This window comes from Nonomuraea sp. NPDC050691, from assembly GCF_040654455.1.
In the GTDB taxonomy this organism is placed as follows: Bacteria; Actinomycetota; Actinomycetes; order Streptosporangiales; family Streptosporangiaceae; genus Nonomuraea.
Genome location: NZ_JBFAIA010000004.1, coordinates 57,160 through 113,078 on the forward strand (window position 1 = coordinate 57,160; position 55,919 = coordinate 113,078).

Below are 55,919 nucleotides of genomic sequence, written 5' to 3' on the forward strand. Positions count from 1 at the left end.
GGCCGACCCCGCCGACGCGGCCGACCAGGACCGCGTCGTGGACCTCGATGACGACGACTACCGGTGAGGCCGACTGACCCGCACGTAGGATGTGCCAACACGGCACACTGACAGACCCATGGGAGACCCGCGTGACAGCAACCCCGGACGCCAAGCCCCGGGGCACCCGGCTGCCCCGACTCGCCCGCCGCCGGCAGCTGCTCAGCGCCGCCCAGGAAGTGTTCGTCGAGAACGGCTACCACGCGGCCGCCATGGACGAGATCGCCGACCGTGCCGGGGTCAGCAAGCCGGTGCTCTACCAGCACTTCCCCGGCAAGCTCGAGCTGTACCTCGCGCTGCTCGACATGCACGTGGACGACATGGTCAACCGGTGCCGCGAGGCCCTCGCCTCCACCCACGAGAACAAGCTGCGGGTACAGGCGACGTTCGCGGCGTTCTTCGACTTCGTCTCCACCCAGGGTGAGGCGTTCCGGCTGGTGTTCGAGTCCGACCTGCGCAACGTCGCGCCGGTGCGCCAGCGCGTGGAGCGCTCCCTGCGCGAGTGCGCGGAGATGGTCAGCGCGGTGATCCAGGAGGACACCGGTTGCACCAGCGACGAGGCCCACCTCCTGGGCGTCGGCCTGGTCGGCATGGCCGAGGTGAGCGCGCGCTACTGGGTCACCACCCATGGCTCCATCCCCAAGGAGGCGGCCGAGCAGCTCGTCGCCCGGCTCGCCTGGCGCGGCATCAGCGGTTTTCCGCGTACGGCTTAACCCGTTCGCTGCGCGCGATCACCCCGCCCGCCCGGCGTGCGGAGGGGTGACCATGGGAGAGCCAGCCCCCGTCGAGCGCGAGCTCGGAGCGGCCGCGTCCACAGGCACGAAAGGGAGCATGATGGAAGTCAAGATCGGTGTACGTTCCGTGCACCGCGAGCTCGTCATCGAGACCGAGCTGTCGCCCGAGCAGGTCGAAGAGGAGATCAGGAACGCCCTCGCGGTCGAGCGCGGCGTCGTCGCGCTCACCGACGTCAAGGGCAGGCGCGTGCTCGTGCCGACCTCCGCTCTGGGATTCGTCGAGATCGGCGAGGACGAGTCCCGCCCGGTCGGCTTCGGCGGCACCCTCTGACATGAGCCACGGGTGAGGGGCACCTCCCCTCACCCGCCGGGCTTCCCTCCGCGTCTCCTTCCCCTGTCCGGGGACCACGGCGTCGTCCATCGGGCGGGCGCGCGAGCCGAAACGGCTGTACCGTGCCCTTATGAGGGCCTGGCGCCGCCACGGCGGTTCCTTGACGAGATGCGGACCGAATCGCTGGACCTCGCGCCCCGTGCTCCGCAGGGAGAGCGCACGCTGCCCAGCCGTCGAACCACCACGGGCGGGGCTGCCCGGCCGCCGGGCGCCCCGGGGCTGCCGCCTCCCACGCCCGGGCGCCCGCGCCCATCCCTGAACCCGCCCCGGGTGCCCGCGCGTCCCCTGACCCGCCACACCGGCCAGGCCGCCCCCCTCACCGGGTCGTCACAGGCCGCAGGACCGCCGCAGGCTGGTCACAGGCCCAGGGCCGTCATGCGCTTGCCGTGCTCCTCCGTCAGCCGGGCGAACATCCGCGAGATCTCGGCCTGGTCGTCCGCGTCGGCGGGGACCAGCATGCGCGCCAGGTCCGGCCGGGCCGCCGCGACGAGCTGCCCCTGGCTGAGCGCCTCACCGACGAGCCGCCGCGCCCACAGCGCGAGCCGTCCCGCCGCGACCGGGTCGGCCTCCAGCGCGGCCCTGACCCGCTCCACCGCGAACTGCGAGCGCCCCTCGTCCGCGAGCACCACGTCCACAAGCTTGGCCAGCGGCGGGTCCAGCCGCCTGGCCGCCTCCCGGTAGAAGTCGAGCGCGATGCCCTCCCCCACGTACACCTTGACCAGCGCCTCCAGCCAGTCGCCCGGCGCGGTCTGGGCGTGCCAGCCGTCGAGCGCCTCCACGAACGGCGACATGGCCTCCTCGGGATCGGCGCCCAGCTCGGCGAGCTGGTCGCGCAGCAGCCGGAAGTGTGTGTACTCCGCCACTGCCAGCTCGCTCAGGGCGGCCCGGTCCGCCAGGGAGGGCGCCAGCGACGCGGCGTCCTCCGTCATCCGCGCGAACGCGCTGAGCTCGGCATACGCCAGGACACCGAGCAGATCGACCACGCCAGGAGACTCCTTCATGGAACGCAGCGTACTTCGCGTAATCTTCGGGAACATCCAGAAGCTCGGTCAGCGTTGTGGTATCGAGTACACTGCTCTGTGAAAGTGCGACCGCACTGTGTAAATTCGGGGGATCCCCCGAAAACCCCCGCTCCCCGGGCCCGCGGTCGCTAATGACGCGAGAGGGCTGGCTCTACCGCGAGGACCCACGCAACGGCGAACGTTTCCGCCGTCGGTCCCGGCAGGCCCGCCTTCATTTGAGACTGAGGCAGGCCACGCTGACGACTTTCCGAGACCTCGGAGTCACTCCAGAAATCGCCGATGCCCTCGAGACCGAGGGCATCACCACGCCGTTCCCGATCCAGGAGATGGCACTCCCGCTCGCCCTGAGCGGCCAGGACCTGATCGGACAGGCCCGTACGGGCACCGGCAAGACCTACGCGTTCGGCATCGCGATGCTCCAGAGCATCGGCAAGCCGCGCAAGAACCGCAAGAAGCCACGCGGGCTCGTCGTCGTGCCCACCCGAGAGCTGGCCACGCAGGTCAGCGAAGACCTCGTCACCGCCGCGGGCAAGCTCGGCTCCCGAGTCCTGACCGTGTACGGCGGGCGCGCGTACGAGCCGCAGGTCGAGGCGCTCAAGGCCGGTGTCGACGTGATCGTCGGCACCCCCGGCCGCCTGCTCGACCTGGTCAAGCAGAAGCACCTCGACCTGAGCCAGATCACCTCGCTCGTGCTCGACGAGGCCGACCGCATGCTCGACCTGGGCTTCCTGCCCGACATCGAGCGGATCTTCAAGCTCATCCCCGAGCAGCGGCAGACCATGCTGTTCTCGGCGACCATGCCGGGCGAGATCGTCGGGCTGTCGCGCAAGTACCTCAACCGGCCCACCCACGTCCGCGCCGAGCACGAAAGCGGCGAGGGCGAGACCACGCCGCAGGTCCGTCAGCTCGTGTGGCGGGTCCACCGGATGGACAAGATCGAGATCCTGTCGCGGCTGCTCCAGGCCGAGGGCCGCGGGCTCACCATGGTCTTCTGCGAGACCAAGCGGGCCTGCGACATGGTGTCCGAGCAGCTCGACACCCGCGGATTCGCGGTCGCGGCCGTCCACGGCGACCTCGGCCAGGGCCAGCGCGAGCAGGCGCTGCGGGCGTTCCGCAACGGCAAGATCGACGTGCTCGTCGCCACCGACGTGGCGGCGCGCGGCATCGACATCGACGACGTCACCCACGTGGTCAACTACGACGCCCCCACCGAGGACAAGACCTACGTACACCGCGTCGGCCGCACCGGCCGGGCCGGGCGCACGGGCATCGCGGTCACGTTCGTCGAGTGGGAGGAGCTGACCCGCTGGAAGATGATCAACCAGATGCTCGGCCTCGATTTCGCCGAGCCCGAGGAGACGTACTCGACGTCCCCGCACGTCTACTCCGAGCTGAGCATCCCCGAGGGCACCAAGGGCGTGCTGCCGCACGCCAACCGCTCGCGGGTGGGACTGTCGGCCGAGCGCCTGGAGGACCTCGGTGAGACGGGCCGCTCCCGCGCCCGTGGCCGCCGCCGGGACGAGCGCGAGGAGCGCGAGGAGCGCCCCGCGCGCACGCCACGCCAGCGCCGCCGCACCCGTGGCGGACGGACGGCCGAAGACACTCCCGTAGAGACGCCGGAGGTCGAGCTCGTGGACAACCGCTCACGCAAGACCGACGAGACGCCCGCGATCATCTCCGCGGACGAGGTGGAGGCCGTGGCCGCCGAGCCGCGCCGCCGTACGAGGCGCACCGCTGCCCAGCCGGCCGCGGACGTCACGGACACCGCGGACACCACCCGGCGCCGGACACGGGAGGCCGAGCCGGTCACCGACCGGCACGAGGTGCGGGAGACCAGGCCGCGAGAGGTTCGGGAGACGATGCCGCGCGAGGTGCAGGAGACGAAGCCGGTCGCCGACCGGCACGAGGTGCGGGAGGCGGAGCCGGTCGCCGACCAGGCTCCTCAGCCGACTTTCCTGTCCACGCCGCCGCCCCCGGCCCGTAAGGAGCCGGAGCGGATCATCCCGCCCAACCCGTTCACGGTGATCTTCCAGTCGCCGGATCTGGCCACGGACGACGACGACATCGCGCCGTCGGCGGCGACGGAGCGCAAGCAGCAGCGCCGCCAGGCCCGTGGCGGCAGCGGTGGCGGTGGCGGCGGACGCCGCCGCGCCGGCTGACGCGGAAGCACGACCGAGCAGGGCGCGCACCTTCACGGGTGCGCGCCCTGTCGCGTCCACGGGCCCTCTCCCCGTCTTCAGGGGCCGGTCGCGTTCACGCACCGCTTCGTTCCACAAGCCGGGCAGCGCCCCTCAGGAAGGACAGACGGCACAAGTCGCCTGAAGTCGCACCAGCGTACTCAGTTCGCCGGTGTCGGACCGCTGACCTCGGGGTATTGTTGCCCCACGTGAGTACGCCGCGATTCCTGAACCTGCCACCTGGCGTCACGCCGCTGAAGCTCGAAACGCCCCAGGGCGTTTTCGCGGCTCTGGAGGCGCTACCCGTCAGCGGCGTGGTGGAGCGCTGGCCGGCCCTGCTGGTGCCGGGCCTGACCGGGAGCAAGGAAGACTTCATCGCGGTCATGCAGACGCTGGCCCAGTCGGGCCGCCGGGTGCTCGCGGTCGACCTGCGCGGGCAGTACGAGACGCCCGGCCCCGACGACCCCGGCGCCTACACCTGCGCCGCGCTCGGCGCCGACATCGACCTGCTGGCCCAGGTCATCGGCGACGGCGAGCCGCTCCACCTCGTGGGCCACTCCTTCGGCGGGCTGGTCACGCGGGAGGCGGTCATCGACGGGCGCACCAAGTTCGCCTCGTACACGCTCATGAGCTCGGGCCCGGCCGCGATCGTCGGACGGCGGGCGCACGCCAGCCGCCGGATCATGGACGAGGTGCCGCGGTTCGGCCTGGAACAGGTGTGGCACGACAGCTTCGAACCGGAGGCGCTGTCGGCGGGGGTGCCCGACGACATCCTGGCGTTCCTGCGCAAGCGGCTGCTGTCCAACTCCCCGGTCGGCCTGGCGCGCATGGCCGAGGAGGTCGTGAGCATGCACGACCGCACCGACGAGCTGCGCCAGGTCGAGGTGCCGACGCTCGTCCTGTTCGGAGAGCACGACGACGGCTGGCCGGCCGACGTGCAGGCCGAGATGGCCCGGGCCCTCGGCGCGGAGATCGTGGTGGTGCCCGGCAGCGCCCACTCCCCGGCCGTGGAGGCCCCGGAGACGACGGCCGCGGCACTCGTCAGGTTCTGGAACCGGGCCGAGACCCGCCACATGGACACCAGGTCCGCCTCCGTGTAATCCTGCTGCCCATCATGGCCGGCATCGACGAGATCGTCGTCCAACGTCCCGAGAGCGTCACCTGGCGGGTCCACCTCGACCGCGCCATGTGGGTCGGCGGCGTCCGCGGCCTCATGCTCCAGGCGCTGCACCCCCTCGCCATGCGCGGCGTCTGGCAGAACTCCTCGTTCCAGGACGACCCGTTCGGCCGGCTGCGCCGCACGGCCGACTTCGTGGGCCGGGTGACGTTCGGCAGCCCCGAGGAGGCGGCCGAGATCGGCCGGCGGGTGCGGGGCATCCACCGGAGCCTGCGCGTCACCGACCCGGTCACGGGCGCGGCGCACCGTGTGGACGACCCCGAGCTGCTGCTGTGGGTCCACTGCGCCGAGGTGTCGTCGTACCTGGAGGTGGCCCGGCGCGGCGGGCTCGGCCTCACGGAGCGGCAGGCCGACCGCTACCTGAGCGAGCAGCGCAAGAGCGCCACGTACGTGGGTCTGCACGCCGAGGACGTGCCCGGCTCGTGCGCCGAGATGGACGCCTACCTCAAGGCGGCACGGCCGTCGCTGCGCGTCACCGAGGAGGCCGCGGCGACCGTGCGGTTCCTGCTGTGGCCGCGGCTGCCGCGCGAGCTGCGGATGCTGTCGGCGGGCAAGCCGCTCTACTTCCCGTTCGGGGCGCTGTGCTACTACTCGCTGCCGGAGTGGGCACGGCGGATGTACGGCGTGCTGCCCGAGGCGCCGCCGGGGCTCGTGACGGCGGGGCTGCGGGCGTTCCGGCTGGTGTTCAACGGCCTGCCGGAGCCGGTGCACGACCGGGCGTTCATGCCGGCCACACGGGCCATGCTGCGGGGCTGTCGGGAGCGGCTCGGCGCGGCCGGCTACGACGTGAGCAGGGGGCTGCGGGGCCTCACCGACCCGCGCCGCGCCCCCAAGACCTGACCCCTACCCAAGCAGGACCTGGCCCCTGCCCGAGCCCTGCCTCCAACCCGAGCCCTGCCTCCTGTCCGGTCAGAGCCTGCCCATCCCAACGCCCGCCCCCTGTCCGAGCCCTGCCCTCCACGGCCGTGCCTGCGAGGCGTGGAGCCCTGGATCGAGGCCGGTGCAGAATCCGGCGGCCACGATGGGAGCCGACGCCCCACCCGCGCTTCCCTCTCGGGGTCGCCTCTGGGGGCCCCTAGGGGGCTCTGGGGGTTCTGGGGGCTCCGCCCTCGCGGGTCCGCCCCAGCGGAGCCTTCCGAGCTGTCCTTCCCCACTGGAACTTCCCTACCGGACCCTCCCCGCGGAGTCTCCTCACCGGCTCGCCCCTGCGGATGTCCTTTGGCAGGGGCGGTGCCGGTGCTACTCGGCCAGGCCGTCCCAAGGGTTGCGGTCGGAGCCGGCCGTCCGGCCCTCGGGGCAGTGGCGGCGGAAATCACACCAGGAACAGATCGGCCCCGGGTTGGGCGCGAACAGCGCGTCCACCTCGGCCGGCACCTGCGGCGCCGTTCCCTGCGCGGCCCGGCCCCGCGCGGAGCCGGACGGCGCGGCCACGGCCTCCCGGTAGCGCTCGTCGGCGACCGACGCCTCCTCCGCCACCTCCTCGGCCCGCCGCAGGTGCCTCCCCAGCGACTCGTCCGTGTGCCGCCACTCGACGATCTCGCCGGTCGGCAGGTGGTGCAGCTCGACCTGGTGGCAGGGCGTGCGCATCATCCGGGACGCCGCGATGGCGTAGACGGCCAGCGCGAGCGACGAGCGGGCGTCGTCCTGGGTGAGCGGGCGTCGTCCGGTCTTGTAGTCGACGACCACCAGCTCCTCGCCCCGCCGGTCGAGACGGTCGATCCGCCCGGACAACGCGACGACCTTGGTACGGGTGGCGACGGTGCGCTCCACGCCGACCGGGTCGTCGGCGGGATCGAGGGTGCTGACGTACCCGGAGACGAGGTCACGGGCGCGGCCGAGCCATCGCGCCGACTGCTCCTCGTCGCGGAAGCCCTCCTTGATCCACCCGTTGGTGAGTAAGAGGGCCGCGGTCAGCGGGGTGCGCCGCTCGTACGGCTCGCGCCACCAGCCGGCCAGCGCGTTGTGCACGCTGGCGCCGACGCTGTTGTGGGCCCACGCCGGCCCCTTGGCCGGCTGCGGCCGGTCGAGGTAGGTGAACCGGTAGCGGCGCCGGCAGTCGAGCCAGGTGTTGAGCCGCGACGGCGTGCACGAGTAGAGCCGCCGCGGCATCCCCTCCAAGGGAAGCTGCACCGTGTTCATGGCCTCCACTCCGTGAAGGCGGCTCGGTCGCTGAGGAGCCGCCGCACCCTAGTCGTCGTCCGGGTCGAGCTTGATGCCGGCGATGCGGGTGCCGTCGGCGAGCGGGCCCTCCTCCTCGTCGGCGGAGGTGGTGCGGGTCAGCGAGCCGGACACCCAGTCGTCGAAGTGGGGCTCCAGGTCGCCGATGGTCACCTCGTCACCGTGGGCGGGCAGCACCCTGGTGTCGCCGGGCAAGGTGAACAGGCGCCCCCCGATGGCGGTGAGCTGGTCGGGCAGGGCGGGGTATTCGCCGCCGATCTTGCCCGGCCCGTCGGCCTGCAGCGTCTTGCCGGTGAACACGGCGCCCAGCGCCTCGGAGTACAGCGACACGCCGCCGGGGCTGATGCCGGGCGTCTCCATGACGTCGAGCTGGATGTCGGCGACGCCGAAGACGCCGTCGTCCTCCATCTCGATGTCGGGCCACGTCTCGGACCAGGTCTCCCGCCACAGCGGCTTGTCCTTGGGGTGGAGGGCGATGACGGCCTCGTCACGGCTGGCCACCTCGATGGCCGCGCCGATGTGGTCGGGCAGGCCATGGGTGCAGATGACGGCGAGCACCTCACGCTCGCCGACCTTCTCCATGATTTTGTCGGCTTCACGCGCCGGGTCGATGACGATCACCTCGTCGTCGTCGCCCACGATCCACGTGTTGTTCTCGACCTTGTGCTCGGCGCCGTCGATGTCGACGACGCCCTCGGTCACCACTCGCTCGATACGCGCTGTCACGCTTCCGAAGCCTAGTCCGTCCGGCCGACGCAGCGTACTGCTCAGCGGCCGAGGCGTGGCGAGAACGCCCCGAAAGGCAGGTCGAACTCGTGGTCACGAAGATCGAGGAGGCTCAGGTCGGTGAGGGCGATCAGGCAGCCCGCGTCGGCGGGCCAGGCGATCGTCCAGATCCAGTTGCCGAGCGCCTCGCCGGCGTAGACGGCACGATCGGCCGCCGCGCCGACGCACCACAGCGGCGTGGGATGGCCCAGTACCTCGACCTTGGCGTTCGGCGGCCCCGCGTCGAACCCCTCCCCCGGGTCGGGCCCGCTCAGCCCGGCGAACGCCGCGCCCAGTCCCAAGCCCGGCTCCTCGGCGACGACCAGCATGTCGGCCGGTCCCTCGCTGAGCGACGGGCCGCTGAGCGCGACCACGCTCGCCCTGCCGCCGGTGCGCTCGTCGCCCGCCTCGGCGAACCCTGTGACCAGCCACCCGGCGGGCAGCGGCCAGGGCATCCACACGGGGACGACCGAACTCTTGCGCAGCGCCTGGGCTGCGACGTCGGAGGGCGGGTAGGGGGGCTGGAAGGGCAGGACGTCGCCATGCGCGTCGCACCGCCATGCGCTGGACCACGCGTTCGGCCCGTGAAGCGGGCCGAAACACCGTGGGCAGGTTGGAGCCGCCTTCACAGTCATCAACGTTGCGTCGTGGAGCCCGGTGCCGTCAAGGGCGTCGCCGTCCGGTCGCCGTAATGTTGGTCAGGTGCGCGTAAATTGTGTGGGCGCGATCATCACGGACGGCCAGGGCAGGCTGCTGCTCGTCCGGCGCGGCCACCCGCCGGGCGCGGGGCTGTGGTCGATCCCGGGCGGCCGGGTCGAGCCGGGCGAGACGGACACCGCGGCCCTGGAGCGCGAGGTGCTGGAGGAGACGGGTCTGCGCGTGGCCGTGGGCCGGCTCGCGGGCGTCGTGGACCGGCCGGGCCCGGGCGGGGTGACGTACGAGATCCGCGACTATGTGGCCGCCGTGACGGGCGGCGCGCTGGCCGCCGCCGACGACGCGGCCGACGCGCGCTGGTGCTCGCCACGGGACGTCGCACGGCTGCCGCTCACCGAGGGGCTGGCCGAGGCGCTGCGCGCGTGGGGCGTGTGGCCCCTGCCCGCGTGACCCGGCGCCGGACGACCCGACGTGGCGGGTACGACGTCAGCGGCTGGATGTCAGGGTGGACGTCCACAGGATGAGGTGGTCGGCGTCGTAGGTGGTGCTGCGGCCGAGGCCCACCACCTCCGATCCGGCCACCGTGACCGCCGCCAGCCACTGCATGCCCGGTCCGCCGAGCCGGTCCTTGGTCAGGTCCGAGCGGGTCCAGGACGTGCCGTCCTGGGAGATCCACGCGGCGCTGTCGGCGTCGCCCTGCGTGCCGTGCCAGCCGACCGCCACCAGCCCCTGGTCCGTCGCCGCCAGGTCCTCCACGTCCGCCGCCTTCTCGGCCGGCAGCCACGCCGTGCTCCAGGAGGCGCCGTCGTCCCGCGAGACCGCCGCGAAGACCCTGCGGGCGCCCTGCACGCGGGCCACGCCGATGGCGACCAGCCTGTCCTGGTACGCGGCGACCTGGCTGAGCCCGGCCGAGGAAGCCCCGTCGGGGACGAGCCGCTTGCGGGCCTTCCAGTTGAGCCCGTCCTCCGAGACCCACACCACGCCGCGCTCCCCGTCACCGCCGCCGGCCACGCCCACCGCGACGTAGCCGTCCGGGGTGGCCGCCAGGTCGTGCACACGGACGCCTGTCCCGCCCTGCGGCAGCTTGCGGGATCGGGTGAACTTGCGCAGGTCGCGGGTGAACCAGAGCGCCGGGCCGGTGCCGCCGGAGGCGTTCGTGTCCTCGCCGGCCAGCACGTACCCGTCCGGGCCGGCCGCCACGGCCGTCACGGCGAGACGCGTGTGGTCCTGCGCGCGGGCCAGGTCGCCGGTCGCCGGGATCGTCCTCCAGGAGTGGCCGTCGTCCGATGAGACGAGCAGCGGCTCGGTGACGCCGATGCCCGCCTGTGTGGAACCGGCCGCGAGCCATCCCCGGCGGCCGTGGGCGACGTCGGCGAGCTCCTGCTCGCGCGGGCCGCCGAGGCTCATCGAGGTCCAGCTCTTCCAGTTGAGGCTGGTCCAGATGCCCGCGTCGCCGGAGGCGCTGCCGACCGCGACGTACCTCCCGTCGTGGGCGGCCAGGCCGCTGGTCTGGCGGGCGATCCGCGACAGGCCTTCCACGTCGGCCAGGCGCACGCGTGACGCGTCCCCGCGCGGCGGCGCGGACAGCAGCACGAGCTGGTTGTCGACGTCCGCCGCCGCCCGGTCGCCGCCCGCGAGCAGCGTGCCGGACTGCGTGATCGTGAACCCGCGCAGCGTGGCGCCGCGCAGCCCCGACAGGTCCGCCCGTTTCGTCCAGGTACGTCCGTCGGAGCTGTTCAGCACCGCGTACGAGTCCAGCTTGGCCTGCGCCACCACGGCGACGCCACCCGGATGGGTGATCACCGATTCGACTCCGGGGCTCTCGCCGCCGAGCCCGCCGATCGAGCCGCACTGCGCCCACTGCTCCCCGGACGGCGAGCAGTAGACCCGCACGGTGCCCTCGACCGTGCGTTGCCGGGTGGGCACGAGCATGAACTGCTTCGGCAGCACCGCCAGCGACCCGGCGCGCGGCAGCGCCTCCGGGAGCTGGAACCCGGTCGCCCGCCAGGTGCGCCCGCCGTCGGCCGACCGCACCACCCGGGAGCCCTCGCCCTGCGCCGGACGGGCCACCGCGACGACCGTGTCGCCCCTGGCCACGACCGCCCTCAGGTCGAACGCGTCCAGTTCGCGCAGATCCGTCCGCTGCCAGGCGCGGCCGTCGGCCGACCACCAGGCCGCCGGGCCGAGCCCGCCGTCCGCGAGGGCCGTGCCGCCCACCGCCACGAACCCCGACCGGGTCCGCGCGATGTCGGCCACCACGTCGCCGTTCCGGAACGCCGCCAGTCCGCTTTCCTCCACGGCCGCCCAGCCGAGGCCGTCGGCGCTCGTCCACAGGCCGCGTCCGCCGCCTGCCGGGTCGCCGCCGATGGCCAGCCAGCGGCCGCCGCCGCCGACGACCCGCCGCACCGTGGACGTGGTCGCGCCGCCGCTCACCTGGCCGAGCCGCCAGGTCTTCCCGCTGTCGGACGACACCAGGAACAGCGGGCGCGGGGTCGGGCTGGTCGTGTCACTGCCCACGGCGACCACGGTCTTACCGGTGGAGGCCATGTCGTTGAGCACCTGGTTGGAGCCGTCGCCGGCGGAGGGGACCGTGAAGAGGTCGTCGCCGGACCTGCCGTTGCCCGCCGCCAGGCGCAGCGCCGGGCCGGCCGGGGCGTTCCACCGCCACACGATCACAGTGCCGGCGATGACCAGGGCGAGCGCCAGGACGACGGCCACGGGGGCGGCCATGCCGCGCCGGCCACGCACGGGGCTGGCCCGGCGCACGGCCGAGGGGGCGGGTCCCCGGTGGTGGCGGCCGCCTGGGGCGCCGGGGCGGGGCGGACCGGAGGCGACGAGCAGGTCGGGTCTCGTCGGCCGCCCACCCGGCGGCCTGCCCACCCGCCGCACCTCGGGCTCGCTCCTCGGCTCGTTCCCGATGTCATTCCCGGGCTCGTTCCCGGGCTCGTCTTCGTGGTGTCCGTCGAGGTCGTCGTGCCCGGAGGTGGTGTAGGGCTCCCCACCGTGGGGCTTGTGGCGCGGGGCTCCTTCCCCGTGGGACGTGGCGTCGTGCCGTGGGGCGGCCTCCCCGTGAGAGGGCGGGTCCCCGTGAGAGGGCGCGTCCCCCCGGGAGCGCGTGTCCTCATGCGGTGAGCCCTCGGCGTGGGGTGGGGCGTCGATCAAGGGGAGAGGGGCGGCGACGTAGGGGCGGGCCCGGGACGGGAGGCCGTCGGGCTCGTCCTCGTCCTCGTCCTCGCCCGAGCCGCGCTCGCGCCCGGCGGCACCGGCCCGCTCGTCACGGTGACCGCTGTCGGCAACGGGGGGCACCTCGGGGCCCTGGTCCACGTACGGTCCCTGGATCACGTACGGGCCCTGAACCACGGGCGCTCCTTCGACCACGGGCGCGACGGGAGCGCTGTGGACCTCCTCCGGGCTGATGATCGCGTCAGGCTCGCGGGGCGAGTCCGGTTCCGGCGGGTTGTCGTCCTTCTCGAACCACGAGCGCGGCACCACCCCGGTCGGCAGCACCGCCGGGTCCACCACCTCGGGCGGCGCCACGCCCGCCGGTACGACGCCGGGGGGCAGGTCGTCCCTCCGCTCCGCCGCCGGGGCGCGGGAACCCTCGTCCTGGCGCGGGGGGCGGGGAGGGTGGGGACGGGGCGGGCCGCTGGCGACGAGCTTGTCGGGCCGGTTCACCAGCCGCCGGGGCCTGCGGCGCGGCTCGGCCTCCGGTTCGGCGGTCGGCGAGCTGTACGGCCGGCGTCCCCGGGGCGGCTCCTGCGGCTCCTCGTCCTCCGGGACGGGCGACGAGAACGGCGGCATGCCCCAGGGCGACGCGAGTGGTAATCCCCTGGCCCGGTCATCCGTGGGGCCGGGAGGAGAATGCCTGATGCGCGGCTCGTCCCGGACGGACGGGTCCTGGGCGGACGCGTCGCGGACCGACCGGTCCGAGGCGGACGGGTCCGACGTGGACGCCTCGCGGACCGACCGGTCCGGGGTGGGCGGGTCCGGGGGGGACGAGGGCGTCACGGACGGGTCGGGGGCAGGGGCCGGGTGAGGGTCGGCGTCACCCGGCGGTCGCCGTGGCGGGTCGCTGGGGCCGGAGGCCACGCGGCGCACCTCCTAGTCGAGCTCGTCGAACGGGTCGAACCTAAGGAACAGGGCAGAAACCACACCTCCGGGATTCGGCCGGGCGATCAGGACCACTCCAAGGCTTATGTCCACTTATAGGTGCCTATTTCGGGGTCCATGCGCCCACAGCATGGAAGGTTGGCACGCGTCGACAGGTACCCCGCCAGGCAGAGATGATCACCTCCGCTATCCTCGCCTCCCCACAGGATCCAGACCAGCACGCCGGAGCCAGAATGGCGAGACTTCTCTAGCGAGATTCCCCAGATCTGGCCCGATTGCGCCAAGCAGTCGCCCCACCAGCCGCCGGATTTATCCAGAGAGAACGCTGATTGACCGCTTTTTCGCGAGATAGAGGACTCCTCCGGTGAACACCCCGAGTTGCACCACGGTCCCCGCGAGCGCCTGCCACGGCACCGCCCCCTGCCGCAGCGCGTCGTCCAGGTTCCCCGCCGCCGCGCTCAGCCCGAAGGCCATCATGTTGTTCACCACGTGCAGCGCGATCGGCGCCTCCAGCCCCCCGGTCCGTACGGCCAGCCACCCCATGACCGCCCCGAACGCGAACACGTCCACGATCCCCGCCCCCGTGTAGCCGTGCAGCGAGGCGAACAGCGCCGCCCCGAGCAGGATCGCCCACACCGGGTTGCGCAGGTGCGCGCCCACCGCCTGGAGCACCCAGCCGCGGAAGATGTACTCCTCGGCCGCCGCCTGGAAGGGCACCAACAGCACGATCACCACCAGCGCCGGCAGGAACGCGCTCCAGCCCGCCCATCCGAACATGCCGGAGGTGTCCTCCCCCGACAGCGCGAGTGTCGCCGCCTGGGCGGCCTGCCCCAGGACCAGGGCGAGCACGGCCAGGCCCGCGCACCACAGCAGCCACGACCAGCGCAGCCGTCCGGCCACCGACGAGAGCGTGCCGGGCCGGCGCCGTTGCACGAGCGCGGCCGTGCCGAACACCAGCGGCAGCACCGCCGCGATCGACAGCAGCAGCACCGCCATCCCGAAGACGGGGTCGCCGAACGTCTCGTCAGGGGTGATCGGCATGGGCAGCCCGGCGAGCGCCGCGAACAACGAGCCGGCGAGGACCACCACGATCCCCACCGCGAGGAACCCCGCGGCCACCGCCAGGGTTCCGACGATCTGCCGCCACGGGCGGGCGAGGGGCGTCCTGGCGAGGTGGTCGTAGCGGGCGCCCGACGGCGTGGGCGCGAACCAGGACACCGGCTGCGGCAGCGGCGCCCCGGGATAGGCCGGCTGACCGGGGTAGGCCGGCTGACCAGGGTAGGCCGGTTGACCGGGGTGGGCCGGTTGGCCGGGATACGGCCGGCCGCCGTACGGAGGAGCGCCGGGAGGCGGCGCGGACTCAGGAGAGCCCGCGCGCCAGGGCTGGTGGACGGGCCCGGACGGCTCCGTGCCGTACGGAAGCTGGGGTCCTGAGTTCTCCTGCATCTTTACATTCTGTCCACCCGATGCGCATTAGTTCACAGACGGCGCCACGTTTTGGGCGGATGATCGGTCTGTCAGCATGTCGACCCTGGGAGCGGATCCAATGTCAAGGCTGGGACCTGTCCTCACCCTGGCGGCCGGCGCAGTGCTCGCCGCGGGGCTCGGTGTCGCCAGCATCACCGCGACACCCGTGGCGAACCGTACCCCCGCCGCGAGCGACACCGGCGCGTCCGGTGACGCGACCACCAACGAGACCGACGACACCACCGATACCGGCGCCGAGACCGCGGCGCCGGAGGAGAGCACGCCGGAGGCCACGCCCTCGCCGTCCCGCACGGCCAAGGGCCCGGCGAAGGCGGACTACGCGGGCCGCGTCGACCGCAACGGCGGCCTCATCGCCATCTCCGTCCGCGACGGCAAGGCCATCGGCTACTTCTGCGACGGCCGTACCGAGGCGTGGTTCAAGGGCGACGCGGCCGAGGGGAAGATCGGCCTTCAGGGCTTCGGCGGCGCGGCGGCCGGCGCCACCCTGGGTGGCGGAAAGGCCAAGGGCTGGCTGAAGGTCGGCGGCAAGCGCTGGACGTTCGACGCGCCGACGGTCAAGAAGCCGTCCGGCCTGTACCGGGCGACCGCGCAGGTGCGCGGCGCGAAGCTCCGCGCCGGCTGGATCGTGCTGAAGCGGCCGCAGGGCGGCTTCACCCAGGTCGGCGCGGCGTTCGAGGGCGAGGAGCAGATCGACGTCCCCGAGCTGAACGGCGACCGGCCGACCGACCCCGTGACCGCGGGTGACACCACGCTCTACCCGAAGGACGTCGACGGCTTCATCGAGGAGATGCGATGACCACCACCGTGCGCCGCCGGCAGCCCAGCGGCTCGGCCGTCCTCCTCACCCCGCTGCTCGCGGGTGCGCTCGTGGCGTTGGCGCTGGGCGTGTACGGCCGGCTCCACGCGCCCACGGGCTTCGCCGTCGGACCGGCGGGCTTCTCGGGGGCCCTGCCGATGAAGGCGTGGCTCACGATGGGCGCGTTCGCGCTGGCGATCGTGCAGGTCATCTCGGCCCTGTCGATGTGGGGGAAGCTGCCGATCCCCATCTCGCCGGTCGTGCACCGCTGGTCGGGCCGGCTCGCGTTCATCCTGACGATCCCGGTCGCGTTCCACTGCCTGTACGCGCTGGGACTCCAGTACGACGTGCCGCGGGTGCTCGCCCACTCGCTGCTCGGCTGCTTCTTCTACGGCGTGTTCACCGCGAAGATGCTGGCCCTCCCAAAGCGGGGCACGCCGGGCTGGACGCTGCCGGTGCTGGGCGGGCTGGTGTTCACGGCGCTGGTGGGGCTCTGGCTGACCTCGGCGTTCTGGTTCTTCACCACCGTCGGGGTGACGCTCTAGCCGGCTTCGCCGGGCTGGAACGTCTTCGTACGGCTCAGCCCGGCGGCGCGTCCCTTGGCGGCGACGACCAGCGCCATCTTGCGCGATGCCTCGTCGATCATCTCGTCACCCAGCATGACGGCGCCGCGCCGCTCGACCGTCGTGTGGTACTCGTACGCGTCGAGGATCAGCTCGGCGTGGTCGTAGTCCTCCTGGGTGGGCGAGAACACCGCGTTGGCCGCGTCGACCTGTGACGGGTGCAGCACCCACTTGCCGTCGAAGCCGAGGGCGGCGGCCCGCCGGGCCACCCGCGTGAAGCCGTCGACGTCCTTGATCTGGAGGTACGGCCCGTCGATCACCTGGAGGTCGTGGGTCCTGGCGGCCATGAGCAGCCGCATGAGGATGTAGTGGTAGGCGTCGCCCTCGGTGTAGCCGGGCGGCTGCTCGCCCACGACCAGGGTGCGCATGTTGATGGAGGCCATGAAGTCGGCGGGGCCGAACACCAGCGTCTCCAGCCGCCGGGAGCTGCCCGCGATCGTGTCGACGTTGACCAGCCCGCGCGCGCTCTCGATCTGCGCCTCGATGCCGATGCGACCCACCTCGAAGCCCTTGGCCTTCTCGATCTGGGTGAGGAGGGTGTCGAGCCAGACCACCTCGGTGGAGTCCTGGACCTTGGGCAGCATGAGGCAGTCGAGGCGGTCGCCGGCGCCCTCGACGACCTCGATCACGTCCCGGTACGTCCACTGGGTCGACAGGTCGTTGACCCGGACGACGCGGGTCTTGCCGGTCCAGTCGCCCTCGCGCAGCGCGGTGACCACGTTGGCGCGGGCCTCGTCCTTGGCCAGCGGCGCGACGGAGTCCTCCAGGTCGAGGAAGACCGCGTCCACCGGCAGGGTCTGGGCCTTCTCCAGGAACCGGGGGTTGCTGCCGGGCACGGCGAGAACGGAACGACGTGAGCGCATGCCGCACACGCTAGTGGTTCCGCCTGGGAGCGGGGGCGTTGGCGCGGCCCTCGGGGCCCAATCGGACGCGCTTCCCTCAGATGATGACATCATCTAGATTGTCACATCACATGATCTCATCATCTGGAGGGCTTCATGGCGGACATCCCGGAGATCGACCTCACCGACCCCGGCGTCATCGGTGACCCGTTCACGGTGTACGGCCGGGCACGGGAGCGCTCACCGCTGGCCCGGGTGCTCACGCCGGGACTTCCGCCCCTGTGGACGCTGACCCGGCACGAGGGCGCCCGGGCGATGCTGGCCGACCCCCGGTTCGCGATCACCTCCGGCAGCTTCATGCGGCCGGACGTGCCCGAGGACTGCCTGCCGTACCTGCGGACGATGTCGGAGATGGACGGGCCCGAGCACCTGCGGCTGCGCCGGCTGGTCGCGCCCGCGTTCACCGCGCGCCGGGCCGCCGCGCTTCGGCCCGCGATCGACCGGGTCGTGGAACGCCTGCTGGACGCGCTGCCCGGCCATGCCACCGACGGGGCCACGGACGGGGGCGTGGACCTGCTGCGGCACTTCGCCGCGCCGCTGCCGATGGAGGTCATCTGCGAGCTGGTGGGGGTGCCCGAGCCGGACCGGGCGCGCTGGCACGAGTACGGCGCGCTGGTCGCGGCGGGCGCCGGCCCGGGGTTCGCCGCGGCCATCCCCGGGATCATGGCCGGCGCCAGGGAGGCGGTCGCCCGCCGCCGCGCCGAGGCGGCTCCCGACCTGCTGTCCGAGCTCATCCGCGCGCAGGCCGAGGACGGCGACCGGCTCAGCGACACCGAGCTGGTCACCCTGGTCTGGCACCTGGTACTGGCCGGGCAGACGCCGGCGAATCTGATCGCGAACGCCGTACACGTCCTGCTGTCCGAGCCGGCCCAGCTCAAGGCGCTGCGCGAGGACCCCGCCCTCATGCCCCGCGCCGTCGAGGAACTGATCCGCTGGTGCGGCCCGATCCTGCTGACGGTCCCCCGCTACGCGCGCGAGGACGTCGAACTGCACGGCGTCACCATCCGGACGGGCGACGCCGTGACGGCCTCGGTCGCCGCCGTCAACCGGGACCCGCGCGCGTTCGCCGACCCCGACCGGCTGGACGTCACACTGGCCCGCGAGGCGACCCATCTGGGGTTCGCGCACGGGGCGCACTTCTGCCTCGGCGCCTCCATCGCCAGGGTGCAGACCGAGGCGGCACTGGCCGCCCTGCTGCGCCGCTTCCCGGGTCTCGCGCTCGCTCCGGAGGGTGCGCGGCGCGCCCCCGACCCGGGCACGTGGCGTCTGGTCTCACTGCCCGTGACTCTGTGAACCCGTCGCCCGGCCCTCACCCGTCCGTCGCGCGGCCTGCCGCCGGATCACCGGCCTGGACTACAGTCGGGACGTGAGCGACACACGCGCGGCCATCGAGGAGGGCGCGAAGAAGTCCGGCATCCTCTGGCTCGGCCTCGACCGCCCCCGCCTGGCCTGGCACGCCTGGCACGACGGCGCCGTCTACCTCGTGACCGGCGGCGGCGAGCAGGATCTGCCGGGGCTCGCGGACCTCGACCGGGTACGCGTCACCCTGCGCAGCAAGGACAACGGCGCGCGACTGGTGGAGTTCGACGCGGCCGTCGCGGTCGTGGACCAGCGGGCGGAGCGGGAGGCGGTCGCCGCGCTGGCCAAGGAGCGGCTCAACGCGCCCGACGGCGCCCACCTGACCGACCGCTGGGCCCGGGAGTCCACGGTCGTCCGCCTCACCCCCCTGGACGCCTGACCGCGCGGTCGAACCGGAGCCCTGCGCCGTCGACCGCGGACGCGGTCCCGGTGGAGAGCGGTCAACCGTGGGCGCGGTCCCGGTGGAGAGGGGTCAGCCGCGGGCGCGGTCGAGGCTCAGCCGGGCCTCGGTGGAAGGCGCCGGCTCGGGCTCGGGCGCCGGCGCGCCGCCCCGGGACGCCGCCATCTGGGCGAGCAGCGCCCCCGACAGCACCAGCAGCCCGCCGACGATCTGGAACGCCCCGAGCGCCTCGCCCACCAGCGCCCAGGCCACCACCGCGCCGCCGATGACCTCCAGCGACGCCACCGTCGCGCCGACGGCCGCCGACAGGCGGCGCACCGCGTTGACGCCCAGGATGTACGCCGCGACGGTCGCGACCAGCACCATCCACAGGTACGCCGCGAACGCCGGCAGGGTGAGGCCGCTTCCCTCGGGCGTGGCGAGACGGGTGAACGCCTCCCACGGGATGTCCCACGGCCGGGCGAACGGCACGAGCACCAGGGCCGCCCCGAGCATGCCCCAGGCGATGAGCCCCAGCGGGTCCACGTCGTCCCCGAAGCTATCGCTCATCAGGAAATATCCGGCGCAGCACGCCCCGGCGGCCAGGCCCAGCAGCAGCCCCAGCGCGTCCAGCCGCAGGCCGTCCCAGACCTCCACGACGATGCCGAGCCCGACGACGGCGACCACCGCGCCCAGGTACGCCGAGCGCGCCAGCCGGATCTTGCGCACGAACCGCACCCACACGACCACCATGACCGGCGCCATGAACTCCAGCAGCAGCGCGATCCCCACCGGCAGCCGGGTCAGCGCGACGAAGTAGAGCGACTGCACCCCGGCGACGGCCACGACGGCGTACACCCCGAAGAACGGAACCCGCGAGCGCGGGATGCGCAGGGCGGACGGCTTGACCACGGCCAGCACGGCCACCATCAGCAGCCCCGCGCCGGCCATCCGCGCCCAGACCGCCTCGATGGGCGCCAGCCCCGCCGCGTTCAGGTACTTGGCCATGGGCCCGGAGAACGCGAAGCACCACGCCGAGACAAAGGCCATCGCGAGACCCGAATATCGCATCGCCACACCATCCGTAATTACCGTTCCTATCTTTTGATACTGACACGCCGGACGCCCGGGGCGCAACATTCCCCGGCTGTTAACCTGCTGACTGTGAAGATCTTCGTGGCCCGCCTGGCCGGGGTTTCGGTCTTCGACCCGGCCGGCGACCAGATCGGCCGCATCCGGGATGTCGTGGTGGGCCTGCGCGGTCCCCTGCCGCCCGCCGTCCACGGCATGGTGGTCGAGGTGCAGCCGCGCCGCCGCGTCTTCCTGCCCATCACGCGGGTCCGCGGCATCGAGGCCGGCGCGGTCGTCTTCACGGGCCGGCTCAACGTGCGCCGCTTCGAGAAGCGCGCGACCGAGACACTGGTCCTCGGCGAGATGCTCGACCGCACCGTGACCGTCGACGGCGAGCACATGACGGTCTTCGACCTCGCCATGGAGGAGTCCAGGCCGTCGGCCTGGGAGATCACCAAGGTCGCCGTGTACCGGGGCAGGCGGCGGCGCGACCCCCGGATCGTGGCCTGGGAGGAGACGTCGGGGTTCGACCAGCTCCAGAAGGACCAGGGCGCCGCCGGGCTGATCGCCGCGTTCGAGTCGATGCGGGCCGCCGACATCGCGAGCGCCCTGCACGAGCTGCCCGGCAAGCGGCGGGTCGAGGTCGCCCGCGCGCTCGACGACGACCGGCTCGCCGACGTGCTGGAGGAGCTGCCGCCCCGCGACCAGATCGGCATCCTCAGCACCCTCGAACCCGGCCGGGCCGCGGACGTGCTGGAGGAGATGGACCCCGACGACGCCGCCGACCTGCTCAACGACCTGCCGGCCGACCAGGCCGCCCACCTGCTGGCGCTGATGGAGCCGGGCGAGGCCGCGCCCGTGCGGCGGCTGCTCACCTACCCGCAGAACACGGCCGGCGGCATGATGACCAGCGAGCCGGTGATCCTGCCGCCGAACGCCACGGTCGCCGAGGCGCTGGCGCACATCCGGCAGCAGGACCTCGCGCCGTCCGTCGCGGCCCAGGTGTACGTGACCCGGCCGCCGAACGAGACGCCCACGGGGGCGTACCTCGGCGTCAGCCACTTCCAGCGGCTGCTGCGCGACCCGCCCTCCACGCTGCTGGGCTCGGTGCTCGACCCGTCGATCGACCCCATCCGGCCCGGCTTCACGCTGCCGGAGGTCGCCCGCTACCTCGCCAGCTACAACCTGGTGGCGGCGCCCGTGGTCGACGAGCTGGGGCGGCTGGTGGGCGCGGTCACGGTGGACGACGTGCTCGACCACATGCTGCCGGCCGACTGGCGCGAAGGAGCACCGTCATGACGGCCGAGCGGCTGGACCAGCCCCGCGACCTGCGCCGCACGCTGCGCCCGCACTACCACCCGGAGGCGTTCGGCCGCCTGTCGGAGCGGATCGCCCGCTTCCTCGGGACCGCGCGCTTCATCGTCTACATGACGGTGGTCGTGGCGGTGTGGGTCGCCTGGAACGCCATCGCGCCCGCCAACCTGGCCTTCGACCCGTACCCGTTCATCTTCCTCACCCTCATGCTGTCGCTCCAGGCCTCGTACGCGGCGCCCCTCATCCTGCTCGCCCAGAACCGGCAGGCCGACCGTGACCGGGTCCAGTACGAGCAGGACCGTGCGGCGGCCGACCGCAACCAGGCGGAGATCGAGTACCTGACCCGGGAGATCGCCGCGCTGCGGATGGCACTGAGCGAGGTCGCCACCCGCGACTACCTGCGCTCGGAGCTCCAGCACCTGCTGGAGGAGCTCAGAGAGCGCCCGTGACGCCGGCGAGCCTCCGCGCGGCTCAGGGAACGTCCGTCGCGCCGGCGAGCCGGGTCACGAGCTCCCGCACCCGCTCGATCTCGTCCGGGCCCAGGGAGTCGAGGAAGTGCGCGCGGACGCCGCGCAGGTAGGTGGGCGTCGCCTCGGCCAGCCGGGCCGCCCCCGCGTCCGTCAGCACCGCGAACAGCCCACGGGCGTCGCTCTCGCACGCCTCGCGGCCCACCAGCCCGTCGCGCTGCAACCGGTCGATCAGCCGGGTCAGGCCGCTGCGGGACAGCAGCACCCTGCCCGCCAGGTCGTTCATCCGCAGCCGCCGCTCCGGCGCCTCGGCGAGCTGCGACAGCACGTCGTACGACGCGAGCGGCAGGTCGTGGGCGACCAGCAGCTCGGCCTCCAGGTGGCGCGTGATCCGCACCTGCGCCCGCTGCAGCATCCGCCAGACCGCCAGCTCCTCGACGGTGAGGCCCTCGTCGCGCAGAAGAGTCACGGAGTAACCTTAGTTTGTTGCACGCACACCTAAACAGTCCGTCGTGCAGCGTGGATTAACCGCGCCGCGCCTCTGGTTCATACCATGGAGGGGCATCCTCACCGGCGTGCAGCGCCTGTCATACAGAGACCACTAAGGAGGGACGGCACTCCCTTCGTGCCGAGACTTCGATGGCACCAACCCAGGAACAGGTGACGGCCGCCCTCGCCACCGTCATCGACCCCGAGATCCGTCGCCCGATCACCGATCTCGGCATGGTCAAGAGCGTCGACATCACGCCCGACGGCGTGGTCCGCGTCGGCGTCTACCTCACGATCGCGGGGTGTCCGCTGAAGGACACCATCCGCCGCGACGTCACCGCCTCGGTCTCCCGGCTCGACGGTGTCACGGGTGTCGAGATCGAACTGGACGTCATGAGCACCGAGCAGCGCAAGGAGCTGCAGACGAAGCTGCGCGGCGACCGCGCCCCGGAGAAGGAGATCCCCTTCAACCAGCCGGGCTCGCTGACCCGCGTCTTCGCGGTGGCCAGCGGCAAGGGTGGCGTCGGCAAGTCGTCGGTCACGGTCAACCTGGCCGCCGCCATGTCCGCGAACGGCCTCAAGGTCGGCATCGTCGACGCCGACATCTACGGCCATAGCATCCCCCGCATGCTGGGCGCCTCGGAGCGGCCGACCAAGGTCGAGGACATGATCATGCCGCCGGTGGCGCATGACATCAAGGTCATCTCGGTGGGCATGTTCAAACCGGAGGGCAACACCCCGGTGGTGTGGCGTGGCCCGATGCTCGACCGGGCGCTGCACCAGTTCCTCGCCGACGTCTACTGGGGCGACCTCGACGTCCTGCTGCTCGACCTGCCCCCGGGCACCGGCGACATCGCCATCTCGGTCGCGCAGCGGCTGCCGTCCGCCGAGATCCTCGTCGTGACGACGCCCCAGATGGCGGCGGCCGAGGTGGCCGAGCGGGCCGGCTCGATCGCGGCCCAGACCCACCAGCAGATCGCCGGCGTCATCGAGAACATGGCGTGGCTGCCGTGCCCCCACTGCGACGAGCGCATCGCGGTCTTCGGCGAGGGAGGCGGCCAGACCGTCGCCGACGCGCTGACCCGCACGCTCGGCGCCCGGGTGCCGCTGCTCGGCCAGGTGCCGATAGACCTGCGGCTGCGCGAGGGCGGCGACGAGGGCAAGCCGCTCGTGCTGACCGACCCCGACGCCCCGGCGGCGGCGGAGCTCCGCTCGATCGCGGCCACGCTGAGCAAGCGGGGGTCCAGCCTCAAGGGTCTGCAGCTCGGCCTGGCGCCCAACCGCCGCTAGACGCGCCGCACGTCCCTCAGCACGTCATCGGGCCCGCTCGCATCCGAGCGGGCCCGCACTTTTCCATGGACGCCTGGCGGCGGATGACGGGGCGGGTCAGGTGGCCTCGGCATCGTAGGGCGGGATCTCGCCGACGCCCAGCTCGTCCACCGGCTCGGGCAGGGCCGGGGCCGTGAGCACCGGCTCCTCCGCCGGCTTGGCGTTCCACGAGTCCTCGACGTCGTCCAGCAGGTGCTTGCGGACGAAGGTACGCGGGTTGAGGTCGGCCGGGTCGAAGTCGCGGTACTCCGGCGGCAGGCCGGCCCGCAGATCGTCACGCGCGTTGGTGGCCATCCGGCGCAGGTCGCGCAGCGTCTTGCCGGCCTGCGCCGCCGCCTGAGGCAGCTTGTCGGGCCCGAAGACGAGAAGCGCGATGACGATCAGCGCCCCGACCTCAAGCCACCCGAGTCCGAACACCGTGAGCTCCTAGCGCAGTCCTGATGCACCGAGGACAACCCCGGCGTATTCCAGACTAAGGGCTCCGGCGGTCGGATCGACCGCCCGCCCTGACGTCCCGGCTCGATCACCAAGCCGGCCATGGATCAGGACGGCGACGGCGCGGGCTCCGCGTCGGCCGTGACCGTGAGCGTCGCCGTGCGTTCCTGTCCCGCCCGCTGGTACTTGACCGTGATGTGGGACCCCGGCGCCTTGCTGCGGATGAGGGCGATCAGCTCATTGCCGTCCTGCAGGCGCAGCCCGTCGAGCTCCAGGATGACGTCGCCCGCCTTCAGCCCGGCCTTGGCGGCGGGACCACCCGGGTCGACCGGCTGGCGGCCCTCGGTCGGCTCGGAGGCGATGCGGACACCCTGGCCCTTGTAGTCGGGGTCGAGCACGATGCCGATCTTGGGGCGCTTGGCCTTGCCGCTCGTCACGAGTTCCTCGGCCACCCGCCGCGCCTGGTTGACCGGGATGGCGAAGCCGAGGCCGATGCTGCCGCTCTGGTTGGTCAGCGAACGGCTCAGCGTGGCGATCGCGGAGTTGACGCCCACGACCTCGCCCTTGCCGTTGACCAGCGGGCCGCCGGAGTTGCCTGGGTTGATGGCGGCGTCGGTCTGGATGGCGCTGATGTAGGCGGGCTCCTCGGAGCCGCCGTTCTCGTCGCCGGCGATGACCGGCCGGTTCAGGGAGCTGACGATGCCCGTGGTGACCGTGCCGGACAGGCCGAGCGGCGAGCCGACCGCGATGACCGGGTCGCCGACCACGACCTGGTCGGAGTTGCCGAGGGAGATCTCCGGCGTGCCGAAGGTGTCCTCGGGCTTGACCACGGCCAGGTCGGAGCCCGGGTCGCGGCCGATGATGCGGCCGGTCGTGGTCTTGCGGTTGTAGAACATGATCTTGATATCGCCGCCCTTGGCGGCCATGGCGACCACGTGGTTGTTCGTCACCACGTAACCGTTCTTGATCAGGAATCCGGAGCCGGTCGCGCCCTCGGTGTTGCTGCCGTTGCCCACCTCCAGCGAGACCACGCTGGGCAGCACCCGCGCGGCCACGCCGGCCACCGAGTCGGGCGCCCGGTCGGTGGCGCCGCTCGGGAGCGGGCCGAGGCTGTAGGACGGATCGGTGCCGTTGGTACGGGTGAGCAGGTAGGTGCCGACGCTGCCGAGCGCCGAGGCGACCAGGGCGACGACCACGGCCAGCACGACGAGCAGGCCGGTGCCGGGGCCACGTCGCGAAGCCGCCGCGCTGCCGCCGCCGGGGGGCGGAGGGGCCCAGCCGGGGCCCATGCCGAGCGCGTGGCGCGGAGGCGGCGGGGGCGCGTCGCCGCCGTAGGGCGGGGCGCCCGAGGAGGGGCCGAAGAACGGGCTCTCGTAGGAGCGGGTGGAGGACTGCCTGTCACCCTCGGCCCCGAACGCGGCCTCGCCGCCGGGCCGTGCGAAGGGGTTGTCCCCGGCGCTCCCGAAGGGTCCCTCGCCGCTGTCCGACCGCCCGAAGGGTCCCTCGCCGGTGTCGCCACCAGCGTGACCACCGTCCGCAGGACCTTCACCAGGCCCACCATCACCGGAACCACCGGCGTCGGACCCGCGGCCCGAAGCGGCGCTGCCCGAGGCCGCCTGAAGCGGCGGCCCGCCCGGTCCGCGATCGTCTGGAGAGCCGGACACCCGGTCACCGGCAGAGCCGAAAGAGGCCGACGGACCGCCGTAAGGGCCCTGGGGGACGCCGAAGGCGGGTGAGTCGCCCGGCTGGCCCGACGGAGCGCGCCAGCCGCCCTGCGAGCCCCCATAGCCCTCGGGGCCGTCAGGGCCGCGCTGCGGATCGGAGGGTGAGTCCCATGGTCCCTGAGCGGCCGACGAGGGCGTCCCGGCCCCGCCACCAGGCCGGTCGGCCCGGCCGTCCGCGGGAAGGAACTCCGGGCGCCCCTGCGGCGCAGGGAAGTCCGACGGCATGCGTCCTTCGCCCGGGCGCGTCTCGTCGGTCATCTACGTCTCACCACTCCTTGCTCGACACCGCAATCCTGGTGCGATCGGCATACGAGAGTCGTAAAGCAATGGTCAGGAACCACGCCTCTACCGGCGGTTCCCCTCCAAAACCCCGAACTCCGATCGTATGCCCCCGACGCCATGGACTACGCCACCGAGTATCCCAGGCCGTCGTGTCCCGGTCAGGGCGTGGCGGTGGGCGGTGTGGCCTGGGAGGACGCGGGTGTGTTCTGCCGGAACAGCTCGACCGGGGGCGGCGTGCCGCCCTGCCCGGCTCCGGACGCGGCGAAGAAGGTGCCGAGGGCCACGGCGGCGGAGACCACACCGACGGCGACGTACGTGCCGCGCCGCCTACCCCGGCGGCCCGGGCCGGAAACGCCGCCGCTCGCGTCCCTGCGGGGGCGGTTGTCCAGGGGCGCGATGGAATGAGGGCCCGGCAGCGGGACACCTCCGAAGGTCCGCGCGGGGAACGGCCGCTCGCGGGGCGGCAACGGGCCGCCCGGCTCGGCCATCCGCAGCAGCGACATCGTCAGATCGGCCGGCATGGCGAGCTCGTCGAGCGAGCGCAGGCGCGACTTCAGCGCCCGCATCGACTCGACCTCCCGCCTGCAGTCGGCGCAGAACGTCAGATGGGCCAGCGCGCGGTCACGCTCGGCGTGGTTGAGCTCGCCGTCGACGAGCGCGCTCACGCGTTCTCCAAGATGCGACATATCAGACTTCCTCCCCACGGGGCCCCGACGGGAATGCTGGCGGGGGGAGTTGTGAGTGTCGGGGGGCCCGGTGTTCGAGCGCCTCGCGCAACTGCGCCCGGCCACGGTGAATTCGGCTCCGGACCGTGCCCAGCTTGACCCCGAGCGTGGCCGCGATCTCCTCGTACGACAGGCCCTCGATGTCGCACAGCACGATCGCCGCCCGGAACTCGGGGGCGAGCGCGTCGAGCGCGGCCTGGATGTCGGGTTCGAGGTGGGCGTCGTCGAACGCCTGCGCCGGTGACGGCTCGCGGCCGCGCAGCCTCTCGGCGGCGTCGTCGGCCAGCCCCTCGAAACGGATGCGCTGCTTGCGCCGCGCCATGTCGAGGAACAGGTTGGTCGTGATCCGGTGCAGCCAGCCCTCGAACGTCCCGGGCGTGTAGCTCGACAGCGACCTGAAAACCCGTACGAAGACCTCTTGGGTGAGGTCCTCGGCGTCATGGACGTTGCCGGTCAGGCGGTAAGCCAGCCGATAAACGCGCGCGGAGTGAGTCCGCACCACTTCCTCCCAGGTGGGAGGTGTCCAATCAGACACGGGAGCATCGGCCTGGTGGTCGCTCTCGTCCACCAGAACTCCTCTCTCTGGGACCACCGCTACCGCCATAGTGCCTGGTTTCGTCCCTTCATGCGCACTGCCTGCCTTCCGGACCGGCAAAGCCCGTTTAAACCTGCAACGCCTCGGGGTGCTCCTGAGTTCCCGTCCTGGCGCTACTCCCCTAGGCTGCGATCGGTGACCAATCGCACGAAAGTGGGGGGAGGAGGCCGATGACCAGTCAGGTGGAGGCCACTCTGGCCTATGCGGAGCAGTTCCATCACGAGGATGAGATCCTGCGCGCGGCGCGGCAGCGCGGGCTGGAGATGGGCGCGGTGCCCATCCTTCCCGGAGGCGGGGCGGCGCTCTGCTTCCTCGCCACGGCGCTCAACGCCAAGTCGGTCGTCGAGATCGGCACCGGCTGCGGCGTCTCAGGGCTCTGGCTGCTGCGCGGCATGCGCCCCGACGGCACCCTGACCAGCGTGGACGTGGAGCCCGAGCACCAGCGGCTGGCGCGGCAGGCGTTCGCGGAGGCCGGCTTCGCCGGGGGCCGGGTGCGGTTGATCACCGGCCGCGCGCTCGACGTGCTGCCCCGGCTGTCGGACGGCGGCTACGACATGGTCTTCGCCGACGCGGCCAAGCAGGAGTACGCGGACTATCTGGCCGAGTCGGTACGGCTGCTGCGCGTGGGCGGCATCGTGGCCTTCGACAACGCGCTCTGGCACAACCGCGTGGCCGACCCGGCCCAGCGCGACCCCGACACGGTCTCCCTGCGCGAGCTGGGCAAGCTCGTGCAGGGAGACGACCGCCTCCGGTCGCTGCTGATGCCGCTGGGCGACGGCCTGCTCGCCGCCGTCAAGATCGCCGGCTAGCCCGGCCGCCGGCCGCGCCGGCGCCCCACCAGCGATCACCCGCGAGCGGTCACAAGCGACGTGGTCACGAACGGCGCGGTCACGCGACGAGCGGTCACCCGCGGGTCAGCCACTCCAGCAGGACCCGCACCCCGAACCCCGTGGCGCCCTTGGTCAGGATGCCGTCGTCCACCGTGCTGCGCCCCACCCCCGCGATGTCGAGGTGCGCCCACGGCCGCTTGCCCGCGAACTCACGCAGGAACAGCGCCGCCGTGATGGACCCGGCGCCGTAGGTGGACCCGCTCTCCACGTTGGCCAGGTCGGCGATCGGCGAGTCCAGTGCGGGCGCGTACTCGTCGATGAGCGGCATCCGCCACAGCCTGTCGTCGCTGTCGCGCGCGGCCGCGAGGAGCGCCTTGGCGAGGTCGTCGTCGGTGGAGTAGACGGCGCCGACGTTGCGGCCCAGGGCGACGCTGATGGCGCCCGTCAGCGTGGCGATGTCGACCACCGCGTCGGGGTCGAGCTCGGCGTCGGCGTAGGCGAGCGCGTCGGCCAGCACGAGCCGGCCCTCGGCGTCGGTGTTGAGCACCTCGACCGTGCGCCCGCCGTAGTGGGTGATGACGTCGCTGGGCCGCTGGGCGGTACCGGACGGCATGTTCTCGGCCGCGGCGACCAGTCCGGTGACGCGGACCGGGGCGCCCATCCGGGCCAGCGCCCCGACGACGGCGATCACCACGGCGCCGCCCGCCATGTCGGTCTTCTGCGTCTTCATGTTCTCGGTCGGCTTGAGCGACAGGCCGCCCGAGTCGAACGTGATGCCCTTGCCCACGAGCACCACGTGGCGCTCGACGGGGCCCTCAGGAACGTAGGAGAGCTGGATGAGGCGAGGGGGGTTGGCCGAGCCGCGGCCGACCGCGAGAATGCCGCCGAACCCGGCCGCCTGGAGCTGCTCCTCGTCCCACACCCGCACGGGCACGCCCTGCTCGGCGGCGCGCTCGGCCAGCCAGACGGGCGTCTTGACCGACGCCGGCGTGTTGGCCAGGTCACGGGCCAGCGCCACGGCCTGGGCGACGCTCTCGCCCCGCCGTACGGCCTGCTCGTCGGCGGAGGCGAACCGCAGCGCGCGCACGGGCGCCTTGCCCGGGGCGCCGATGCGGAAGGAGTAGGCGGCGAGCAGGGCGGCCTCCGCGAACGCGGCTGCGTCGCCCTCGGGCACCACCACGGTCAGCTCCTCGCGGCCCTTGACCCTGCGCGTCAGCCCGGCCGCCGCCTTGCGCAGGGCCTTCGGCGAGCCGTCGCCGACGCCGTACAGCAGCACGCGCCCGACGCCGCCCTCCCGCGCCACGGGGACCTCGATGATCTCGCCGGCCTCCCCCTTGGCCTCGTAGTGGGCCAGCAGGCCGGGCAGGGGCACCGGCAGGTCGAGCTCGACGGCGGGCGCCAGCTCGGGCGTGTAGGGGACGGCCAGCAGCTCGGCGCCGTCGGGGACGCCGGCGACCACCGATGCAGTGGTCTCAATGGGCACGGAACATTCTCCTCGAACGTCAGCGACCCTGGCGCGCGGATACGCCAGGGCCGCGGGACAGGTCTGTCTCGGGAGCTCTCAGCCGACGACGTTCTTCAGCGCCTCGCCGAGCGCCTTGGCCTCGTCCGCGGAAATCTCCACGACGAGCCGGCCACCACCTTCCAGAGGGACCCGCATGACAATGCCTCGCCCTTCCTTGGTGACCTCGAGCGGACCATCGCCGGTCCGCGGCTTCATCGCCGCCATGCGTGCATCCCTTCCTGCCTTGGGCTCCCGCGGCCCGCGATTTTAGTCCGCCCGCCAGGGAGGGCGGTATTCACGTCTTCTGTGATGTCCTATTCTCCCGCATCGCGAGCGCTCATGGGTAACGATCTCCTCCCAGAATGCGTTGTCGACGGTGGCGAAGACGTCCAAACTGGACAGCGTGCACGCACGAGCTGCCCTGTTCGACCTCTATGGGGACCACCTGCGCCCACGCGGCGGACGGGCCTCCGTGGCGGCTCTCGTGCGCCTCATGAAGCCGCTGGAGATCGCTGCTCCGGCCGTGCGCACCGCTGTTTCGCGCATGGTCAGGCAGGGCTGGCTGGAGCCCGTCAGATTGCCTCAGGGGGCCGGCTACGGGCTCACGCCCAAGTGCGTCAGAAGACTGGACGACGCCGCGTCGAGAATTTACCGAGTGGGAACGCCGTCCTGGCACGGCCGGTGGCATCTGATCGTTTTGGAACCGGTGAAGGATCGGCCGCGTAGAGAGCGGGTCAAGGCCGTTCTCGCGTTTCTCGGCTACGCGCCGCTGTCGGAGACGACCTGGGTCGGGCCGCGCTCCTCCCGCGAGGTGGACCACCTGCTGGTGAGCGAGGGGCTGCGGGCCGACAGGTTCGACTCGGCGCTGGAGGGCGACCCCTGCGAGCTGGTCGCGCGGGCCTGGGATCTGGCGGCCATCGGCGAGGCGTACGAGCGGTGGCTGTCGGAGGCTGTCACGCTGGTCGGGGCGCTGCCGGGCGGGGCGCCGGACGACCAGGTGTTCGCGACGAGGAGCAGGCTCGTGCACGGGTGGCGCAACTTCCTCTTCCGCGACCCCGGCCTGCCACCCGAGCTGCTGCCGCCCGCCTGGCCCGGTGAGCGGGCCAGAGCGTACTTCGAGCAGGAGGCCGCCCGCCTGCTGCCCTCAGCCGCCGCGTTCGTCGACAGGGAGCTGCCGTGATCCGCTATGACGTGACCGACGCCGTCGCCACCATCACGCTCGACCGGCCGGAGGCGATGAACTCGCTGACCGCCGAGGTGAAGACGGCCCTGCTGGAGGCGCTGCGCCGCGCGGCCGGCGACGACGGGGCGCGGGCGGTGCTGCTGACCGGCTCCGGCCGGGCCTTCTGCGCCGGACAGGACCTGCGCGAGCACGCCGACAACCTGGAGGCGGGACGCGGGCTCGCCGGGACCGTGCGCGAGCACTACAACCCGATGGTCGAGCTCATCACCACCATGCCCAAGCCGGTGGTGGCCGCCGTCAACGGGGTCGCGGCGGGCGCGGGCGCCTCGCTCGCCTTCGCCTGCGACCTGCGGGTGGCCTCGGAGAAGGCCAAGTTCGCGCTCGCGTTCTCCGGCATCGGCCTCGCGCCCGACTCGGGCGCGTCGTGGACGCTGCAGCGCCTCGTCGGCGCCGGGCGGGCCGCCGAGCTCATGCTGCTCGGCGAGCCGCTCGACGCGGCGCGGGCACTGGAGCTGGGCCTGGTCACGCGGGTGGTGCCGCCGGACGACATGCTCAAGACCGCCGCCGAGCTCGCCGTACGGCTCGCGCAGGGGCCCACGCTCGCGTACGCGGCCACCAAGCGGGCCCTGGTCTACGCCGCCACGCGTTCCCTGCCGGAGGCGCTGGAGATGGAGGCCGTCCTGCAGGACGAGTGCGCCGCCACCCAGGACCATCGCGACGCCACCCGGGCCTTCCTGGCCAAGGAGCGCCCGACGTTCAGCGGTCGCTGAGCGCGCTCGCCCGGGTGCGCGCCACGCACCCCTCGATGTGGTCGTTGACCAGGCCGATCGCCTGCATGAGCGCGTACGCGGTGGTCGGCCCGACGAACCGGAAGCCGTGCCGCTTCAGCTCCTTGGCCAGCGCCTTCGAGCCGGGCGTGACGGCGGGCACGTCGGCCATCGACGCCGGCACCGGGGCATCGGGGTCGGCGTGGCGCCACACCAGCTCGGACAGGCCGCCGGGCAGGTCGAGCGCGACGCGGGCGTTGTTCACCACGGCCTCGATCTTGGCGCGGTTGCGGACGATCCCGGCGTCGCCGAGCAGCCGTTCGACGTCCTGCTCGGTGTAGGCGGCCACCTTCGGGATGGAGAAGCGGTCGAAGGCGGCGCGGAAGTTCTCCCGCTTGCGCAGGATCGTCAGCCAGGACAGCCCGGACTGGAACGCCTCCAGCGCCACCCGCTCGAACACCATGTCGTCACCGCGGACGGGACGGCCCCACTCGTCGTCGTGGTAGGCGGTGTAGAGGGGGTCGGCCAGGCCCGGCCAGGTGCACCGGATCACGTCGGTCACGCGCGCTCGTCCCCGTCCTTGCCCGCCGCCGCCCGCACCGTCCGCCCGTCGGCGTCGTCCTTCACGTCGGCGTCGTCCTTCACGTCGGCGTCGTCCTTCACGTCGGCGTCGTCCTTCACGTCGGCGTCGTCCTTCACGTCGGCGTCGTCCTTCACGTCCTTCTCGCCGTCGTCGTCCTTCGCCGGCTCGTCCTTCACGTCCTTCTCGCCGTCGTCGCCCTTCGCCGGCTCGTCCTTCGCCTCGGGCTCTTGCTCCGCCTCGGCCTCAGGCTCGCGCTCGGCCTCCTGCTCCGGCTCGGAGTCATGCTGCGGCGGCTCGGGAACGCCGTCGGTGAAGGCGGCCCGCGCCGGGGCGAGGGCGGGCGGCGTGACTAGCGGGTCGCCATCCTCGGGGAGGCTGGGCAGCTCGGCCGGCCCCTCGGGCTCGTGGTCGGTGCGGGGGCCGCCGCCCGGCGACGCGTACAGCTCCTGGCGCGCGTGCAGGCGGCTCGACATCAGCTCCGAGACCCGCTGCTCCAGCACCGCGATGCGGGTGTCGCGCGCGCTGATCGCGCTGGCGGCCCTGCGCAGGGTCTCGTCGACGCTCTGCGTGTGATAGCCGACGATGTTGACCGGTAGCTGCAGCGCCATGAAGTCGACCGCCGTGAGCCGCCCGGCCTCGGGCAGGTCGAGGGGCGGCACGTCCGGCGGGAACTCGGTCAGCTCACCGCCCCTACCGAGGGAGACCAGCACCACGCAGGCCAGGATCGCGAGCGCGGCGATGGCGAGAATGACCAGCACATGGGCATCGTACTCATACCATCGAGACATGAGTCCCGCAGTTGTCCCACCCGGTGCGCCTCCGGACCCCTCCTGGACGGCCGCGGGCTCGCCCGCCGAGGCCGCCGCGCTGGCGCGTGCGGGCGCGACCGTGCTGGTCACGCTGCCCGCGCCGCTCGACGCGGCGCTGGCCGCCGCTGCCGTCTACCGCTGGCACGGCGCGAGTGTGTTCGTCACCGAACACATCGAGCCGGTACGCCAGGCGCTGGAGATGACCGAGTCGCTGGCCGGCCGCCGGCCCCCGGCCCTGGCCCGGCGCGCCCTGGCCTGAGCCCGGGGTGCCGGGCGGACGGCCTCAGCCGGTGGCCTCGCCCAGTTCCTCGGCCGTGGGGCGCACCGGGCGGGCGCGGCCTTCGACGTGGTCGAGGGCCTCCTCCACCGTCGTCGTCCACGCGATGGCGTCGAAGACGTTCGCCCGGGTGAACCCCTCGTCGTACATGTGCTCCACGAGCCCGCGCAGCGAGGCGTACAGCCCCCACGGGTCGAGGACGACCAGCGGCCGGTCGTGGATGCCGAGGACCCGCGCCGTCCAGATCTCGAACAGCTCCTCCAGCGTGCCGATGCCGCCCGGCAGCACGAGGAAGGCGTCGGACCGCTCGTCCATGGCGGCCTTGCGCTCGCGCATGCCGGGGGTGACGATCAGCTCGTCGGAGTCGCGGTCGGCGATCTCGACGTCCACCAGCACCTGGGGGATCACGCCGACCGTGCGTCCGCCCGCCGCCCGGGCGGCGGCGGTGACGGCGCCCATGCAGGAGACGGTGGCGCCGCCGCTGACCAGGGTGTGACCGCGCCTGGCCAGCTCGGTGCCGACGTTCGTCGCCAGCTCCACGTATTTGGGGTCGATCTTCTGACTGGAGGCACAGAACACGCAAACATTCACGACATGTCAGCTTATGGGGGTTACTGTGGCTCCGCGGTCTGGCTCGCGACCGCCTGCAGTTCCTCCTCGCGCTGCCGGGAACGCGCCCGGTCGGCGTCCACGATGATCCGCACGGCCTCGTCCACGTCGTCGGTGATCTTGATCAGGTCGAGGTCCTGCTCGGCGATCTTGCCGGTGCCCAGGAGCGTGCTCTTGATCCAGTCGAGGAGGCCGCCCCAGAACTCCGACCCCATGAGCACGACCGGGAACGAGGTGACCTTGTGCGTCTGCACCAGCGTGAGCGCCTCGAACAGCTCGTCCAGCGTGCCGAAGCCGCCGGGCAGGGCGATGAAGCCGCACGAGTACTTCACGAACATGGTCTTGCGCACGAAGAAGTAGCGGAACTCGATGCCGAGGTCCACGTAGTCGTTCATGCTCTGCTCGAACGGCAGCTCGATGCCGAGACCCACCGAGACGGCGCCGTCGACCTCGGTGGCGCCGCGGTTGGCCGACTCCATCACGCCCGGCCCGCCGCCCGTGATGACGGCGTAGCCGGCCTCGGCGATGGCCCGGCCGAGCGCGCGGCCCATGGCGTACTCGGGCGAGTCGGCGGGGGTGCGGGCCGAGCCGAAGACCGTGACGGCCGGGGGCAGCTCGGCGAGCTGGCCGAAACCCTCGACGAACTCCGCCTGGATCCGCAGCACCCGCCACGGATCCATGTGGACCCAGTCGGCGGGGCCCTGCCGGTCGAGCAGGCGCTGGTCATGGGTGGATTCGGGGACGAGCTTGCCACGGACCACGGCTTGGCCCTGGCGGCGCTCGCGACGCGTCGTGTCCATGCGGATCACGCTAGCCCTCCTTCGGTGCCCCTGAACCCGGGGACGTCTCCTCCGGCGCCGGCTCACCTCCCCGTGGGCCGGGCCGTGAACGGCCCACGGTCGGGCCGTTCCAGCAAAATAGCAGGTCAACGGCGGTCTGAGGAGCGGCAAAAAATCATGAAAAAAGTAGGGAACCGGATTTCGACCCCCTTGCGTCTAACTGCCGAGGGTGCTGCTCGGGACTGAAAGTGGCTTTCCCCGCCAAATGGCCGGCGAGGAAAGCCACTTTCACGTTCCGGGGTCTTCCGCGGGCCCCGGGCGTCAGGCCGACAGCCAGGCGAGCATCGCCCGCTCGCTCTCCACGATCTTGGACAGGGCGACGTACTCCCCCTGCTGGTGCGCCAGGTTGGGGTCGCCGGGACCGTAGTTGACGGCGGGGACACCCAGCGCCGAGAACCGCGCCACGTCCGTCCACCCCAGCTTGGCCCGCGGCTCGCCGCCCACCGCCGCGGCGAAGGCGGCCGCCACCGGATGCGTCAGGCCCGGCCGGGCGGCGGGGGCGCCGTCGGTGAAGTCCACCTCGAAGCCGTCGAAGACCTCGCGCACGTGCGCCCGCGCCTGATCCTCGGTGAGGTCGGGCGCGAACCGGTAGTTGACCGTGACCACGCACGCGTCGGGGATGACGTTGCCCGCGACCCCGCCGCGCACGCCCACGGCGTTGAGGCCCTCGTGGTACTCCAGCCCGTCGACCACCGGCCGCCGGGCCTGGTAGGAGTTCAGGCGGGCCAGCACGGGTTCGATGCCGTGGATGGCGTTGGCCCCGAACCAGGACCGGGCGCTGTGCGCGCGCTTGCCCCTGACCAGGATCTCGGCCCGCAGCGTGCCCTGGCAGCCGCCCTCGATCACCCCGTCGGTCGGCTCCATGAGCACCGCGAAGTCGGCGGCCAGCCAGTCGGCGTGGTCACGGGCGATCCGGTTGAGGCCGTTGCGCTCGGCCTCGACCTCCTCGCAGTCGTAGAAGACGTACGTGACGTCGCGGTTGGGCGCCGGGAGGGCCGCGGCGAGCTTCAGCGCGACGGCGACGCCCGCCTTCATGTCGGAGGTGCCGCAGCCGTAGAGGAGGTCGCCCTCGACGCGGCTCGGCAGGTTGCCGTGGACGGGCACCGTGTCGAGGTGCCCGGCGATCAGCACCCGCTCGCCGCGTCCGAGCGAGGTGCGGGCGACGACCGTCTCGCCGGACCGCTCGACCTTCAGGTGCGGCAGCGCGCCGAGCGCCCGCTCCACCGCGTCGGCCAGCGCGCGCTCGTCACCGCTCACCGACTCGATGTCGACGATCGCCGCGGTCAGGTCGCGGACGTCCTGGGTCAGGTCCAGCATCACGTGTTCACCCCGTGCTCGCGCAGCGTCTCGTTGAGCGCCGCCTTGTCGTGCCGCTGCCCCGGCTCCAGCCGCTTGATCACCAGCACGCACGGCAGGCCGAACGTGCCGCCGGGGAACTCCTTCTGGCGGGTGCCGCCGACGGCCACGCACCAGTCGGGCACCCGGCCGCGCGCCAGCTCCTCCCCTGTCTCCACGTCTATCACCGGCATGGACGCCGACAGGATGGCGCCCGCCCCGATGACCGCGCCGCGCCCCACCCGGGCGCCCTCGACGATCATCGCGCGGCTGCCGACCAGCGCGTCGTCCTCCACGACCACCGGGAGCGCTCCGGGCGGCTCCAGCACGCCGCCGATGCCCACGCCGCCCGACAGGTGCACGTTCGCACCGATATATGCGCACGATCCGACCGTGGCCCAGGTGTCGACCATCGTGCCGCCGCCGACGTACGCGCCGATGTTGACGAACGACGGCATCAGCACCACGCCGGGCGCCATGTACGACCCCCAGCGGGCGATGGCGCCCGGCACCACGCGGACCCCGTCGAACGTGGTCTTCAGCGGTACCCGGTCGTTGTGCTGGAAGTCACCCACCTGGGTCCGGGCCATGCCGAGCACTTTGAAGGCGAGCAGGATCGCCCGCCGGGCCCGCTCGTCCACGACCACCTCGCCGTCCGACAGCTCGGCCACCCGGGCCTTGCCGGTGTCGAGCAGGTCGATCGCGTTCACCACGGTGGCGCGCGCCTCCGTGTCGCGGGGCGACAGCTCGGCGCGCCGCTCCCACAGGTCGTCGACCGCCGGAGGTATCGGGGACGGCGTGCTCTGGTCACTCATGGCCACGGAGCTTATCCGGCCGGGTAGGTTTTCCAGAGTGCGCGTCCGCTTCTCCCGCGGTGTCATCACGATCGCCGCGATCGTCGTCGTGCTCGCGGTGGCGATCTCCGTGGGCCTGTACACCTTGCTCAAGAAGGTCCCCCAGCCGCTCGCGGTCCCCGAGGCGTACTGCTTCGTGCGCACTCCCACCGCCGCCCTGGAGCTCGACATCGAGCAGGCGCAGATCGCGGCCACCATCGCCGCCGTCGCGGCGCGCCGCCGGCTGCCCGAACGGGCCGTGGTGATCGCGTACGCCACGGCGCTCCAGGAGTCCAAGCTCAAGAACCTCGACTACGGCGACCGCGACTCGGTCGGGGTGTTCCAGCAGCGCGAGTCGCAGGGCTGGGGCAGGAAGAAGCAGCTCATGGACCCGGTCTACGCGACCAACCGGTTCTTCGCAGCGCTGGTCAAGGTCAAGAACTACCGGAAGATACCGCTGGCCGAGGCCGCCCAGGAGGTGCAGCGCTCGGCGGGCGGCTACGCCTACGCCCCGCACGAGGAGGACGCCAAGATCCTCGCCGCCGCGTTCACCGGCCGGGTGCCGCGCTCCGTCCACTGCTGGTACCCGCCGGCGAAGGGCCAGACGGCGCCGCCCAAGGCCAGGACCGCCGAGGCGCGCCGCCAGCTCGCGCGGGCCCTCGGCGCCTCGGAGGTCACGAGCACGCGCCGGGGGTGGCTGATCGCCGCCTGGTCCGTGGCGTACGCGCAGAAGTACGGGCTGAGCCGCGTCGGGTTCAGCGGCGCGGTGTGGAAGAACGACATGAAGGTGGAGGGCTGGACGGCCGGCGACAAGTCGGGCGACGCCCGGGTGGAGCTGTCCTAACCCCGGGGCCGGCTCAGGGGGCGCGGCTGACGACGGCGATGGAGCCGGGGGCCAGCGGGTTGGCGTAGCTGGCGGTCCACGAGCCGCCCTGGATGCGCTCGAACGACAGCAGCCTGCCGTCGGAGGCGCGGTAGTCGGCGAAGTCGAGCAGGCCGCGCTCCGGGAGGCCGGTGTCGCCCTCGCTGCGGAAGGCCGCGGTGCCGCGCTCGATGGGGAAGAACTCGACGCCCTCCATGATGAGCATGCTCTTGGCCGGAACCATGCCCTGGGTGGGCACCTCGGTCCACATGAACACCTCGAGGTGCGGCGGGTCGCCCTGACGCGTCTCGACCGACAGCCACTGCCGGCGGCGTGCGGTGTCGCGCAACAGGAACTCGGTCCACTCCTGGCCCTGCCATGAGATGTACATGGCGCCCAGCACGCGCGCCGGCGAGCCGTGGACCTCGATGCCGTCACCGACTTTGAGCGTGCGGGGGTCGGCGTAGTCGGACCCGGCATACCCCACCACGCCCACGGGCGCCGGCAACGGGGTCTCGAGGGGAGCGACCTCGACCGGCGGCTCGGCCGTGCGGCCCTTCCTGTCCTGGCGCAGGGTGGCCAGGAAGGCCCCCAGCAGCAGGAGGACGGTGGCGATGCTCAGCCCGAGTACGACCATGGAGGTCATGCTCATAGATCAGCTCGCTCCACTCGCGGTCTGTCTCGGCGAACGCCCTTATTAAGGTGTGCGTGCCCGCCGGGGGTGGCGGGCCGTGTCGGGATCCTACTGGAGGCGGCGTACCGCCGCATCGATGCGCTCGTCGGTGGCGGTCACCGCGACGCGGATGTGCTGCGTACCAGCCGATCCATAGAATTCACCCGGCGCGACCAAAATACCGATTTCGGCGAGCTTGCCTACCTGATCCCACGACTTTTCTCCGTTCGACGCCCACAAGTAGAGGCCGGCTGTCGAGTGGTCGATGCGCCAGCCCGCCGCTTCCAGCGCGGGACGCAGCCGCGCGCGCCGGGAGGCGTAGAGCCGGCGCTGCTCGTCGGCGTGCCCGTCGTCGGCCAGCGCGGCGGCCATCGCCGCCTGCACCGGAGCCGGCATGATCATGCCTGCGTGCTTGCGGATCTCCAGCAGGCGCGCGACCAGCGCCGGGTCACCCGTGACGAAACCCGCTCGGTAGCCGGCCAGGTTGGACCGCTTGGAGAGCGAGTGGACGGCGAGCAGCCCCTCGTGGGAGCCGCCGCAGACGTCGGGGTGCAGGATGGAGACCGGACGCTCCTCCCAGCCCAGCTCGATGTAGCACTCGTCGGAGGCCACGATCGTGCCGCGCTCGCGGGCCCAGGCGACCACCTTGCGCAGGTGCTCGGGTGGCAGCACCCGGCCCGTGGGGTTGCCCGGCGAGTTGATCCACACCAGGTCGGGGCGCTCGGGGCCGAGCGCGAGCAGGCCGTCGGAGGCCACCGCCGAGGCGCCGGCCAGCCGCGCGCCCACGTCGTACGTGGGGTAGGCCAGCTCGGGCAGCACCACCCGCTTGGCACCGAGATAGGTCGGCAACCAGGCGACGAACTCCTTGGACCCGATCAGCGGCAGCACGTCGCGCTGGTCCACCGTGACCTCGTGCCTGCGCCGCAACCACCCGGCCGCGGCCTCGCGCAGCGGCGCGGTGCCGTGGGTCAGCGGATAACCGGGACTGTCGGAGGCTCCGGCCAGCGCGTCCTGGACCGCCTGGGGCACCGAGTCGACCGGGGTGCCGATCGACAGGTCGACGACCCCGTCGGGATGGGCGCGGGCACGCTCCTTGTAGGGCTCCAGCTTGTCCCAGGGAAAGTCGGGCAGGTTGTTCACGGAACTCCAGGTCTCGGTGGTGCGCCGCGGGACGGCGGGCGCGTCACGGAACCAGCACGTCACAAAACCGGCGCGTCACGCAACCAGCGCGTCACGGAACCGGCGCAGACCGCCGCGCCGGGCGGCCTGGCAGGCGGCCCGCGACGTACGGGCGGCTAGTGGTCCTCGCCCTGCGGGGGCAGCGCCGCGACGACCGGGTGGTCCTTCTCGATCTTGCCGACCTTCGAGGCGCCGCCGGGCGAGCCCAGGTCCTCGAAGAAGTCGACGTTGGCCTTGTAGAAGTCCTTCCACTGCTCAGGAAGGTCGTCCTCATAGAAGATGGCCTCGACGGGGCACACCGGCTCGCACGCGCCGCAGTCCACGCACTCGTCCGGGTGGATGTACAACATGCGCTCGCCCTCGTAGATGCAGTCGACGGGGCACTCCTCGATGCACGCCTTGTCCAGGACGTCCACGCAAGGCTGCGCGATGACGTAGGTCACCTCGAGCTCCTTCTTCTCCGCCACATGGCTGAATCTGACCGCGGTTTGCTAGGCCCTAGTATTGCCGTGCTTGTCGGCTGGCCGAAACGGAGGGTGGCAAAGTCATGGCCGCTCGTCTCGTGATCACCGTCACAAGCGCCGACGTGGGCGCCCGTATCACCACGCGCAGGCGGGTTCCCGGCGGGTTCAGCGACGCGGTCGGCGTGTTGGAGTCCTGGGAGCACGGCGTGTTGCGGGTGCGTAAAAGGGACGGCACGATCGTGGAAATCCCTGAGGAGAGCCTGGTGGCGGCCCGTGTCGTACCGGCCGCGCCTCCTCGACCTGGGCGTCCGTAACGGCGAGTATCGCCGTGTGACCGTACGTATCTGTGCCGCTGCGGCAGCCATCCTCGTCAGCGCCGGGTGCGGCGCGTCGTCCACCACCAGCACGCCGTCCAAACCGCTCCCGCCGGTGAACGTGCGGGCCCTCTCCCTGAAAGAGGGCTTCGGCGACATGGACCGGCTCGCGGCGGCGGCCCGCCAGGAGGGCTCCCTCAACGTGATCGGGCTGCCCCACGACTGGATGAACTACGGCGGGCTCATCGCCACCTTCACCGAGAAGTACGGCGTCAAGGTGAACGAGATCGAGCCGAACGCCAGCAGCGCCCGGCAGATCCAGGCGGCCGGGCAGCTCAGGCCCGACGTGTTCGACCTCACCCTGGACGTCGCGGTCGCCCACGCCGCCCGGTTCGCCCCGTACCGGGTGGTGGGCTGGCAGGACGTGCCGGACGACGTCAAGGACCCGTCCGGCACCTGGTACGCCGCCTACGGGTCGTACATGTCGATCGGCTACGACCCGCGCGTGCCCGCGCCCACCTCATTCACGGACCTCGGCAAGCCGGGCTACACGGTCGCGCTCGACGGCGACCCGCTGCGCTCGGAGGCGGCCTTCGACGGCGTCATGGCGGCCTCGCTGGAGCGCGGCACGCCGCACCTCCGGCGCGGGGTGGAGCTGTTCGGCAAGCTCGGGCGGGCCGGGCGGCTCACCGATCCGGCCAAGGCGAACGTGATCGTGACCTGGGACCACGTCAACGCCCGCCGCGCCGCGCAGCACCCCGACGGGTGGAAGGTGGTCATCCCGAAGGACGCGCCGCTCGGCTCCTACCATGTGCAGGCGATCTACAAGAACGCGCCGCATCCCGCGGCGGCCCGGCTGTGGGAGGAGTTCCTCTTCTCCGACGAGGGCCAGAACCTGCTGCTGCGCGGGTACGCCCGGCCGGCCCGCGCGGAGGCGATGCTCATGCGCGGCAAGCTGGACACCCAGCAGGGCGCCAAGCTGCCCGTCCCGCCCGGACCGCCGGTTCTCCTCACGATCCCTCAAACGGACGCTGGAAAGTCCTATCTAAAGAGAGAATGGACAAAGAGCGTCCGGTGAGACCGATGTGACTTGGTATGTCATAGCGACGCTCAGCCTCTAAAGTGAACGGACAGCACGGCCACGGGGGCCCGATGTCTGAGAATGTGAGCTGATCGTCTTGCGATATGACACACCGAGCTTGGAGCGGTGGAGCAGTCGCGCCTACGACGGCAGTTTCGGCTATGTCTCCACCCAGGGCGCTCCCCTGGTCGACCTGCTGGATCCGCGGCCCGGGGAGCGCGTGCTGGACCTGGGCTGCGGCACCGGCGTCCTGACCGCCCAGATCGCCTCGCGCGGCGCCGAGGTGCTCGGCATCGACGGCTCCCCCGCCATGATCGAGAAGGCGCTCGCCCAGCACCCCGGCATCGACTTCATCGTCGGCGACGGCCACGACTTCACCGTCGTCCAGGCCTACGACGCCGTCTTCTCCAACGCCGCGCTCCACTGGATGAGCCGCGACCCCGCCACCGTGATCGCCAACGTCCGTGAGGCCCTGGTCCCCGGCGGCCGGTTCGTCGCCGAGATGGGCGGGGCCGGCAACTGCGCCGAGCTGACCGCCGCCATGCTGACGGCCTGGCGGGAGTACGGGCTGCGCGAGCCCGACCTGCCCTGGTACTTCCCCACACCCGCCGAGTACGCCCGCCGCCTGGAGCAGGAGGGCTTCGTGGTGCGGCTGCTGGAGTACTTCGACCGCCCCACCCCTCTCGACGAGTGCCCCGGCGGGGCCGCCGACTGGGTGCGGATGTTCGCCTCCTCGGTCATCGAGGGACTGCCCCCGGAGGTCGTCGCTCCCCTGTTGAGGCGGGTCAACGAGCTGGCCGCTCCCGCTCTGCGCAGGGAGACCGGCTGGATGGCGGATTACGTGCGTCTGCGCTTCGCCGCTGTCCGGCGCTGATGCGTAGTCCATGATGCGTAGGGCTGTTTTGCCGGACTATGGTCTGTTCGTGGGGCGGCGAGACCGTGCCCACACCGCGATACGCACGTTTTGATGAGTTTGACGAACCTTGCGACGACACGGCGGCGTGAGGGGCCGGTGAACGGAACGGGATGAACTTCAGCCTGAGCGACCTCGTACCACCGTTGAGGTGGAGCGACGCGTCCACGATCACGCTGCTCACCGGGCAGCCGGACCTTCCGGACGCCTGGTGGCGCAGCCTGCCGCTGCCCGGCGTCCTCGCGGTCATCGGGCCGGAGGCGCTGGGAGAGCTGCTCACGGAGATCACGCTGGAGCAGTGGCCCGCCGCCGCCGTGGGCGACGTCCTGCCGGCGTTGCACGTGCTCGATCCCGAGGAGGCGGACGAGCCGCACGTCGCGATCGCGCTCGACCGGGCCGGCTCGTGGGCGGGGCTGCTCGCCCTGACCGGCCGGGAGCTGGTGGACCAGCCGTTCATCCAGGCGCGCGCCGTGCTGGGGACGCTGTTCTCGGCGGTGTTCGCCCGGCTGTCCCCCGTGCCGTCGGGCCCTCCGGTCCCGTCCGCCCGCGCGGTCGAGGCGCCCGCCGCGTTGCCCGTGGCCGCCGCGCCCGTGGCCGCCTCGGTTCATGGGCCGGAACGGGTGGAGGTCTCCGAAGCCGGTGAGCCGGAGGCCGTGAAGCTGTCCGAGCCGGAGGCCGTGAAGCGGCCGGAGGCGGAGGCGGCGCACAAGGCGGGCGAGCCGGACGGCGCCGAGGCCGCGGACGGCCTCTCCGAGCCGCTGGCGGGCGAGGGTGGCGCTGCCGAGCCGGTCGCGGACGAGGCCGCGCGGGCCGGCGTCGAGGCCGAGCACGCCGAGGCCGGTCCGGCCGCCCCGGAGGACGCCGAGCCTGAGCACGCCGAGCACGCCGAGCACGCCGCGCCTGGTCAGGGCGAGGCCGAGGACGCCGAGGACGCGGAAGCCGGGCGTGCGGAGGCCGCGGAGACCGACGACGCGGGGGCTGACGACGCGGGGGCTGACGACGCGGAGGCCCGGCATGCCGAGGTCGCGCAGGCCGACGACGAGCACGCGGAGGCCGAGCAGGTCGAGGACGCCGCCCCAGAAGACGCCGCTCCCGAAGAGGCCGCTCCCGAAGACGCCGAAGAAGTCGAGGACGCCGAGGCGGCCGAGGAATCCCGCGGCGAGGACACTCAGGACGACGAGGAGGAGGCCGCGGACGGCGGCCCCGAGGCCGCCCAGGCCGTCCAGGCCGCCCAGGCCGCCCAGGCCGCGCGTGACCTGTCCGACCTGATCGAGGCGGCGTTCGCCGGGCTCGACGACAAGAGCTGGGCCGTCGCGCAGAACCGGGTGTTCACCGACGAGCCGTCCGCCGTGGACCAGCTCGCCAAGCTGTTCGCCGTCCCGCCCACCGAGATCACCGAGACCGAGGCCGAGCTGCGCGCCCGCCTGGACCGGTGGCTGGGCAGCGACGAGGCGGCCCCGTACCGGGCGCATCTGGACGAGCTGCGCAGGACGATCGGCCCGGCGGCGCCGCGCGAGCGGCTGATCGGCGCCGCTTCCTGGCACACCAAGGAGATCAAGGCGCTGGAGGTGCCGGCCTGGCAGTTCGTGCTGGCCACCTTGCCGGCCCGGCCCGCGCGGGGGCCCGCCGCCGACGGCGGCTCGGCCGCTCCGCCGGGTAAGGCGGGACCGTCCATGTTCCAGGCGTTCACCCCGGCCGCACCGGCGCCCGGGCAGAGCAACGGCGGCTCCGGGGAGCACCACGCGAGCGCCGCCCCCGCCGAGCAGCACGCCGACGAGCACCACGCCGACGAGGAGCCCGCGGACGTCCGGCCCGTGCCCGGGCAGCACGACGTCCCCCGGGGCGGCGAGCAGCAGATCGGCAAGCCGTACCAGCCGCTGAAGGACGTCTCCCAGACGCGGCGCTGCTTCCGCCAGCCGGACGGCAGGTGGTGGCTGCGCGTGGACGTGACGGCGGAGCAGCTCGCCGGCGGGGAGTGCGCGCTGCCGACCGGGTTCGCCGCCTACCTGGGGCTCTCGCCCGGCGAGACGCGCACGGTGCGCAGCGCGGCGGGCGAGCTGACGATGACCTGGCACGGCAGGCCGGTGATGGAGTCGGTGGAGCGGCTGCTGGTGGACGTCGGCGCGAAGGAGGGCGGTCACCTGTTCCTCACGCTGTCGGACGAGGGCGTGCTGCGGGCCAGGCACCTGCCGGTCGCCGCGCAGGGCGCCGAGAAGATCACCAAGGCGCTCCGCCTGGTCGGCTACACCGCTCCGGGCGGCACGCGCGACCAGGCCGCCCGGGTGATCGCCACCCGGATCGGCCTGACGGGCCCCGTGGCCCTGCCGGACCTGCTGAACCGGCTGCGCGAGCGCGGCGACCGCGACCTGCTCGCCCTGCTGGACTGAGGCGCCGTGCCGCGGCTCGCGATCGGCCCCGGGCTCCCCGGGCGGCTCAGCGCACTGGCACAGCCGGTGCGCAGGGACGCCGTGGTCGCGTTACGCCGCTTCCTGCTGAACGTGGCGGGCGGCCCGCACCCCGAGCGGGTGCGCGGCGCCCGCGACGCCCGGGTGGCGACACTGCGCCTGGGCGAGGGCCATCGCGGGGTCGTGGTGCGGCAGCGGGACGTGTACTGGCTGCGCACGGTGCTGCCCGACGCGGAGGCCTGGTCGCACGCGCGCCGGCACCGGTACGGGATCAACCCGGTCCTGGGCGTGGTCGAGGAGTGGGACGCCGACGCGCTCGAACGCGTGGAGCCGGCGCTGCGCAGATCGGCGGGCGCCAACCGGCTGTTCGACCCGATCTGCGACGGCGACCTGCTCGCGCTCGGCATCGACGTGCGGGCCCTGCCCCTGGTCCGGCTGATCACGACCGAGGCGGACGTGGAGGCGCTCGAACCCTTCCTGCCGCCCACCCAGCACGCCCCCCTGTCGGCGCTGGCCCGCGGCGGGTCGCTGTCGGAGGCGTGGCGGGAGCTCGACGGCTGGCGCGCCGTGGACGAGGAGCCGCGCCAGATCGACACCGAGGACCTGTACGCGGCGCTGCGCCGCAGCCCGGATCGGGCGGCGTTCGTCGCCGACAAGGTGGAGCTGGACCGGGTGCTGGGCGCGCCGGAGTGGTGCACGTTCCTGCGCCCGCCGCAGCACCGGCTGGCCCGCGCCCGCCGCTACGAGCAGCCGGTGCTGGTCGTCGGCGGCCCGGGCACCGGCAAGACGCTCGTGGCGCTGCACCGGGCCGCACATCTGGCCGCCGGGGGCAAGGGTCCGGTGCTGCTGGTGACGTTCTCCCAGAGCCAGGGCGAGGACCTGTCGGCCCGGCTGGACACGCTCATCGACGACGAGGCCGTGCGCAAGCGGGTCGAGGTGGGCAACCCCGAGCGGCTGGCCATGCGGATCGTCAGCGACGCCGAGGGCCGCCGCCCCGCGCTCATGGGGCCGGGGGCGCGCTCGCTGGCCGAGCTGACCGACGAGGCGCTCCGGCTGTTGTCGCTGACGACGGGCGACCTGCTCGACGACGTGGATCCGGGACGCAAGCCGTACCGTCACATCGTCGTGGACGACGCGCAGGACTTCAGCCCGGCGCAGTGGCGGCTGCTGCGGGCGGCGGCGCCGCACACGCACGACGACCTGTTCGTCGTCGGCGACCCGCACCAGCGGGTGATCGACACGCGGGTGGCGCTCGGCGCGCTCGGCATCCCCGCCGAGCAGCGCACGCTGCGGGTCTCCTACCGGCTGCCGCAGGAGGTGCTGTCGTTCGCGGTGCGCCTGCGGGGCGGCGGCCCGGTGGACGGCCTGGTCAAGGGCATGTCCCCGTTGTACGGGCTGCGCGCGGCGCGGGCCGGCGAGCGGCCGGTGGTCCTGGCGTACGAGTCGCCGGAGGCGGAGCTCGCGGGCCTGGCCGCCACGGTCCGCGCCTGGCTGGAGGAGGGCGTGCCGCCCGGCGAGATCGCGGTGGCCGCCCGTACCCCCGCCCTGGTGCGGGCGGCCCGGCGGGCGCTCGGTGACCGGGACGTGCGGGTGTCGACGTTCCAGGGCCTGAAGGGGCTGGAGTTCGAGCGGGTGGCGGTCATCGGCGTGGCCGAGGGCGTGGTGCCCGAGACGCCGCCCGACGATCCCGCGGCGAGGGCCCGCGCGTTGCAGCGCGAACGCGGCATGCTGTACGTGGCCTGTACCCGGGCCAGGTCGATCCTTTACATCTCGCACTCCGGAAGAGGCAGCCCTTTTCTGTCGTTCTGAGCACATAGTCTGAACTGCGGATATCTTCCCATTGCCGGTTGGTTGGACCCGAATGAATCTCAGCCTGAGCGACCTCGCGCCACCCGTGCGCTGGACCTCTCCTGGTCAGGTCGCGCCCATCGCGGAAGATCCCCAGCTGCCCGAGGCGTGGTGGCAGGCGATCCCGCTCGATCGCGCCTGCGCCGTCATCGGCACCCAGGCCGTCGCCGGCCACCTCGCCGACCTCGCCGTGGCCTGCTGGGGCCACCTGATCCTCGGCGACATCCTGCCGCTGCTGCGCTTCTCCGACCCGGCCGAGGCCGAGCGCACGCCGGAGATGCTGGGCAAGGACGTGGTGCAGAAGCTGTTCGGCGGCGTGTTCGAGCGGCTGCTCGAACCCGTCGCCGACGCCCCGGCGGCGCCCGCCCGGCGCGACAAGCCGCTGCCCGACCTCATCGACGCCCTCTTCCGGGCCCTCGACGACCGGCAGCGGGCCATCGCCCGCGACCGGCTGTACGCGGCCCAGCGGGTCACCCTCGACGAGCTGGCGCAGCGTTTCTCGGTCACCCGGGAGCGCATCAGGCAGATCGAGCGCGACCTGCGCGACCACGTGGAGGCGTGGCTCGGCGGGCCCGACGCGGTGCCGCTCGTCGCGCACGTCACCTGGCTGCGCGGCCGGCTGGGCTCCGCCGTGCCGTCCGACGACCTCGCCGCGGCCGTGCCGTGGCACCGCGCGGAGCTGCGCACGCTCGGCATGCCCGCATGGAGGTTCGTCCGCACCCTGCTGACCGGCTACGAGCAGGCCGAGGGCTGGCTCGTCGCGGGCGGCGCCGAGGAGCTGCGGGAGAAGACGCGGCAGCTCTTCACCGACGGGCCGCGCCCGCTCGCCGAGGCCGTCACCATGGTCGCCCAGCTCGGCGTGCGCGAGGACGTCGCCGAGCGGTGGATCAAGTCCGTTCCGCAGCTGCGCGTGCTGGAGCAGCACGTCGTGCCGTGGCCGCGCAGCATCAACGAGAAGGCCGAGGCCGTGCTGGCCGTCGCCGGCAAGCCGCTGTCGCCCGAGGAGATCCAGGAGCGCATCGGCGAGGACTACAGCCTCGTCGGCATCCGCAACCAGCTCACCGCCGACGACCGGTTCCTGCGGGTCGACCGCAACAAGTACGGGCTGACCAGGTGGGGCGGCGACGAGTACCTCGGCATCCGGGAGATGATCGCCCGCGAGATCGAGCGGGCCGGCGGCGAGGCGTCCGTCAGCACCATCGTCACCAACCTCACCTCACGCTACGACGTCAGCGAGAGTTCGGTGCGGGCCTACTCGGGCGGTCCCGGGTTCGAGCGGACCCAGCGCGGGTGGATCCGGGTGGCGGGCACGTCCCCGGCCGGCGGGACCGCCGAGCCGTACCAGCCGCGCAAGGACGTCTCGCTGACGCGGCGCAGCTTCCGCAGCCGCGACGGGCGGTGGTGGCACCGGGTGGACGTCAACGCCGAGCACCTGCGCGGGTCGGGCTCGCCGCTGCCGACCGGGTTCGCGGCCTACCTCGGCATGGCGCCCGGCGGGCAGCTCACCGCCTCGACGCCGTCCGGGGACGTGGTGGTGAGCTGGCACAACCAGCCCACCATGGGGTCGATCCGCAACGTGCTGGCCGACTTCAAGGCCGGCGAGGGCGACCACGTCTTCCTGACCGTGTCCGACGGGGGTGAGCTGCTGACGCGCTACCTTCCGGCCGCGCCGGTGGCGATGCCGCCGCTCAACCGGGCGCTCTACCTCATCGGCTACACGGCGCCGGTGACCTCCGAGGCGGAGGGGCTGCGGCTGATCGGGGCCCGCGTCGGGCTGCCCGACACGGCGACGCGCGACGAGGTGCTGACCCGGCTGCGGGAGCGCGGCGACCGCGACATCCTCGGCTTCCTGGGCGGCTGACCGCGTCGCGGCCCTCTTGGTGGCCTGACTCTGGTGGGCGCGGTCCTGGTGGGCGCGGTTAGGCTCGGAGCCATGCTGCGGATCCACGACTGGCGGACCGGGACGAGCGGGGAGATCGCGGTGGGGCGGGCGCTGCGGATGCACGCGTGCGTGCCCTCCGTGGACGGGCGGCCCCGTCTCGGCGAGCTGCGGCCGCTCCTGGTGGCGGACCTCGTCCGGCGGGTGCTCGAACGCGGGCGTGTACGGGTCGTGGCCTGCTGCCCACGTAGCCTCGGGCCCGGCGCCTCTTCGGACGTCGGTGGGGAGCGGGACGCCGCCGACCTCAACGTCCGGCCGGCCGAGCACGCGCCGCTCCCCGACGAGACCGTCGCCCTCGCGTTGCGGCTCGTCGAGACGCTCGTGGAGAAGGGGCACGCGTACGTGGTGCCGGGCGGGACGGTCTTCTTCGCCGCCGGTACGTACCCCGGCCTCTCCGTGGGCACGACGGGCGACGCCTCCCGCGGGGCGGGCGACGCCTCCCCGGGCGGAGCTGGGAGCGGGGAGGAGGTCGAGGGACGGCGCTCCCCCGCCGACTGGGTGCTGTGGCGCCCCGCCGGCGCGGAACCGTCCTGGGAGTCGCCCTGGGGCCGGGGCGTGCCCGGGCCGCATGTGGCCTGCTCGGCCGTGCCGCTGGGACTGCTCGGAGGCCGGGTGGACGTCCACGTGGGCCCGGACGGCCCGGACGGCGCGCGCGTCGAACGTGAGCGCGCGCAGAGCGACGCGGCGGCCGGGCACGAGGTCGTGCGGCACTGGGTGGGCACGGCGGAGGTGTCGTTCGGCGACCGCCCGGCGGACGACGGGGCCGGCGAGGCGATGACACCGCCGCTGTCCACCCCCACGGACACCCACCCGCACACCGGGACGCCCCCATCCACCCCCACGGACACCCACCTGGACGCCGGTACGTCGCTGTCCGACGTCGTTCAGGCCGGGTTGGACCCGCTGGCCGTGCGGATGGCGTTCCTGGAACACCACTACCGGCGGCCGATCGGGCTCACCTGGGACGTCCTGCGCGCCGCCGACCGGGCCGCGCGTCACTGGCGCAGGCGGGTGGCGCAGTGGTCGGAGTCGCCCAGCGCGCCCATGGCGGCCGAGTACGTGAAGCGGGTCGAGGCAGCGCTCGATGACGATCTCGACACTCCGGCCGCGCTGCGGGTGCTGCGGGAGCTGGAGGACGACGCGTCGGTGTCGCCCGGCGCGAGGTTCGAGGCGTTCCTGCACGTGGATCAGGTTCTGGGGCTCGACCTGTCCGGCGACATCGGCAAGGGCCTCTGAGACCCTTCCGGGGCCCGCCCTCCACAGAACGTGATCATGAATGAATGCGCCGTGACGCCGGGATTCCGGGCCCTCCGGAACCCGGCCGCGAGCGTGCGAGAGGAGTGATCGGGGCCTGTCAGACTAATGGTCCGGCGCGGGAGGACGCGGAGGATCGGAGGTTTTCGTGAGGTTGAGGCCCTACGCCTGGCTGCCGTGGCCGTTGCGCTGGCTGGCGCGGGCGCTGACCGTTCTCCTCGCCCTCGCGCTGGTGCTGACGGGGGTCGTCGTCTACACCGTCCGCAAGTCGTACCCCCAGGTGGACGGGTCACTGCGGCTGCCCGGCTTAACCGGCAATGTAGAGATTTATCGCGATAAATCTGGAATTCCGCAGATTTACGCGGACACCTCAGAAGACCTGTTCATGGCGCAGGGATTCGTCCACGCGCAGGACCGCTTCTGGGAGATGGACTTCCGGCGGCACGTGACCGCCGGACGGCTGTCGGAGCTGTTCGGCGAGGCCACGCTCGACAGCGACAAGGCCATCCGCACCATGGGCTGGCGCAGGGTGGCCGAGCAGGAGCTTTCCGAGCTGTCCGAGCGCACCCGGCGCTACCTCGACGCGTACGCCAAGGGCGTGAACGCCTGGCTGCGGGCCAACCCCAACGCCTCCGACCGCAGCCTCGAGTACTCCGTGCTCAAGCTGACCGGCGTCGACGCCAAGCCGGAGCCGTGGACGGCGCTCGACTCCGTCGCCTGGCTCAAGGCCATGGCCTGGGACCTGCGCTCCAACATGGAGGACGAGATCGACCGCGCGCTCGCCCTCACCAGGCTTCCGCGCGAGCGGGTCGAGCAGCTCTACCCCGGATACCCGTTCGACGAGCACGCGCCGATCGTGACGCGCGGCGCGATCCGGCGGGACCAGTTCGACCAGACGGCCGCGCCGCGGCGGGGCCAGGGCACGCGCCCGCGCGGGCAGGGCGCGGCCGCGCTCGCCCAGGCCGCGCGGACGCTGGACGCCGTGCCCGGCACGATGAGCGGCGCCGACCGCGACGGCATCGGCTCGAACTCGTGGGTCGTCTCCGGCGAGCACACCCGGAGCGGCAAGCCGCTGCTGGCCAACGACCCGCACCTGTCCGCCGCGATGCCGTCGGTCTGGTACCAGGCGGGGCTGCACTGCCGCGAGCTGTCGGAGCGGTGCTCGTACGACGTGACGGGGTTCACGTTCTCGGGCGTCCCCGGCGTCGTCATCGGCCACACCGACAAGATCGCATGGGGGTTCACCAACCTCGGTCCGGACGTGGCCGACCTGTTCCTGGAGCAGGTCTCGGGCGACACGTACCTGTACCAGGGCGAGCAGGTCAAGCTGGACAAGCGGCAGGAGACGATCAAGGTGGCGGGCGGCGACACCGTCACCATCGAGGTGCGCTCCACGAGGCACGGGCCGCTGATCAACCAGGTCATGGACGACGTGAAGCCGTCCGGGGGCGCGAACGCGGTGGCGCTCCAGTGGACCGCGCTCATGCCCGGCCGCACCGCCGACGCGATCTTCGCGTTGAACGAGGCGGGCGACTGGCACGAGTTCCGCGCCGCGGCGGCGCTGTTCGAGGTGCCCGCGCAGAACCTCGTGTACGCCGACACCTCCGGCAACATCGGTTACCAGGCGCCCGGCCGGATCCCGGTGCGCGAGAAGGGCGACGGCACCTGGCCGGTGCCCGGCTGGACGGGCGAGTACGACTGGAAGACCGCGCCCATCCCCTACGACCGGCTCCCGTCGGTCGAGAACCCGCCCGAGGGCTACATCGTCACGGCCAACAACGCCGTCATCGACCCGCGGCGCTACCAGCCGCTGCTGACCAAGGACTGGTCGTACGGGTACCGCTCGCAGCGCATCACCGACCGGCTGAAGCAGGCGATCGCCAAGGGCGACGTGGACGCCTCCACCATGGCCGCGATCCAGCGCGACACCCGCAACGGCCTGGCGGAGACGCTGGTCCCGGCGCTCATGGACGTGCGGATGGCGGGCCCCGCCGTACAGGCGCGGGAACTGCTGAAGGGTTGGGACGGCTCGCAGGGCGCCGACTCCGCGCCCGCCGCGTACTTCAACGCGGTCTGGCGTCACCTGCTGAGCGACGCCTTCGACGACGACCTGCCCGAGGGGGCCCGCCCGAGCGGCGGCGACCGGTGGTACCTGGTGGTGCGGCGGCTGCTCGACACGCCCGACGACCCGTTCTGGGACGACACCGCCACCAAGGGCTACCGGGAGACCCGCGACGACATCCTGCGGCAGGCGATGGCCGACGCGTACCAGGAGGTGTCCGGACAGCTCGGCTCCGACGTCCGCGCCTGGCGCTGGGGCGACCTGCACCGGCTCACGCTCACCAACGCCTCACTCGGCACCTCGGGGATCGCGCCGGTGGAGGCGCTGTTCAACCGGGGGCCGCTGAGCGTGGCGGGCGGCAAGGACGCGGTGAACGCCACCGGCTGGAACGTGGGCAAGGGGTACGAGGTCACGTCGGTCCCGTCGATGCGGATGGTGGTGGACCTGGCGGACCCGGACAGGTCGCAGTGGATCAACCTGACGGGCGCGTCGGGGCACGCCTTCCACGCCAACTACTGGGACCAGGCGGAGACCTGGGCGAAGGGGGAGCTGATGCCGATGCGCTCGAAGCCGGAGTCGGTACGGCAGTCCGCGGCCCACACGCTCCGCCTTCGCCCCTGAGGGCACGGCTCGTGAGGCAGGGCTCGGCGGGCGACCGCTGAACGGACGGGTCGTCTGCCGGTACGCCCTGGACGGGACCTTTCGTCCGTACGACCCCGGTCGTACCGCAGGACCAACCCTCAGGTTGACGCGCCCGAGCCCTCGTTTGCGCACCATGGACGCATGAACAGGCTCTGGTACACGATCGCCGCGGTGATGGTCCTCGCGGGGCTCGCCCATCTCGGCCTGCTCCTGGTCGACGGCGGCCCGTGGGACGGCCCCGTGTCGTGGCGCAAGCCGTTCACGTTCGGGGTGTCGTTCGGGCTGAGCGTGGCGACGCTGGCCTGGGTGACCGGGCTGGCCGGGCTGCGCCCGCGGCCGCGCGGCACGCTGGTCGGCGTGTTCACGGCCGCGTCCGCCATCGAGCTGACGCTGATCACCATGCAGGCATGGCGTGGGGTGCCGTCGCACTTCAACTTCGCGACGGGCTTCGACTCGCTGGTGAGCGCGACCCTGGCGGCGGGCGGCCTGGTGCTGGTCGTGGTGACGATCTGCGCGACGGTGGCGGTGTCGCGCCGGAGTCCCGGGGTGGCGCCCAGCGTGCTGCTGGCCGTACGAGCGGGGTTCGGCACGCTCCTGGCCTCCATGGCCTTCGGCGCCCTCATGATCGCCCAAGGGGTGACCCAGGCGCGCTCGGGCCACCAGGACGCGGCCTACACGGTGGCCGCGGCCCTCAAGCCGGCCCACGCGGTGCTCATGCACGGCGTCCTGCTGCTGCCGGCGCTGGCCTGGCTCGCGGGCCGCACGCTGCCGGAGGAGCGGCAACGGCTGCGCCTGGTCCGGCTGGCGCTGGGGGCGTACGTGGTGGTGGCCGGGGTGGTGTGCGGGTTGTCCCTGGCGGGCGTCACGGCGGCAGCCCCGGCGACGGCCTCGGTCCTGTCGGCGGGTGCCGTCTCCACCGCCGCCGTGGCGGCCCTCCTGTGGCCCCACCCTCGCGTCGCCGTCGATGGGCGTGGACATGGACGACGGGAGAAACTCCGGCGCGGCCTCGAACCAATGGTCGCGCAGTGGCATCCAACGAGATCACAGCATCAGAAGGGACTCATGTGATCATCGAGTTGGGCGGCGCCTTCGGGGCAGGCCACCATGTCGTCGCCGATGGGCCTTTCGCCGGGTGCCGGGGCCACGCATGACGCAGGGTGCCCTCGCAGCCGTGAGCGTGTCCCCGGCATGGTGATCCGCGAACGCGCCCCACGCTCCACGCAGCGAATCGACGTGACCCGCCTCCCCGAAGACGTCGTGGCGCTCATCGACGCCCTCGAGCCTGGCGAGAACCTGGTCCTCACGCGTGACGGCGCATCGATCGCGACGATCTCCAGCACCATTGACGTGGTCCAGGGCGCCATCGTCGATCGCGACGCGCCGGATGAGACCGACGATCAAGCACCGGTCGACTACGAGAGCGTGACAGTCGTGGCCACCGCGATGGAGTTGTCGACCGCGGCCCGGGTTGCGCTGTCCACCCAGCTCGGGGCGGACTACGTGGTGCTCGACATGCATGCGGCTCCCGCGACGACCGATGTGCTGCTGGTACCTCCAGGCAGCCCGCAGCTGATCGGGGCGCTGCGATCGATGTTCCCGAAAGCTCGCGTCATCGTCACCGAGATCGAGGACCACGAACTCGGAGTCCAGTACCACGGCCCGGTCCGACGGCTGCTCAACGCCGGCGCTGACGGGTATCTCCCTCCGGCGACCCTCCCCCACCTGGCCAGGCAGCTTGACTACACACTGAATCAAGGGCGTGAGATCGCCGGCGGGGCCACTGCACCGCTGCAGATCACAGCACCGACCGTGGAGCCGGCAGATCCCGACGACGACTGACCCCGGCGCCTCTTCACTGGACGGCCGGGTGGCGGATCACCGTAGCGGCCGTCGTGGGTGGCCGGCCTTCCCGGCCTCACCCGCCCATCCGCTCACTCACCGCCGAGGCACCGGCCGTGGCCCCCTCACGAGCCTCCTGGCGCGCCGCCGAGGCACCGGCCGTGCTCTCCTCACGAGGATCCCGATGCGCCGCCGGGACGCGGGCCGCGGCCTCCTCACGAGGATCCCGATGCGCCGCCGAAGCGCGGGCCGTGGCCCCTTCGCGGGCGGCCCGGCGTGCCGCCTCCCGGTCGCGCCGCCGCCCGGCTTCCCGCCCCTGCTCACGACGCGAAGGGGAGACCGACACGGGCACCTGCGCAGGGTCCGTGGTGCGGGCCGAGTCGGCCATCGCGCTCGGCGCCGCCGGCACGACGAGAGCGGGCACCTTCTTCTCCACCGGTGCGCCCGTCAGAGTGCCGGTCGAGGCGCCCGCCGGTGCGCCGGTCGAGGTACCCGTGGAGGTGCCTGCCGATGCGCCCATGGAGGTGCCTGCCGACACACCCGCCGGAGTGCCCGCCGACATGCCCGCCGGTGTGAACGCGCGGGACTCGCCCACCGCCAGATCCCACAGGTCCTCCCGGGCCAGGCCGTGGGCTTCCCACTCCGCGCGCGCCTGCTCCACCGGCGCCAGCAGCGGCTCGCTCGACAGCACGAACGTCCCCCAGTGCATGGTGGCCATCCGGCGGGCCCCCACGTCCAGGCAGCCGCGCACCGCCTCCGCCGGGTTGACGTGGGCCGCCTTGGCGAACCAGTGCGGGTCGTATCCGCCCACCGGCATGAGCGCCAGGTCGAGACCCTGGTAGCGTTCGCCGATCTGCGCCAGCCGCTCGCCGTACCCCGTGTCGCCGGCGAAGTACACGGAGCGGCCGATCACCCACCCGCCCCACAATGTCCTGCAGGTGTCGAAGACGCCGCGCCGGCTCCAGTGGTGGGCGGGCACGAAGTCGAGCGTGACGCCGCCGACGGCCGCGGACTCCCACCAGTCCAACTCGGTCACGTCCGTGAACCCACGGCGGTCGAACCAGGCCGCTAACCGGGCCGGCACGAACATCGGCGTGTCGCGCGGCAGCCGCCGGACCGTGGGGGCGTCCAGGTGGTCGTAGTGGTTGTGGCTGATGACAACGGCGTCGATCTTCGGCAGGTCGCTCCAGGCCACCCCGGGAGGAGTGAGGCGGCCCCGCACCCCGGGGATCTTGCGTGACCAGACCGGGTCCGTGAGGATCGTCAGTCCCCCGATCTGCACCACGAAGGTGGAGTGGCCCACCCACGTCACCATGGTCCGGCCGGCCTCCGGGCGGGGCAGGCCGCCCGCGCGGCGCACGGGGATGAGGTCGGCGTCGCCGCCTCGGGGGCGGACGCCGCCGTTCCAGGTGACGCTCAACAGTTCACGGTACGCGGGGAGGGGGGCGGTCAGTCGATCCTTGAAGCCATCTGGCCACTTTCGCGGTGGAATGGGAGACTTCGTCATGATCCGCCCCTGCCCTGGGTGACGGATCAGTCACTTATGCCGCTTCTCACCTGCGTACCTTCGGTCACGACAGGGCCCAGGCACCACCCACCCGGTGCATGGACGCCCCGGAGCGCCGGACCGCGCGACTCGATGTCCGCACC

54 protein-coding genes (1 of these 54 running past the window's edge) are annotated in these 55,919 nt (G+C 72.7%); 29 read left to right on the forward strand and 25 right to left on the reverse strand.

Translation table 11 applies throughout. The features are described 5' to 3' along the window. The 3 genes from AB0H81_RS02820 to AB0H81_RS02830 all read left to right on the forward strand — a co-directional run. A protein-coding gene (locus tag AB0H81_RS02820; RefSeq protein WP_358368287.1) for a hypothetical protein crosses the window boundary here: on the forward strand, positions 1-67 show its 3' end. Its footprint begins 146 nt before the window's first position; 67 of the gene's 213 nt are visible here — the last part of the coding sequence; the start codon falls outside the window, past its left edge; the stop codon is at positions 65-67. Between the two features lie 64 nt (positions 68-131). Continuing rightward, the gene (locus AB0H81_RS02825; RefSeq protein ID WP_175605892.1) at positions 132-752 is read left to right on the forward strand and encodes a TetR/AcrR family transcriptional regulator; all 621 of its coding nucleotides are present in this window, start codon (positions 132-134) and stop codon (positions 750-752) included. Between the two features lie 121 nt (positions 753-873). After that, positions 874-1,104, forward strand: a complete 231-nt coding sequence (locus tag AB0H81_RS02830) for a DUF3107 domain-containing protein (protein ID WP_358368482.1) — start codon at positions 874-876, stop codon at positions 1,102-1,104. Positions 1,105-1,520: 416 nt separating this feature from the next. Here the strand turns inward: AB0H81_RS02830 and AB0H81_RS02835 are convergent, their stop codons facing one another. Beyond that, on the reverse strand, positions 1,521-2,165 hold the full coding sequence (locus AB0H81_RS02835) for a ferritin-like fold-containing protein (protein WP_358368289.1): 645 nt from the start codon (positions 2,163-2,165) through the stop codon (positions 1,521-1,523). 347 nt (positions 2,166-2,512) lie between these two features. Between AB0H81_RS02835 and AB0H81_RS02840 the strand changes: the two genes are divergently transcribed. The 3 genes from AB0H81_RS02840 (at position 2,513) to AB0H81_RS02850 (ending at position 6,380) form a co-directional block, all read left to right on the forward strand. After that, positions 2,513-4,345 (forward strand): DEAD/DEAH box helicase, encoded by a 1,833-nt coding sequence (locus AB0H81_RS02840; RefSeq protein WP_358368291.1) that lies wholly within the window; start codon positions 2,513-2,515, stop codon positions 4,343-4,345. A gap of 227 nt (positions 4,346-4,572) precedes the next feature. Beyond that, the gene (locus tag AB0H81_RS02845) at positions 4,573-5,463 is read left to right on the forward strand and encodes an alpha/beta hydrolase (protein ID WP_358368294.1); all 891 of its coding nucleotides are present in this window, start codon (positions 4,573-4,575) and stop codon (positions 5,461-5,463) included. Between the two features lie 14 nt (positions 5,464-5,477). Further along, positions 5,478-6,380: an oxygenase MpaB family protein gene (locus tag AB0H81_RS02850; RefSeq protein WP_358368297.1), complete on the forward strand. Its 903-nt coding sequence runs from the start codon at positions 5,478-5,480 to the stop codon at positions 6,378-6,380. 399 nt (positions 6,381-6,779) lie between these two features. On the opposite strand, the gene AB0H81_RS02855 is transcribed toward AB0H81_RS02850, so the two are convergent. Genes AB0H81_RS02855 through AB0H81_RS02865 form a run of 3 tightly spaced genes read right to left on the reverse strand, consistent with a single transcriptional unit; the run spans position 6,780 to position 9,118 of the window. Then, the gene (locus AB0H81_RS02855) at positions 6,780-7,679 is read right to left on the reverse strand and encodes a PD-(D/E)XK nuclease family protein (RefSeq protein ID WP_358368300.1); all 900 of its coding nucleotides are present in this window, start codon (positions 7,677-7,679) and stop codon (positions 6,780-6,782) included. Between the two features lie 48 nt (positions 7,680-7,727). Beyond that, positions 7,728-8,444, reverse strand: coding sequence for an MBL fold metallo-hydrolase (locus AB0H81_RS02860; protein WP_358368302.1), 717 nt, complete (start codon positions 8,442-8,444; stop codon positions 7,728-7,730). A gap of 41 nt (positions 8,445-8,485) precedes the next feature. After that, complete coding sequence (locus AB0H81_RS02865; protein ID WP_358368304.1) at positions 8,486-9,118, reverse strand: DUF6758 family protein; 633 nt, start codon at positions 9,116-9,118, stop codon at positions 8,486-8,488. A gap of 82 nt (positions 9,119-9,200) precedes the next feature. Here AB0H81_RS02865 and AB0H81_RS02870 point away from each other — a divergent pair, with 82 nt between their 5' ends. Then, positions 9,201-9,587: an NUDIX domain-containing protein gene (locus AB0H81_RS02870; RefSeq protein ID WP_358368307.1), complete on the forward strand. Its 387-nt coding sequence runs from the start codon at positions 9,201-9,203 to the stop codon at positions 9,585-9,587. A 36-nt stretch (positions 9,588-9,623) separates the two neighbouring features. Here AB0H81_RS02870 and AB0H81_RS02875 read toward each other — a convergent pair whose 3' ends face one another. After that, positions 9,624-12,938, reverse strand: coding sequence for a hypothetical protein (locus tag AB0H81_RS02875; protein WP_358368309.1), 3,315 nt, complete (start codon positions 12,936-12,938; stop codon positions 9,624-9,626). Positions 12,939-13,005: 67 nt separating this feature from the next. Here AB0H81_RS02875 and AB0H81_RS02880 point away from each other — a divergent pair, with 67 nt between their 5' ends. Beyond that, complete coding sequence (locus tag AB0H81_RS02880; RefSeq protein WP_358368311.1) at positions 13,006-13,173, forward strand: hypothetical protein; 168 nt, start codon at positions 13,006-13,008, stop codon at positions 13,171-13,173. A 383-nt stretch (positions 13,174-13,556) separates the two neighbouring features. Here AB0H81_RS02880 and AB0H81_RS02885 read toward each other — a convergent pair whose 3' ends face one another. Continuing rightward, positions 13,557-14,693: a CPBP family glutamic-type intramembrane protease gene (locus AB0H81_RS02885; protein WP_358368314.1), complete on the reverse strand. Its 1,137-nt coding sequence runs from the start codon at positions 14,691-14,693 to the stop codon at positions 13,557-13,559. A gap of 100 nt (positions 14,694-14,793) precedes the next feature. Between AB0H81_RS02885 and AB0H81_RS02890 the strand changes: the two genes are divergently transcribed. Both AB0H81_RS02890 and AB0H81_RS02895 read left to right on the forward strand, forming a co-directional pair. Further along, the gene (locus AB0H81_RS02890; RefSeq protein ID WP_358368317.1) at positions 14,794-15,531 is read left to right on the forward strand and encodes a hypothetical protein; all 738 of its coding nucleotides are present in this window, start codon (positions 14,794-14,796) and stop codon (positions 15,529-15,531) included. Beyond that, complete coding sequence (locus AB0H81_RS02895) at positions 15,528-16,076, forward strand: DUF6529 family protein (RefSeq protein ID WP_358368320.1); 549 nt, start codon at positions 15,528-15,530, stop codon at positions 16,074-16,076. The genes AB0H81_RS02890 and AB0H81_RS02895 overlap by 4 nt, the downstream gene beginning before the upstream one ends. On the opposite strand, the gene AB0H81_RS02900 is transcribed toward AB0H81_RS02895, so the two are convergent. Beyond that, positions 16,073-17,017 carry a CoA ester lyase gene (locus tag AB0H81_RS02900; RefSeq protein ID WP_358368323.1) on the reverse strand — a complete coding sequence of 315 codons (945 nt, stop codon included), beginning with the start codon at positions 17,015-17,017 and terminating at the stop codon, positions 16,073-16,075. The genes AB0H81_RS02895 and AB0H81_RS02900 overlap by 4 nt on opposite strands. Before the next feature lie 135 nt (positions 17,018-17,152). Between AB0H81_RS02900 and AB0H81_RS02905 the strand changes: the two genes are divergently transcribed. Both AB0H81_RS02905 and AB0H81_RS02910 read left to right on the forward strand, forming a co-directional pair. Next, the gene (locus tag AB0H81_RS02905) at positions 17,153-18,349 is read left to right on the forward strand and encodes a cytochrome P450 (RefSeq protein ID WP_358368326.1); all 1,197 of its coding nucleotides are present in this window, start codon (positions 17,153-17,155) and stop codon (positions 18,347-18,349) included. Positions 18,350-18,422: 73 nt separating this feature from the next. Then, the gene (locus tag AB0H81_RS02910; RefSeq protein WP_358368328.1) at positions 18,423-18,794 is read left to right on the forward strand and encodes a hypothetical protein; all 372 of its coding nucleotides are present in this window, start codon (positions 18,423-18,425) and stop codon (positions 18,792-18,794) included. A gap of 93 nt (positions 18,795-18,887) precedes the next feature. On the opposite strand, the gene AB0H81_RS02915 is transcribed toward AB0H81_RS02910, so the two are convergent. Continuing rightward, positions 18,888-19,844 carry an EamA family transporter gene (locus AB0H81_RS02915; RefSeq protein ID WP_358368331.1) on the reverse strand — a complete coding sequence of 319 codons (957 nt, stop codon included), beginning with the start codon at positions 19,842-19,844 and terminating at the stop codon, positions 18,888-18,890. Between the two features lie 114 nt (positions 19,845-19,958). Between AB0H81_RS02915 and AB0H81_RS02920 the strand changes: the two genes are divergently transcribed. After that, positions 19,959-21,164, forward strand: coding sequence for a CBS domain-containing protein (locus AB0H81_RS02920; protein WP_358368333.1), 1,206 nt, complete (start codon positions 19,959-19,961; stop codon positions 21,162-21,164). Beyond that, the gene (locus AB0H81_RS02925) at positions 21,161-21,628 is read left to right on the forward strand and encodes a DUF1003 domain-containing protein (RefSeq protein ID WP_358368335.1); all 468 of its coding nucleotides are present in this window, start codon (positions 21,161-21,163) and stop codon (positions 21,626-21,628) included. The genes AB0H81_RS02920 and AB0H81_RS02925 overlap by 4 nt, the downstream gene beginning before the upstream one ends. Before the next feature lie 22 nt (positions 21,629-21,650). On the opposite strand, the gene AB0H81_RS02930 is transcribed toward AB0H81_RS02925, so the two are convergent. Then, complete coding sequence (locus AB0H81_RS02930) at positions 21,651-22,115, reverse strand: MarR family transcriptional regulator (protein WP_358368337.1); 465 nt, start codon at positions 22,113-22,115, stop codon at positions 21,651-21,653. A gap of 170 nt (positions 22,116-22,285) precedes the next feature. On the opposite strand from AB0H81_RS02930, the gene AB0H81_RS02935 reads away from it, so the two are divergent. Then, complete coding sequence (locus tag AB0H81_RS02935) at positions 22,286-23,425, forward strand: Mrp/NBP35 family ATP-binding protein (RefSeq protein ID WP_358368340.1); 1,140 nt, start codon at positions 22,286-22,288, stop codon at positions 23,423-23,425. 96 nt (positions 23,426-23,521) lie between these two features. On the opposite strand, the gene AB0H81_RS02940 is transcribed toward AB0H81_RS02935, so the two are convergent. From AB0H81_RS02940 to sigE, 4 genes are all read right to left on the reverse strand, one after another. Next, positions 23,522-23,881, reverse strand: coding sequence for a sec-independent translocase (locus AB0H81_RS02940; protein WP_358368342.1), 360 nt, complete (start codon positions 23,879-23,881; stop codon positions 23,522-23,524). Between the two features lie 125 nt (positions 23,882-24,006). Then, complete coding sequence (locus tag AB0H81_RS02945; RefSeq protein ID WP_358368345.1) at positions 24,007-25,188, reverse strand: trypsin-like peptidase domain-containing protein; 1,182 nt, start codon at positions 25,186-25,188, stop codon at positions 24,007-24,009. 875 nt (positions 25,189-26,063) lie between these two features. Continuing rightward, entirely contained in the window at positions 26,064-26,570 is a 507-nt protein-coding gene (locus AB0H81_RS02950; RefSeq protein ID WP_358368347.1) for a zf-HC2 domain-containing protein, read from the reverse strand. Between the two features lie 22 nt (positions 26,571-26,592). Then, complete coding sequence (sigE, locus tag AB0H81_RS02955; protein WP_175592690.1) at positions 26,593-27,234, reverse strand: RNA polymerase sigma factor SigE; 642 nt, start codon at positions 27,232-27,234, stop codon at positions 26,593-26,595. Between the two features lie 161 nt (positions 27,235-27,395). Between sigE and AB0H81_RS02960 the strand changes: the two genes are divergently transcribed. Continuing rightward, positions 27,396-28,034 carry an O-methyltransferase gene (locus AB0H81_RS02960; protein WP_358368350.1) on the forward strand — a complete coding sequence of 213 codons (639 nt, stop codon included), beginning with the start codon at positions 27,396-27,398 and terminating at the stop codon, positions 28,032-28,034. A 94-nt stretch (positions 28,035-28,128) separates the two neighbouring features. Here AB0H81_RS02960 and AB0H81_RS02965 read toward each other — a convergent pair whose 3' ends face one another. Both AB0H81_RS02965 and AB0H81_RS02970 read right to left on the reverse strand, forming a co-directional pair. Beyond that, a complete protein-coding gene (locus tag AB0H81_RS02965) occupies positions 28,129-29,538 on the reverse strand; it encodes a leucyl aminopeptidase (protein ID WP_358368352.1) in 1,410 nt (469 codons plus the stop codon). A gap of 78 nt (positions 29,539-29,616) precedes the next feature. Continuing rightward, positions 29,617-29,784, reverse strand: a complete 168-nt coding sequence (locus AB0H81_RS02970; protein WP_020545024.1) for a DUF3117 domain-containing protein — start codon at positions 29,782-29,784, stop codon at positions 29,617-29,619. A gap of 178 nt (positions 29,785-29,962) precedes the next feature. Between AB0H81_RS02970 and AB0H81_RS02975 the strand changes: the two genes are divergently transcribed. Together AB0H81_RS02975 and AB0H81_RS02980 are read left to right on the forward strand one after the other, a co-directional pair. Further along, positions 29,963-30,739, forward strand: a complete 777-nt coding sequence (locus AB0H81_RS02975) for a PaaX family transcriptional regulator C-terminal domain-containing protein (RefSeq protein WP_358368354.1) — start codon at positions 29,963-29,965, stop codon at positions 30,737-30,739. Then, positions 30,736-31,512, forward strand: a complete 777-nt coding sequence (locus tag AB0H81_RS02980; protein ID WP_358368357.1) for an enoyl-CoA hydratase-related protein — start codon at positions 30,736-30,738, stop codon at positions 31,510-31,512. Before AB0H81_RS02975 ends, AB0H81_RS02980 begins: the two co-directional genes overlap by 4 nt. Here AB0H81_RS02980 and AB0H81_RS02985 read toward each other — a convergent pair. Together AB0H81_RS02985 and AB0H81_RS02990 are read right to left on the reverse strand one after the other, a co-directional pair. Further along, on the reverse strand, positions 31,499-32,071 hold the full coding sequence (locus tag AB0H81_RS02985; RefSeq protein ID WP_358368360.1) for a DNA-3-methyladenine glycosylase I: 573 nt from the start codon (positions 32,069-32,071) through the stop codon (positions 31,499-31,501). The two genes, AB0H81_RS02980 and AB0H81_RS02985, sit on opposite strands and share 14 nt — an antisense overlap. Beyond that, on the reverse strand, positions 32,068-32,850 hold the full coding sequence (locus AB0H81_RS02990) for a hypothetical protein (protein WP_358368362.1): 783 nt from the start codon (positions 32,848-32,850) through the stop codon (positions 32,068-32,070). Before AB0H81_RS02990 ends, AB0H81_RS02985 begins: the two co-directional genes overlap by 4 nt. Before the next feature lie 28 nt (positions 32,851-32,878). On the opposite strand from AB0H81_RS02990, the gene AB0H81_RS02995 reads away from it, so the two are divergent. After that, positions 32,879-33,160, forward strand: a complete 282-nt coding sequence (locus AB0H81_RS02995) for a hypothetical protein (protein ID WP_358368364.1) — start codon at positions 32,879-32,881, stop codon at positions 33,158-33,160. 24 nt (positions 33,161-33,184) lie between these two features. On the opposite strand, the gene AB0H81_RS03000 is transcribed toward AB0H81_RS02995, so the two are convergent. The 4 genes from AB0H81_RS03000 to AB0H81_RS03015 all read right to left on the reverse strand — a co-directional run bounded on the left by AB0H81_RS03000 (position 33,185) and on the right by AB0H81_RS03015 (position 36,776). Then, positions 33,185-33,769 carry a TIGR00730 family Rossman fold protein gene (locus AB0H81_RS03000; protein WP_358368366.1) on the reverse strand — a complete coding sequence of 195 codons (585 nt, stop codon included), beginning with the start codon at positions 33,767-33,769 and terminating at the stop codon, positions 33,185-33,187. A 20-nt stretch (positions 33,770-33,789) separates the two neighbouring features. Then, entirely contained in the window at positions 33,790-34,587 is a 798-nt protein-coding gene (locus tag AB0H81_RS03005; protein ID WP_358368368.1) for a TIGR00730 family Rossman fold protein, read from the reverse strand. 300 nt (positions 34,588-34,887) lie between these two features. After that, positions 34,888-35,943 (reverse strand): succinyl-diaminopimelate desuccinylase, encoded by a 1,056-nt coding sequence (gene dapE / locus AB0H81_RS03010; protein ID WP_358368485.1) that lies wholly within the window; start codon positions 35,941-35,943, stop codon positions 34,888-34,890. Next, the gene (locus tag AB0H81_RS03015; protein ID WP_358368370.1) at positions 35,943-36,776 is read right to left on the reverse strand and encodes a 2,3,4,5-tetrahydropyridine-2,6-dicarboxylate N-succinyltransferase; all 834 of its coding nucleotides are present in this window, start codon (positions 36,774-36,776) and stop codon (positions 35,943-35,945) included. Before AB0H81_RS03015 ends, dapE begins: the two co-directional genes overlap by 1 nt. 37 nt (positions 36,777-36,813) lie before the next feature. Here AB0H81_RS03015 and AB0H81_RS03020 point away from each other — a divergent pair, with 37 nt between their 5' ends. Beyond that, a complete protein-coding gene (locus AB0H81_RS03020) occupies positions 36,814-37,638 on the forward strand; it encodes a hypothetical protein (RefSeq protein WP_358368373.1) in 825 nt (274 codons plus the stop codon). 13 nt (positions 37,639-37,651) lie between these two features. Here the strand turns inward: AB0H81_RS03020 and AB0H81_RS03025 are convergent, their stop codons facing one another. The 3 genes from AB0H81_RS03025 to fdxA form a co-directional block, all read right to left on the reverse strand. After that, complete coding sequence (locus tag AB0H81_RS03025) at positions 37,652-38,308, reverse strand: DUF4178 domain-containing protein (RefSeq protein ID WP_358368375.1); 657 nt, start codon at positions 38,306-38,308, stop codon at positions 37,652-37,654. A gap of 90 nt (positions 38,309-38,398) precedes the next feature. Continuing rightward, positions 38,399-39,469, reverse strand: coding sequence for a succinyldiaminopimelate transaminase (gene dapC / locus AB0H81_RS03030; protein WP_358368377.1), 1,071 nt, complete (start codon positions 39,467-39,469; stop codon positions 38,399-38,401). A 155-nt stretch (positions 39,470-39,624) separates the two neighbouring features. Next, positions 39,625-39,951 carry a ferredoxin gene (gene fdxA, locus AB0H81_RS03035; RefSeq protein WP_106240826.1) on the reverse strand — a complete coding sequence of 109 codons (327 nt, stop codon included), beginning with the start codon at positions 39,949-39,951 and terminating at the stop codon, positions 39,625-39,627. A 351-nt stretch (positions 39,952-40,302) separates the two neighbouring features. On the opposite strand from fdxA, the gene AB0H81_RS03040 reads away from it, so the two are divergent. The 9 genes from AB0H81_RS03040 to AB0H81_RS03080 all read left to right on the forward strand — a co-directional run bounded on the left by AB0H81_RS03040 (position 40,303) and on the right by AB0H81_RS03080 (position 54,269). Beyond that, positions 40,303-41,364, forward strand: coding sequence for an ABC transporter substrate-binding protein (locus tag AB0H81_RS03040; protein WP_358368379.1), 1,062 nt, complete (start codon positions 40,303-40,305; stop codon positions 41,362-41,364). Between the two features lie 100 nt (positions 41,365-41,464). After that, a complete protein-coding gene (locus AB0H81_RS03045; RefSeq protein ID WP_358368380.1) occupies positions 41,465-42,241 on the forward strand; it encodes a class I SAM-dependent methyltransferase in 777 nt (258 codons plus the stop codon). Between the two features lie 152 nt (positions 42,242-42,393). Then, positions 42,394-44,667, forward strand: a complete 2,274-nt coding sequence (locus AB0H81_RS03050; protein ID WP_358368383.1) for a hypothetical protein — start codon at positions 42,394-42,396, stop codon at positions 44,665-44,667. Between the two features lie 6 nt (positions 44,668-44,673). Next, positions 44,674-46,494 carry a UvrD-helicase domain-containing protein gene (locus AB0H81_RS03055; RefSeq protein ID WP_358368385.1) on the forward strand — a complete coding sequence of 607 codons (1,821 nt, stop codon included), beginning with the start codon at positions 44,674-44,676 and terminating at the stop codon, positions 46,492-46,494. 52 nt (positions 46,495-46,546) lie between these two features. Further along, positions 46,547-48,394, forward strand: a complete 1,848-nt coding sequence (locus AB0H81_RS03060) for a sigma factor-like helix-turn-helix DNA-binding protein (RefSeq protein WP_358368388.1) — start codon at positions 46,547-46,549, stop codon at positions 48,392-48,394. Between the two features lie 72 nt (positions 48,395-48,466). Then, on the forward strand, positions 48,467-49,708 hold the full coding sequence (locus AB0H81_RS03065; RefSeq protein WP_358368391.1) for a cysteine--tRNA ligase: 1,242 nt from the start codon (positions 48,467-48,469) through the stop codon (positions 49,706-49,708). A gap of 166 nt (positions 49,709-49,874) precedes the next feature. After that, entirely contained in the window at positions 49,875-52,409 is a 2,535-nt protein-coding gene (locus tag AB0H81_RS03070) for a penicillin acylase family protein (RefSeq protein WP_358368393.1), read from the forward strand. Between the two features lie 162 nt (positions 52,410-52,571). Further along, positions 52,572-53,498 carry a hypothetical protein gene (locus AB0H81_RS03075; protein WP_358368395.1) on the forward strand — a complete coding sequence of 309 codons (927 nt, stop codon included), beginning with the start codon at positions 52,572-52,574 and terminating at the stop codon, positions 53,496-53,498. A gap of 120 nt (positions 53,499-53,618) precedes the next feature. Further along, a complete protein-coding gene (locus AB0H81_RS03080) occupies positions 53,619-54,269 on the forward strand; it encodes a hypothetical protein (RefSeq protein WP_358368397.1) in 651 nt (216 codons plus the stop codon). Between the two features lie 76 nt (positions 54,270-54,345). Here AB0H81_RS03080 and AB0H81_RS03085 read toward each other — a convergent pair whose 3' ends face one another. Continuing rightward, positions 54,346-55,689, reverse strand: a complete 1,344-nt coding sequence (locus AB0H81_RS03085) for an MBL fold metallo-hydrolase (RefSeq protein WP_358368400.1) — start codon at positions 55,687-55,689, stop codon at positions 54,346-54,348. Positions 55,690-55,919 lie beyond the last annotated feature (230 nt).

Excerpts from the sequence above, each read along its gene's own strand:
- AB0H81_RS02830 (WP_358368482.1), top strand. The coding sequence starts at position 874 with ATGGAAGTCAAGATCGGTGTACGTTCCGTGCACCGCGAGCTCGTCATC.
- AB0H81_RS02835 (WP_358368289.1), bottom strand. The coding sequence starts at position 2,165 with ATGAAGGAGTCTCCTGGCGTGGTCGATCTGCTCGGTGTCCTGGCGTAT.
- AB0H81_RS02840 (WP_358368291.1), top strand. The coding sequence starts at position 2,513 with ATGGCACTCCCGCTCGCCCTGAGCGGCCAGGACCTGATCGGACAGGCC.
- AB0H81_RS02850 (WP_358368297.1), top strand. The coding sequence starts at position 5,478 with ATGGCCGGCATCGACGAGATCGTCGTCCAACGTCCCGAGAGCGTCACC.
- AB0H81_RS02855 (WP_358368300.1), bottom strand. The coding sequence starts at position 7,679 with ATGAACACGGTGCAGCTTCCCTTGGAGGGGATGCCGCGGCGGCTCTAC.
- AB0H81_RS02865 (WP_358368304.1), bottom strand. The coding sequence starts at position 9,118 with ATGACTGTGAAGGCGGCTCCAACCTGCCCACGGTGTTTCGGCCCGCTT.
- AB0H81_RS02875 (WP_358368309.1), bottom strand. The coding sequence starts at position 12,938 with ATGCCGCCGTTCTCGTCGCCCGTCCCGGAGGACGAGGAGCCGCAGGAG.
- AB0H81_RS02880 (WP_358368311.1), top strand. The coding sequence starts at position 13,006 with ATGCGCGGCTCGTCCCGGACGGACGGGTCCTGGGCGGACGCGTCGCGG.
- AB0H81_RS02885 (WP_358368314.1), bottom strand. The coding sequence starts at position 14,693 with ATGCAGGAGAACTCAGGACCCCAGCTTCCGTACGGCACGGAGCCGTCC.
- AB0H81_RS02890 (WP_358368317.1), top strand. The coding sequence starts at position 14,794 with ATGTCAAGGCTGGGACCTGTCCTCACCCTGGCGGCCGGCGCAGTGCTC.
- AB0H81_RS02895 (WP_358368320.1), top strand. The coding sequence starts at position 15,528 with ATGACCACCACCGTGCGCCGCCGGCAGCCCAGCGGCTCGGCCGTCCTC.
- AB0H81_RS02900 (WP_358368323.1), bottom strand. The coding sequence starts at position 17,017 with ATGCGCTCACGTCGTTCCGTTCTCGCCGTGCCCGGCAGCAACCCCCGG.
- AB0H81_RS02905 (WP_358368326.1), top strand. The coding sequence starts at position 17,153 with ATGGCGGACATCCCGGAGATCGACCTCACCGACCCCGGCGTCATCGGT.
- AB0H81_RS02915 (WP_358368331.1), bottom strand. The coding sequence starts at position 19,844 with ATGGCCTTTGTCTCGGCGTGGTGCTTCGCGTTCTCCGGGCCCATGGCC.
- AB0H81_RS02925 (WP_358368335.1), top strand. The coding sequence starts at position 21,161 with ATGACGGCCGAGCGGCTGGACCAGCCCCGCGACCTGCGCCGCACGCTG.
- AB0H81_RS02935 (WP_358368340.1), top strand. The coding sequence starts at position 22,286 with ATGGCACCAACCCAGGAACAGGTGACGGCCGCCCTCGCCACCGTCATC.
- AB0H81_RS02945 (WP_358368345.1), bottom strand. The coding sequence starts at position 25,188 with ATGGGCCCCGGCTGGGCCCCTCCGCCCCCCGGCGGCGGCAGCGCGGCG.
- sigE (WP_175592690.1), bottom strand. The coding sequence starts at position 27,234 with ATGGCGGTAGCGGTGGTCCCAGAGAGAGGAGTTCTGGTGGACGAGAGC.
- AB0H81_RS02960 (WP_358368350.1), top strand. The coding sequence starts at position 27,396 with ATGACCAGTCAGGTGGAGGCCACTCTGGCCTATGCGGAGCAGTTCCAT.
- AB0H81_RS02970 (WP_020545024.1), bottom strand. The coding sequence starts at position 29,784 with ATGGCGGCGATGAAGCCGCGGACCGGCGATGGTCCGCTCGAGGTCACC.
- AB0H81_RS02995 (WP_358368364.1), top strand. The coding sequence starts at position 32,879 with ATGAGTCCCGCAGTTGTCCCACCCGGTGCGCCTCCGGACCCCTCCTGG.
- AB0H81_RS03005 (WP_358368368.1), bottom strand. The coding sequence starts at position 34,587 with ATGGACACGACGCGTCGCGAGCGCCGCCAGGGCCAAGCCGTGGTCCGT.
- dapE (WP_358368485.1), bottom strand. The coding sequence starts at position 35,943 with ATGCTGGACCTGACCCAGGACGTCCGCGACCTGACCGCGGCGATCGTC.
- AB0H81_RS03015 (WP_358368370.1), bottom strand. The coding sequence starts at position 36,776 with ATGAGTGACCAGAGCACGCCGTCCCCGATACCTCCGGCGGTCGACGAC.
- AB0H81_RS03025 (WP_358368375.1), bottom strand. The coding sequence starts at position 38,308 with ATGAGCATGACCTCCATGGTCGTACTCGGGCTGAGCATCGCCACCGTC.
- AB0H81_RS03050 (WP_358368383.1), top strand. The coding sequence starts at position 42,394 with ATGAACTTCAGCCTGAGCGACCTCGTACCACCGTTGAGGTGGAGCGAC.
- AB0H81_RS03060 (WP_358368388.1), top strand. The coding sequence starts at position 46,547 with ATGAATCTCAGCCTGAGCGACCTCGCGCCACCCGTGCGCTGGACCTCT.
- AB0H81_RS03065 (WP_358368391.1), top strand. The coding sequence starts at position 48,467 with ATGCTGCGGATCCACGACTGGCGGACCGGGACGAGCGGGGAGATCGCG.
- AB0H81_RS03075 (WP_358368395.1), top strand. The coding sequence starts at position 52,572 with ATGAACAGGCTCTGGTACACGATCGCCGCGGTGATGGTCCTCGCGGGG.
- AB0H81_RS03080 (WP_358368397.1), top strand. The coding sequence starts at position 53,619 with ATGGTGATCCGCGAACGCGCCCCACGCTCCACGCAGCGAATCGACGTG.